A 57,671-nucleotide genomic window follows, 5' to 3' on the forward strand; every position below is an offset into this window, starting at 1 on the left:
TGGATTCGTATGTCTCCTAAAGGGCGTCATACAAAGTCTAAAGCGCGCATCAGTGCGTATGAATCTCTTGTATCTCACGAATCTGAAGCTCACAGTAAAGATTTAGAAATTTACATTCCACCGGGACCACGTCTTGGCAAGCAAGTGATTGAAATGAAAGACGTGACAAAGTCTCTCGGTGATAAATTGCTTGTTGAAGATATGAATTGCATTATCCCTGCGGGCGCAATTGTTGGTATTATCGGACCAAACGGTGCCGGTAAGTCTACGACATTCAAAATGCTTGTAGGTGATGAGCAGCCGGATTCCGGTGAAGTTGTTATTGGTGAAACTGTGCAGTTTGCGCATGTTGATCAGGGACGCGACACTCTTGAAGCGGGTAAAACTGTTTATGAAGTGATCTCTGGTGGCTATGAGACCGTTAAGCTCGGTACGCAGGATGTAAACGCTCGTGCGTATTGTTCCCGTTTCGGTATTACTGGTGCAGATCAGCAGAAACATGTTGATGTTCTTTCCGGTGGTGAGCGAAACCGCGTACACTTAGCGCAAATTCTTAAGTCAGGCGCTAACGTAATCCTGCTTGACGAACCTACGAACGACCTCGACGTAAACACTATGCGTGCTCTTGAAGAAGCTCTTGAGAACTTTGCAGGGTCTGTCCTTGTTATTTCTCACGATCGTTGGTTCCTCGACCGTATCGCAACCCACATCCTTGCTTTTGAGGGTGATTCTCAAGTTGTATTCTTTGATGGCAACTACACTGAATATGAAGCCGACCGTAAAAAACGTCTCGGTAAAGAAGCGGATCAACCACAGCGTATCAAATACCGTAAGCTTACTCGATAGTTCTTGCTCCTTAACAGTGGCGTTTGAAAAAACGTTCTTGTTAAAGCAACACTGTAGAGAATTGTAATAAAAAAAAGGCAGACTCAATTGAGTCTGCCTTTTTTTTATTGAACTTGAATGTATGAAGTGACCGAGCGCGCTTCAGGGATTCGCTTCGCGTGCTGGATAATTTTTTGTTTTTCTCTTGTAGAGCCAACAATGCCCGTCAGAACAATATTGCATTGTACAACATCGATAGAGATATTTGTTGACCAGACTTCTTTGTCACCAACGAGATTAGTTTTGAGCTTGGTGCTCATAGAAACGTTGTCAGTGGTTCCGCAGAAATCTTTTTTGTTTTTTAACAAGAGATACGGAATAACACTTCGTACACCTTTTACGTTGCGTGCTAAAGAAATGGCGATGCTCCGCTCTGTAAGTGAGTCTACTTCGCCTATGAGGTATACTTTTCCGTTATATGTCTTAACGGAGATGCCCATCGAGCTTACATGATCACTTTTTACAAGTTTATTTAGAACAGATGCTGAGATGACAGTGTCTGAATACTGTTCGCTAATGTTGCGTTCATCAACTGTGGCATTATATATGGCACAGCCGGATAGGGTGTAGCAAAGTGTAATAATTGCTGTAATACAGAATAGCTTCTTTAGCATGTGTGTCTCTCCTGATGCTATAGGGAATTAACGGAAGCTTTTTCTGGCTCGAGCAAGCCACGCAGTCAGACGTGGTTCAACGCCTTGCTCTCGCTGCTGGTAAAACCTGCGCCCTGCGAGATCATCTGGAAGGTATTGCTGGGGAACATAACCTTCCGGGTAGTTATGTGGATACAGGTAGCCTTTTCCGTATCCCCATTCCTTTTGAAGCTTGGTTGATGGATTTCGCAAATGTAAAGGGACAGGCTTTCGCCCATGAGTTTTTATTTCTTGTGCAGCTGCCAGATACGCTGCATAGGTTGAATTGCTCTTAGGAGCAAGTGCTAAGTAGGTTACAGTTTCGGCTAGAGGGATGAATCCTTCCGGCATTCCGACAAATTCAACAGCCTGCTGACATGATACAGCCAGCGGCAATGCATTCGGGTCTGCCAATCCTACATCCTCTGACGCGGAAAGAATCAGCCTGCGGCATACAAAGCGAGGGTCTTCTCCCCCCTCAAGTAAGCTGGCAAGGTAGTATAGTGCAGCATCAACATCACTGCCGCGAATTGATTTGATCATTGCAGATGCGAGTTCATAATGGCTGTCGCCATTTTTATCATGACGCGCGATCACGTCTGGCAATGCTGCTTTAAGTTTGTCGGGTTCGCGTGATTCCGGCGGAAGTTGGGCAATATATTCTACGAGGTTGAGCATGGAACGCGCATCACCATGGGCAATCCCTGCAACCATTTCATAGACACTTTCATCTAACTCAACACCGCACGCTTCGGCACCTTTTTGAGCGAGAGTTTGTAATGAAGTGTTTGGAAGAGGTTTGAGTTTTAGCGTGTGGAGTCTGGACAGAAGTTGTCTTGTAACACTGAAAGACGGGTTTTCAGTTGTGGTTGCAATCAGCGTTATTTCGCCTGACTCAAGAATAGGAAGAAAGAAGTCTTGTTGGGCCTTGGAGAAACGGTGTAGTTCGTCGAGCACAAGTACTTCTACGCCTTTCAACGATTTACGGAGTTGTGTAAGTCCAGCCTCAGGTGCGCTTACTCTAAGCCATTTCAAGCCGGTATGTTTTGCAAGCAATAAAGCCAGCGTTGATTTTCCGCATCCCGGAGGGCCAAACAAGAGCAAGCTTGGAAGACGGGTCGCTTTGGTCAGAGCTGTGATTCGAGCAGAAAGATGTTCCTGTCCTGAAAATTCTTCAAAAGAATTAGGGCGGATTTTGTCAGCAAGAGGCTGTTTTGCCTCCATAGACATTTCTGTACTAACGCTCAGCATTGTTAACTTCACCTTTCCACCATGCGAGGCCTAAGCAAAGCAGGGCGGCTGTTTCCCAACGTAAAATTCGTTTTCCTAAACTTACCGGTTTTGCACCATGTTCTTGAAAGTAGCTTGCTTCTGTATCAGAAAAGCCACCTTCAGGACCGATGATGAAAAGAGTTTTTCCTGAAAGATCAAGTTGTTCAGATGAGAGGATGTCTGATGGAGATTGTCCTTCCCATAGCATGAAGATATTATCGAATTCAGCTGCTTTTTCCATGACCCCCTTGGCGCCTTCAGGGATAGTTGCCAATTCAGGAATCCACGGGTTGTCACACTGTTTTGCGCCAGCCTGCATTTGTCCTTCCCAGCCTTCTTTCACTTCTGTTGGAACTTTTGACTGGGAACGGTCTGCTTGCCAGAACCAAAGTCCTGCTGCACCAAACTCAACGGCTTTTTCAAAAATCCAGCCTCTGCGAACAGATTTGCCCCAACCTATAGCGACATAGTATTCTGTTTCTGGCTTGGCATGTTGAAACGATTCGGTTTGCTCGAGAGTGACAGTGGATTTTGTTGTGTCGGTAATAAGGAACGTACCTTCACGACCTTGACCGTCAAGCATGCGAACCTTGTCGCCACTTTTCATTCGTAAAACTTTGATAGCGTGTTTTGCTTCTTGTCCATCAAGGACGCACTGTTCGTCCCATTTATCTGCTTCAAGAAAAAATGTTTTCATGAATTCTTATCTCATTGTTGTATGTAGCGCAAAAGGCAATAAAAAAAGGGAAGCCTAAGGGCTTCCCTTTCAATTTATTCGTTTGAATGCTTGTTAGTCAACAAGCTTCATGCGTGCTGTGCCATCTTTATAGAAAGGAAGCTCTGCTTTAGTTGCTTCGAGAGAGGTACGTGCACCTTTAACGAGGAACTTTTCGTTATCAGCCGCTTCAACAGTTACGTATGCAAGCGCAACAGAGTGTCCCACACTTGGGCAGTAGGAGCCACTTGTGACATGACCGACTTCTGTTCCGTCTTCAAGTGTTACAACGTCGTCATGGCGTGCAGATCGACGGCCAGGAATGGATAAAGGAATGAGAAGTTCGGTTCCTTCACGGTCTTTTCCTTTACCGATGTAGTCTGCCTCAGAACGAAGCATCCAACCCATACCGGCAGCAGCTGGGGAATGTTTAGTGTCAAGATCCTGTCCATAGAGTGGAAGGCCAACTTCAAGACGAAGAGTGTCTCGTGCGCCAAGACCTGCTGGTTCTACTTCTTCTTGAGCCATCAAAGCTTCCCAGAGGGGAAGTGCATTTTCTGAAGGAAGGTAGAATTCGTAGCCGAGTTCACCAGTGTAGCCAGTACGGCTGATAATTAATGGCTGACCGTTAAAGTCAACAGTACGGAAGTTGAAGTATTTAAGATCGCGTAAAGAGCTATCAAAGATTTTTTCAAGAACATCAAAAGATTTTGGTCCCTGAAGGTCAATTTTAGCTGTCTGGTTAGACATATCTTCAAGAGTCAGATGTTCAGGAAGGTTCTGTTTAATCCAGTTGAAATCACTTTCAATACATGCAGCGTTAACGACAAGCATGTATTCATCTTTTTCAAGGCAGTAAACGATAAGGTCGTCACGGATTCCGCCTTCATCATTTAAAAGAAAACCATAGCCGCATTTGCCCGGTGCAAGCTTTTCTAAATTGTGTGTAACGATTTTAGAAAGCGCTTCACAGGCACCTTCACCAACAAGACCGAATTCACCCATGTGGCAAATGTCATAAATAGATGCATTTTCACGGCAGTGAGTGTGTTCAGCAATAATGCCGGTGTACTGGATAGGCATTTCCCATCCCGCAAAAGGTGCCATTTTGGCACCAGCAGCTTTGTGCCAAGCAGTAAGCGGAGTTTGTAAAAGTTCAGACACAGCAGGTCCTCCCGATTCTGGTTAAAGTGTTGTTGTTTTGTGGTTATGTTTATTAAAGGTCAAAGCCTTCAATAGATTTGTTTCGAGATTTGCGGATTGCTTTGATATCGTCAAGCAAAGAGACTAATTTGCCGTATTCTTTTTTTATGCCAACCCCGTAATGAGAAAGATCATCGTCTCGCTTCATAATATATTTTCGGCATAAGTAACGGTCGTTTAATATAGTTTCAGTTATGCTGACCATAGATTCAACCAGCTCTTCGAAATATGTGGCAATATCGAAACGCAGTTCTTGAAGTATGCAGACCGCTTGTTGAAGCATTTCTGCATACGGGATTTTTTCTCCCTTAATCTTCCGTTTTTTTAATCGTTCAAGAACCATTACTTTTCGAGCTTGCTCGATATAGTTGTAGCGAAGTTGTACGTCTTTATATAAGGCCTTATAGCCATCAAAGACTTCTTCTTTTTCAGGATCATAAAGATACCCATCAAGAACTTTGACAACATTCGCATAAAATTCGTCTGAATAACTGATGATGCGTCGCTGATGTTTTGAAAGCCAAGAGTAGAGAAATTTCAGGCGCTTTTCTTCAGTGTCAGTGTTTTCTACAAGCTCAATTCGCTTGTATGTGATGTGTCCGACAAATTCCCCGCGGACGATATCGTTCAGTCGAAGAATCATGTTTGTAGTGTCTTTAATGATGTTGAGGTCATCAATAGACCGCCCAGTGATGGGGTGAATCACTTCCTGTTTGGCAACTGACAAAGCACGTTCCTGTCGAACGTTTTCAGGGTTGAATTTGTGCTGAGTATATGAAACGCGCAAAATAACAACATGTCGTTTTCTATCTACAAAAAAGCCACCTTCTTCAAGCCTTCGGATAACTTCAGACTGGTCTTCGTCTACTTGTACCAGCGCTATTTTTTCAACAGTAGGGTAGCGTTTCTTTTTGCTTGCAGAAGATATAGTTGTGATGACTCGGTCAGTCTGTCCTAAAACTCGAACCATGAATCTTTCGCCGGCCTTATGCAGACGACGGGAAAAAAGGGCACTTGAGGTTCTGCGTTCTGAACAGATTGTAAAGCCGTACAGCTCCATAAGGTAATGGTAAACAAACAGCCTGTTATGTTCATACTTTTTGTGGTTACCTACTTCGAATTTTTTAGCACGAAGACCAAAGCGTTTGATCTCTGGATCAAGATCTGAAGGGAAAGAGCCGTACACTCCGGCAAGGTGGAAAAAGCCGGACGAGTCCAAGGCCAGTACGTGTGCTCTGTCCATTTCAAGAATGTAGGGAAGAAGCTGCGGATAGTAGTCCAGAACCGACGTGTCGACTTTTCCGAATTCTTGTTTGAATTTTTCGTGCATTTTTCGAGGAATACGGTTTTGAATCGTTTCTATATTCTGCTCAATAGTGCAGTTTTCTAACGGGCAAGCATAGCCATCTGCCTTAAATGTGACATCCATTAATGAATGAAGGATATCAAATTGAAAAATTTCAGAGAAATATTGAAGTTCGCGCTCAAAAGCTACTAGGGAAAAGCCGGGTAAATCTTTGTATTCGAAAAAGTCGCTTTCGAATGACGGAAGAAGCTCGCCGCGTTCAACAAGCGGGTAGTCGTCATTTTCAAAGAAAGGACGCAGCAGACACTGCGTAATCTGGACAGCATCAAGAAAGTCTTTCAGCTCAGAAAGTGTTGTGATGCTGATAGGTTCGCTGAATGAAAAAGTGTCTTTCCATGGTAAGCCGCATTCGCGGAAGGCATTTTTCCAGTGTTTTGGCATTGGCAGTAGGGCTGGCTGTTGTTAAAGAAAGTAAAATATCTATTTGCGTAATAGTTCTATTTGCTTGCTAATCTTTGCATACTATTTTTTTTTCTAAAAAAACTCTAGCTTTTCATTGAAAAAAACCCGTACTCTCATTGCTTGGCGTCTTTGGAAAAAAATGATAATAAATTTCTAAGGCTTTATCTTTATCTAGAGCCAAAAGGGCTAGCCGTATAATGGTCGGCTGTCTTGTGTTCTATACGCAAAAAACGTTATAGAGTGTGCGCTGCAATTTCACATGTTGTGTCTGCACAGATCAAAATATTTTGACTGGGTTATGTCGGATGAATACAACCGCTTGTTATGAAAGAATTTTAGGCATTATTTGCAGTGTCTTTGATGCGTATTCTGCTGTGCTCATTATGCCGGATCGATCAGGTTCGCATTTTTCTGTTGCCAGCAGTTTTAGTCTCGGTGATATGGTTAACAAAGACGAAACTTTTTCTGCAGGTACAGGAAAAGGGCTTGTTGGGTGGATTATCAGTAATGAAGCGCCTATGCTCGTTAACGACTTTGATACCAGACAATACTACCTTGGCTACTACGCACAGAATGAAGAGACCAAGATAAAAGCTTTTATGGGGGTACCGTTAAAAAATGGTGCCGGAGTGTTGTGTTTAGACAGTAAACGGCAGTATTCCTTTTCAAGCAAAGATCAAAAGATACTTCAGCTATTTGCCGATCTTGTTTACGAGGTACACTCTCGTTCCTTTGTAGTTGAAGAACAAGTTAACTTATCACAGCAGTACCATTGCTTACAGGTAATCTACTCTTTGAGAAAACACCTGAAGAAATGGGACTCTTTTTTGTCCAAATTTTTAGTTTTACTTTCTGATACGTCACGTTTTGAATATTGCAGCCTTGCAACTCGGGATGAGGGCGGTCAAAACTACCATATTGAAGGTGAAAACTACCAACTGTTACAGGGTGAAATGGGTGAAATTCCCTACGGTAGCGGGTTGGTAGGCTGGGTGTTTAAAAATAGTACGCCGTTTTTTGTTGAAGGCGGTAAGGCTGCAAGCCAAACTTCTCCATTGTATGGGAAGAAAAAGGGTGTGCCTCAGTTTGTCAGTGTAATTTGTATTCCACTGGAGATTGGGGGTATGACTCGGGGTGTGTTAACTCTTGCTAGCGAGACTTCCAAGGTTATTCCGGAAGAGCTGAAGACTTTTTGTCAGATGGCTTCTGAACATCTCTCTTTATTTTTGGAGAATTTGTATTTGCGCAGCAAGCTGTACGAGGCGCATAGACAGGTTGATGACCTGCAGCGCGCGGCAGCTTACGAACATGAAAATGAAGAACTGTTTTCATTTTCAGCTAAGACCCAAGAGAGCGAATAAATGCTAGGAAAACTCTTGAGCATGTTCGGAAAAGATCTTGCTATGGATCTTGGAACTGCTAATACGCTTCTATATACCAAAAAAGACGGCATTGTACTTAATGAACCGTCTGTTGTTGCAATCGATGTAGAACGCAACAATGTGCTCGCAGTGGGGCGCGAAGCAAAGGAATTTCTTGGTCGTACACCTCAGCGTATCCGTGCGATTCGTCCTATGAAGGATGGGGTTATTGCGGATTTTGAGGTGACCAAGCAGATGATTTCGTACTTTATTAAAAAAGTGATTACCGGCTTTAGCCTTGTTAAACCAAATATTGTTATTTGTGTGCCGACAGGGATTACGCAAGTTGAAAAACGTGCTGTAATTGAATCTGCTCAACAGGCCGGTGCCCGTGATGTTAAGCTAGTAGAAGAACCAATGGCTGCGGCTATTGGTGCAGCACGCCCAATTCATCAGCCTGTAGGAACAATGGTTGTTGATATCGGTGGCGGTACTACAGAAGTCGCGATTATTTCTCTTTCAGCCATTGCATATGCGGAATCTGTGCGTGTGGCTGGAGATGCGTTAAATAACGCAGTGCAAAGATATTTTCAGGAAGAGTTTCAGCTTCTTGTTGGTGAAAACCAAGCTGAACGAGTAAAAATGACTATCGGCTCTGCTTTTCCTTTGCCGGAACCTCTGGTAATGACAGTTCCGGGTAAGGACATTGTTTCGGGTACTCCTACATCTGTTGAGGTAACAGATGAAGATATTCGAATTGCTTTGTCAGAGTCTGTAAAAGCAATTGTTTATGCTGTTCGTAAAGCTTTAGAAAAGACTCCGCCAGAGCTTGCAAGCGATATTGCCGAGCACGGTTTATTGCTGGCAGGAGGCGGTGCCTTGCTTAAGGGCCTTAATGAACTAATCATGCAGGAAACAGGGCTGCAGGTCATCATTGATGAAGACCCGTTGACCACTGTAGTTCGAGGGACTGGTAAGACTCTGGAAGATCGAACTAAGTTTTCAGATGTGTACATAAACTAACATTACTAAGGCGACCCCTGGGTCGCCTTTTTATCTTGGAAGATGAGATGGATTTACAAAAGTTATTACCGGAAGTTCGAACTGCTGTAATTGAATCCGGTGCGTTGATTCGTGAAGCGTGGGATAAGCCGCGCAAGGTGCGGTATAAAGGACGTATTGATCTTGTTACAGAAACTGATGTTACTGTCGAACAGGATGTAAAAGCACGTCTCTCAAAAATTTTGCCTGAGGCTAGTTTTCTCGCAGAAGAAAGCGCTGCTGAGGCTCCGCTAAATGATCTGACTTGGGTTATTGATCCAATTGACGGCACAACAAACTTTACTCATCAGGTGCCTTTTGTTTGCACATCTGTCGGGCTTTGGCACAAGGGCAGAGTTGTCCTTGGTGTAATCAATGCTCCTATAATGAATGAATGCTTTTATGCAGCATCAGGGGCAGGTGCATGGTGTAATGAAAAGCAGATTTTTGTTACTCGAAACAATAAGCTTGAGAATTCACTTGTTGCTACAGGTTTTCCTTATACCATTGCAGAAGATGCTGATGAAATTACAGACCGCTTACGTCGTGTCTTAAAGGCATCTCAAGGGGTACGCCGTTTAGGCGCGGCTGCTTTGGATCTTGCATATCTTGCAGCAGGCCGATTTGATGTTTTTTATGAGAAAGGTCTAAAGCCTTGGGATGTTGCTGCTGGATGGTTGCTTGTTAACGAAGCAGGCGGTTGGGTTACTGAGTACGATGCTGCAAGCGATTTCTCATTATATTCACCGAATATTTTGGCGAGTAACACGCTCTTGCATGCGGAAATGACGAAACTTATGTAAGCAGCAGGGCGTAACGGGCTAAGGAAAAATATTTTTTGCTTTAATTGCCCATACTAGTACAGGTGTCAGCATGTCTGGGAAGTGCTCGTAAAGTGCTTGCAGCTCTTCTGCGTCCACATACAATCCATCCTGTACTTCATCAGGATTCGGCTTAAGAGCCTTGGTTTCGATTGTGGCTGTGTAAATAGAGCACCACAGGGTTGCATCATCAATGTTGACCTGTTGTGATCTCTGGTAGTGGAGCGTGGTTGATGCAAGGTTTAATTCTTTTAGGAGAACCCGCTCTGCTGCAGCTTCCAATGCTTCATCTGCCCCGACGTGTGTCGCTGCAGAAATGTCCCACATACCTGGAGCCAGTATCTTATTGTCTGCACGTCGTTGCAGAAAAAATTTCCCTTGTTTATTATAGATAAGAACAAAAACCGACTTCATGGAAAGTCCTTGCTGGTGTGCCGTTGCTGACGGCATTACTAGGAGTGGTTTTCCATTGCTGTCAACGACTTCAATATGGCTTCCTCTGGAAGTTGCATTTGCTGCTGAGGTATCGGGATACGTAATGTCTGACATGTTTGCTAAAATAGGCCCGCTTGAGGCTGATGGGTATGTTTTTTTTCGATTAGAGAAGAAGGACAGCGCCGAAGTTGCAGCTCTTGAGAAAAAATGTTTTTCAACGCCCTGGACAGAAAAAGAGTTCAGTCTGTCGTTTGAGCAAAAGATTTTTGAAGTTTTCGGTTTAAAAAAAGATGGGGCACTTGTGGCGTATATTGCTATGTATCACACCCCAGATGAGTTGGAAATATTAAACATTGCTACGGACCCTAATTTCAGAAGAAATGGTGCAGGAAAACGGTTACTTGCTCTAATGCTTTGCATTGGGCAAAAATTAGGTATACAACAGGCATTTCTAGAAGTGCGCAGAACCAATATTCCTGCCATCAATCTTTATGAACAGATGTGCTTCTCTCAAATTGGGGTGCGAAAAAAATATTACAAAGACACCGGTGAAGACGCGTTAATTTATCAATGTAATTTAGCAGAATTTACTGAGTGTCCGTGTTAAGTAAGGAGTAATGACCCATGAAAAAGCTTATGGCTGCAAACTGGAAAATGTTTAAGACTGCTCAGGAAGCCAAAGATACCGCAGCTGGGCTTGTGGAGCTTGTAGGCGACCTTTCTGACGATAGAGAAGTCGTAGTATTCCCTCCATTCACTGCACTGCATGCAGCAGGTGAAGTTTTCTCAAAGTATGAAGGCTACTCTTATGGTGGACAGAATGTTTGTGCAGCACTGGAAGGTGCTTTTACCGGTGAAATTTCTCCGGTAATGCTTAAAGATGCCGGTTGTACATGGGTTCTTACCGGACACTCTGAGCGTCGTTCACTTTTTGGTGAAACAAGCGAGCAGGTTGGCGAAAAAACAACTTTTGCACTGAACAATGGCTTAAATGTTTGTTTGTGTATTGGTGAAACTCTTGAAGAACGTGAGGCTGGCAAGCTCGAAGCTGTAATTGCAGAACAGCTTGAAAAAGGTCTCGCTACAATTCCTGATGTTGATGCAGCACGTCTTGCTGTTGCATACGAACCAGTTTGGGCTATCGGTACTGGTAAAGTTGCTGGACCAGAAGAAATTGTAGAGGCACATGCAATTGTTCGTGCTAAACTTCTTGATATTTTGAAAGGAAAAGCCGATACTACCCGCGTTCTTTATGGCGGAAGTGTAAAGCCTGAAAATGCTACTCAGATCATTTCACTTGACAATGTTGATGGTGTCTTGGTAGGAGGCGCTTCCTTAAAGGCTGAAAGCTTCAGCAAAATTGTTACTGCTTAGCAACCGTTTCGGATTGATATAGCTCTTAGGAGGACGTTTCGTGGAAACCTTGATTCTGACCCTGCACGTTGTGGTCTGTCTTGCACTCATTTTGCTTGTTCTTTTACAGGCTGGTAAAGAGGGCATGGGTGTTATCTTTGGCGGCGGCAACCAGTCCGCTTTTGGCGGCGCTGGTGCAGGCGGTCTTCTTGTGAAAGTTACTGCAACCCTTGCAGCTATTTTCTTTATTACTTCTTTGAGCTACAACTACATTGCTAGCGATCGTACTTCTGATGAATCAACCATCATGAATATTCAGATCGAGCAGAAAGCTCAGCCTAGTCCTGACCAGACTAAAAAATAAGTCACTATACGCGTAGCGTATCCTCAGCAATGCTTGTCATTGCATTTAAGCCCAGGTGGTGGAATTGGTAGACACGCTATCTTGAGGGGGTAGTGGGCCACGCCCGTGGGAGTTCGAGTCTCCCCCTGGGCACCATGAAAAATTAAGGGATCACAGAAATATCTTCTGTGATCCCTTTTTTTGTTTTGGGCGTAAAAAAAAGCCCGCTTATGCGGGCTCTTAACTATTGTATTGCTATTCTTCGTTTCGTAAGTCAAAGACTCGCTTTGCTTTACCTTGAGAACGCTCAATGGAGCGAGGTTCAACAAGACGAACTTTTGTAGAGACACCAAGGAATTCTTTGATTGTTTTCTGTATGCGCATTTCAATTTTTTGAAGATTTTTGATGGCATCAGAGAACAAGTTTTCATCAATCTCAACTTGTACTTCAACTGTGTCGAGATTTCCTTCGCGTTTGACAATAATCTGGTAATGAGGTGATGCGCCTTCAGTTTCCAGAATGATAGATTCGATTTGAGATGGGAACACGTTTACACCACGGATAATGAGCATGTCGTCGCTACGTCCGGTAATGCGGTTCATGCGCACATGAGTTCTTCCACATTTGCATGGTGTGTAGTTTAAAGAGGTTATGTCACGTGTTCTGTAACGAATCAGTGGAATACCTTCTTTAGTAAGGGTTGTAATAACAAGCTCGCCTGTTTCACCTTCAGGAAGTTGTTCGCCTGTTACTGGATCGATAATTTCTGGAAGGAAGTGGTCTTCAAAGATGTGCATACCGTCTTTGGCGACAGCGCATTCTATTGATACGCCTGGTCCCATAATTTCAGACAGACCGTAAATATTAACAGCATCAATGCCCATTTTGTCCTGAAGATCGTTTCGCATTTCATCTGTCCACGGTTCAGCGCCGAAGATGCCGACACGTAATGGAAGGTCTCTCATGTCAACGCCTGCCTGTTGGGCGGCTTCGTGAAGAACAAGTCCATAGGAAGGTGTGCTACAGATTACTGTTGCTCCAAAGTCTTCCATGAGAGAAACTTGACGTTTTGTACCGCCTCCAGAAATAGGAATTACAGTTGCCCCGAGACGCTCTGCGCCATAGTGGACACCAAGACCGCCAGTAAAGAGGCCGTAGCCGTATGCATTATGAATAAAGTCACTACGGTTGGCTCCGGCAGCCATAAATGAGCGAGCCATAAGTTCAGCCCAGTTGTTTACATCACGCTGTGTGTATCCAACAACAGTGGCCTTACCTGTTGTACCGCTTGAAGCATGGAGGCGGACAATGTTTTCCTTTGGAACAGCAAAAAGTCCAAACGGGTAGTTGTCACGTAGATCCTGCTTTTCAGTAAACGGAAGTTTAGACAAGTCGCTGAGGCTTTTAATATCGGCAGGAGTAACTCCTGCCTTAATAAACTGTTCGCGATAGTGAGGAACATTGGCGTACACGCGTTCACAGAGGTTCTGTAAACGACGTAACTGAATTGCTTCTAACTCTTCGCGAGGCAGTGTTTCTTGCTCAACATTAAAAATCATACATGACTCCTGATACAATAAGAATAAAATAACTACACGTTTCAGGGGGGATGGAAAGAGGTCACAATCGACAAGTTTTCAGCCCTGAAAGTTCTTTGGACCAGCCAGTCTGCTGGCTATAGCTATGTGCAAACATAGGAAATGCACCATAAGCGGGAGGCGGGTCAAGTGTGTTTTTCAAAATTGTCATTTTTAATGCAAATTCTTGCCTTCTTGTTAATTGCTTATAGACCGTAAATAACGTAGGAAGGTGCAGGATTTTTAGACTGGTAAAGTCGGAGACATGTTTCTGCTGATCTTGCCGGAAGAGAATGTTCATTTTTTCGTGGTCACTGATACTGCGAAAGAATTAAATTATAAGCATTGCATCAGCTGTGCAGACTGCCTAAAGTTAGTCTGCAATCAGTCAACGCAGCCTTAACGAGTGGATGAAAAAATGATTGGAAAAATTGAAAAAAAATACAGCACTGTTTCTTCACAGGAAAAAGTAGCTAAAATTATTGAATGGCTTGAAGATAAAAAAGCTACAGACGTAGTTGTGCTTGATCTTGAAGGCGTTAACTCCTTTACTGACGCAGTAGTTATTGCAACTGCAAAATCTGTTCGTCAGGCTAAAGCATTAGCTGATGAAGTTTCTATGCGCGCAAAAGGTGAAAACTACGAGCACATGCGTGTAGAAGGTAAAGATAATGCTCAGTGGGTGTTGGTTGATTTGAACGACGTAGTTGTGAACATCTTCCTTGAAGATGTGCGTGAATCTTTCAACCTTGAAAGTCTCTGGGCTGACGCAAAAGTTCTGTACAAATCTGAAGCTGAATAGGAAATAGACATCATGACACCAACCCTTTTGCTGATTCTTGATGGCTGGGGCATTGCTCCTGCTAGTGATGGAAACGCAATATCTATTGCAGATACTCCTAATCTCGATCGTTTACTTGCTGACAACCCAATGTCTCGCCTTGCTTGCTCAGGGCGTGCTGTGGGGCTCCCTGAAGGTTTTATGGGGAACTCTGAAGTTGGACACATGAACATCGGTGCTGGGCGTGTTGTGTATCAAGATATGACCCTTATTGATGTCGCGTTGGAAGAAAACAAGTTTCAAAAGAATCTTGTTCTTAACAATGTGATGACATCTGCAAAGGCAAAAGGTGGAACTGTCCATTTGATGGGGCTGCTTTCCGACGGTGGTGTTCATAGCCATATCAGACATCTTTTTGCATTGCTCGAGCTTGCAAAAGAGCTTGATGTTGATGTGTGTGTTCATGTTTTCCTTGACGGACGTGATACCTCTCCGACAAGCGGACTTGATTTTGTTACACAGCTTCAAGATGCAATTAATAAAATCGGCGCAGGCAGGATTGCCTCTATCTCCGGTCGTTATTATGCGATGGATCGCGATAAGCGCTGGGATCGGAATCAGCTTGCCTGGGACTGTTTTGTTCATGCTAAGGGTAATGTTGCGTCAGATCCGCTTAAGGCCATTCAAGATTCCTACGATAACGGAATTACTGATGAGTTCTTTGTTCCTACAGTGATTGTTCCTGAAGGTGCTAAGCCGAAAGCTATGAAAGATGGTGATTCTGTCTTTATGTTTAACTTCAGAGCTGATCGTATGCGTCAGATTGCACAGGCGATGTGTACAGACAGTTTTGCTGAATTTAACCGTGGAGAATTTCCTAGGTTATCCGCTTTGGCTTCAATGACATGTTATGAAAAGTCTTTTGGCCTTCCAGTTGCGTTTGCAAAAGATGATTGTCCTGACCCTCTCGGCGAGGTTGTAGCAAAGCAGGGGGCTAATCAGTTGCGGATTGCAGAAACGGAAAAGTATGCTCATGTTACATATTTCTTTAACTGCGGACGTGAAGAGCCTTTTATCAATGAAGATAGAGAGCTTATTAGTTCCCCACGCGATGTAGCGACATATGATTTGAAACCGGAAATGAGTGTTGAAGAAGTTACTGAAAAGCTTATTGCTGCTATTGCTTCTAAAAAATATCAATTCATTGTTTGTAACTTTGCGAACCTTGATATGGTTGGACATACCGGTATTATTGAAGCAGCTGTAAAAGCATGTGAAACTGTTGATGCATGTGTGGGTAGAGTTTTAGATGCCGTACGTTCTGCAGGTGGTCGAGCTCTTGTCACTGCTGACCATGGCAATGCAGAAGAGCTCCGTAATGCTGATGGTAAGACGCACACCGCGCATACAACAAATCCTGTTCCGGTTGTACTGGTAGATGACACTTCTACCGTTACGCTTCGAGAAGAGGGAATTCTTGGTGATATCGCTCCGACAATCCTTGACCTTTGGAATGTTGAGCAGCCGGAAGCCATGAGTGGTAGCAGTCTTCTTGTTAAGGAGTAGGAATGAGTAACTCCAATAAGCCCATTTCTCCTGTTAAGCCTGTCGGGATGGAAGTTATCTTTTTTTACCCATGCCCTCATTGTGGCCGTAAGGTTCCAATAATTGGGGCAGTTCAGCCTTCCATGGAACGTTGTGATGCATGTCAGAACTTATTTCCGATTGTTCCGGTTGATAGGCGGACATTGCAGTATTTGAAAGTCTCGCTGGCAGACGGTGGGGCAGCTATCGATCCTGACTTTATGTAGTTATCTTGTATGAAACAAAAAACGGCACCTGAATTTTCAGGTGCCGTTTTTTTTGAGCTCATAGTTATTTTTGAGCGCTGTTGTATGCATCAGTAATTCTATCTTTGATGTATGCTCGCATCTCGGCGTCATCTTCATCAAGATTAAAGCAGCATGCGTCTTCACCCATCAAACCACCTGGAACCCAATCACCAAGCTCTTCAGCATCATTGATCATGTCCGCGTAGAAACAAACTGAAAGCCAGCGATCTGCTGGGTCGTCATCAACAACGTCAACAAGCACAAAAAGATCACGTTCAGTCTGCTTGTTGTGTTTAGCACGCAGAGAGAAGCTGACGCCCGGTCTACCTTTAAAAGAGAGAGACAACCCATCGAAAGACAGAAGCAGGTCTTTGTAGCTTTCGAAAGCGGCTTTGGTTTTAGCGTCAGATTCAGTCCAGTCTTCAAGAAGAGCATCCAGCTCTTCACGATGAGAATTATCGGTAAACATACATCTCTCCTGAATAGAGTGTCGTGAAATTAAATACTAAAGGCACTGAAATTTCTCATGAGAGAGAGCTGGTGTCAATACTGATCAAGTTTTCAACCTGATGGAAAATTATGTATCATGTACGCATCTTAGGTATAATCCGATAATGATAAAATGCACAATTTGGTTAAACAGTGTGGTGACTATAACAACTTTCTTATTATAGCCGGAAATATTGATATATGTTTAAAAACAGAAAGTTAATGCACGATTTTTCAAAAATGAGAAAAAAGAATGAACAATTCTGTAAGAAATATGTAGACATTTTTGTAATCTGAACGTACTTCGAACTTAACGAATGGGAAGTGAACGCCCGATGTAGTCTGCTTTTTTACAAATTTGAGAGTAAGCATCCCGACGATTGGGTTCATAATATCGTCTGCTGCTTCAAAGATCGTCAAATTGTACTGTTAAGACTGCTGAAAGGTGCATCACTGTTAGTGTCTAAATTAGTCGAGGTGTTGCTATGGATAATCGTGAACAGTGGGGATCCCGTGCGGGATTCATTCTGGCTGCTGTTGGCTCTGCTATTGGTTTGGGTAATATCTGGCGTTTTCCGTACATGGCGTACGAAAACGGTGGTGGTGCGTTCTTCATTCCTTATGTTTTCGCACTGTTGACCGCAGGTATTCCGTTTATGATCATGGAATTTGGTCTTGGTCATAAATATAAAGGTTCTGCTCCTAAAGTTCTTGCCGCTGTTAACGCTAAGTATGAATGGCTTGGCTGGGTACAAATTATGATCGCAGCCATTATTGCAGTATATTACGCTGCAGTTATTGGCTGGACAATTAACTACCTCGGTTTTGCGTTTGATGGCTCATGGGGTGCAGATACAAAAGGATTTTTCTTTGGTGAGTACCTTGGTCTTACTTCTTCACCAACTGAACTTGGTGGTATTCGTTGGCCGATCTTTGGTGCTTGCGCATTAACATGGGGTCTCACTTGGCTTGCATGTAACTCAGGTATCCGTGGTGGTATTGAGCGTGCTTGTAAGATCTTGATTCCACTCTTGTTTGCTTTGGTTCTCGTATTTATCGGTCGCGTTATTACATTACCAGGTGCAACTGTTGGTCTTGACTTCTTGTTCACTCCAGATTTCTCAAAACTTGCTGACTTTGGTGTTTGGGCTGCTGCGTACGGTCAGATTTTCTTCTCTCTGTCCATTGGCTTTGGCATCATGATCGCTTACTCAAGTTATCTTCCTAAGAACGCGGATATCTGTAACAACGCTGCAATGACTGTTTTTATTAACTGCGGTTTCTCCATGCTCGCTGGTATCATGATTTTCTCAGTGCTCGGCAGCATGGCGCATTCTACAGGACAGGCTGTTTCAGACGTTGCAGGTGCAGGTGTAGGACTTGCCTTTATTACTATCCCTGCTGCAATTAACACCATGCCGGCTCCGTTGTTCTTCGGTACTGTTTTCTTCCTGTGTCTTACAATGGCAGGTGTGAGTTCTCATATCTCAATTGTAGAGGCAGTTACATCAGCTCTTATTGATAAGCTTGGTGCATCCCGTCATAAAACAGTAACTTACATCTGTATTATCGGTTTTTCACTTACTGCGGTATTTACCACAGGAGCTGGTCTGCTGATTCTGGATATCGTTGACCACTTTATTAACAACATTTGTCTGTTGTTTGCAGCTCTCGTAGAAATCGTACTTATGAGCTGGTTTATTGGTCTCGATGGTGTTCGTGATGACGTTAATAAGAATTCTGACTTCTCTGTTGGTAAGCTCTGGGCGTTCAGTCTCCGCATTATTACAGTTCTTGTTCTTGGCTACTCTTTCCTTTCAAGCCTCTACAACAAAGTAACTGTTCCATACGGTGGCTACCCAATGACTGATCTTGTTATGTTTGGTTGGTCTATTTTACCACTGGCAATTCTGGTTGCTATATTCCTCCAGAAAAAACAGTCTCACAAACAGTTCAGACACTACTCTTAATAGAAATTTAAGGAGAAAATATAATGACTACTTCAGCAATTATCATGATGGCACTCGGGCTCGGCGTAACTTGGGGTGGAGCAGCTTGTTGCATCTCACTCGCTATCCGTAAACGCGAAATTTAGTATAGATAAAAGTAAAAGACGCTGCTCTTGCAGCGTCTTTTTTTTGTCCAAAAAAGACTGATAGCTGTTGCAAAAGCAAAATCGTTTTGAATAACAATCAAAAAAAAGCCTCGCATATGCGAGGCTTTTGTCATTGTTGCTATTACTACGATTCTTACTTGTTCATAGAAAGGAAGAATTCGTTGTTGCTTTTGGTCTTGCGCATCTTGTCGAGCAAGAAATCCATGCTGTCGATAGTAGACATAGGAGCAAGGATCTTACGAAGAATCCAGATTTTGTTAAGCATCTCTGTTCCAAGAAGTAGATCTTCTTTGCGTGTTCCGGTTCGGTTGATATCGATAGCAGGGAATACGCGTTTTTCAGCGAGATGACGATCGAGGTAGATATCGAGGTTACCGGTACCTTTAAACTCTTCGAAAATGACTTCATCCATTCGTGAGCCGGTATCGATGAGGGCAGTTGCGATAATCGTAAGGCTGCCACCTTCTTCGAGGTTACGTGCTGCACCAAAGAATCGTTTAGGACGCTGAAGAGCATTAGCATCAAGACCACCGGACAGAACGCGTCCGGAAGATGGGGTAACTGCGTTGTAAGCGCGTCCAAGACGTGTAATTGAGTCTAAGAGGATAACAACGTCTTTACCGCGCTCTACGAGGCGTTTTGCTTTTTCTTGAACCATCTCTGCAACCTGAACGTGGCGCTGAGGAGGTTCGTCGAATGTAGAGCTGATAACCTCGGCATTTTTAACGGTACGCTCCATATCTGTTACTTCTTCAGGGCGTTCATCAATGAGTAGGATGATTAGACAGACATCCGGATTGTTAGCATTGATTGAATTTGCAAGAGACTGAAGAAGAATAGTTTTACCAGTTCTTGGAGGAGCAACAATCAGACCACGCTGGCCACAGCCAATAGGTGCCATAAGGTCGATGACTCTGCCGGAAAGGTTTTCCTTTCCATTTTCCATTACAAGCTGGCGTTCTGGATAGATAGGAGTGAGGTTATCGAAGAGGACAAGATTGCGGGATTTTTCTGGTGGTTCAAAGCCGATTTCGTTGACTCTGAGGAGGGCAAAGTATCGTTCACCTTCTTTTGGTGGACGAATTTGACCTGAAACTACATCACCTTTTCGCAAACCAAAGCGTCTGATCTGGGATGGAGAGACATAGATGTCATCTGGTCCCGGCATATAGCTGTACATTGGTGAGCGGAGGAAGCCGAAACCATCAGGAAGGATTTCTAGAACACCTTCGCCAAAAATGGCTCCATTTTGCGCTGCACATTTTTGCAGTAAAGCAAAAATAAGTTCCTGCTTACGCATGTTGCTAGGGTTTTCAATCTCATACTCTTTTGCAAGTTCCATCAGCTCTGCAGCCGGCTTGCGTTTTAGTTCAGAGAGATTGAGACCCTCGCTAGGATCTGCATTTGGATCGGGGGTAAATTGAGGCGCTGGAGCTCTTCGTGTTTTTTCTCCACGAGGAGCAGCAGGTGTTCTGCGTTTACGAGCTGTAGAACGAGTTGTAGAGGTTCTACGAGGTCTTTCCTGCTTCGCTTCTTCGACGTCTTTTCTAGTTGCCATATAGACTCAAAGGAATGGTTTAATTTGAATAAGAAAATGTACGTATGTACATAGAGTAGCTATGGGACATAGCTGATGACATAGTTAGGGAAGTTTTGTGCGTCCCCCGATGGAAGGACAAAGACGTTGAGCAGTGTCAAAAAGGGGGGACAGAAGAAAACGTGTAATGTATATAGAAGAAAATAGCGTATCAGGAAAAAAATGACAAGAAAGTGTGACTATTTTTTTTCCTGTGCAGCAATTACATCTGCAAACATTTCTTCAATTTGTTCTTGAATAGCTTCTTGAGTGCTATCAGTTGCGTGGGCAATTTCAAGAGTAATGAGACCCATTGCCTGCTCTAACAGACGACGTTCACCAAAAGAAAGTTCTTTATCTTTTCCAATAAGAAGGAGCTCTTTTAAGACGTATGCAACATCTTCAAGGGCACCACTTTTTAATTTATCAGAATATTCACGGTAACGACGGTTCCAGTTTTGGCCTGTGTAGCCTGTAAAGCCGGAACGATCATCAAGAGATGTGAGAAGTTCAAGACCTTCTTCTTTTGTGCACAACGGACGCAATACATTACTTGCGGTTGTAACAGGAACCATAAGGGTCACATTGTTGCTCAGTATCCGGATGAAGTAGAATTCAGCCTCGGTACCGCCAACAGTCTGAGTCTCGATTCTTTCTACTTTGCCTACACCCTGAGCTGGGTATACTACTAATTGATCCTGAGCGAACACAGCGAGTCTCCTTGCAATATCTGCGTTACATCGTGAAACGCGAACCACACTCTAACGCAAAGCGCTCTAAGAGTCTATGGTTATCTAATCGAAGAATTAGGGAAGCTTAAAGGCGTTAGTTGTCTTAACTGCTTCGTCAAAACCTGATGAAACAAACGCTTCAATTCCTTTTCGGGCACCTTCAAGAACCATTTCGACATCTACGGCTTCAGCCTTTGTGAAACGGTTAAGAACGTAGTTTGATACGGAACCATGTTCCGGTTTGCCTATACCTAAACGCATGCGATTAAAATTACGGCTGCCAAGGTGCTGTTCAATGGAGCGTAGACCATTATGTCCAGCATGGCCGCCACCAATTTTAAATTTCATTCGTCCAAGAGGCAAATCTAATTCGTCATGCAGCACTAAAACCTGTTCAGGTTCAATATCAAAATATTTGCACGCATGACCAACAGCTTCACCCGAAAGGTTCATATAGGTCATTGGCTTAATGAGAAGCCAAAAGTCGCGGGATGTCCCTATGTTGCATTTCCATGCATCATATTTTTTCTTTCCGATGGAAAGAGTGGAGCAGGCATCTGGTGAAAAGCGCTGTGCATCTTCCAACAGGTGATCCACAACCATAAAGCCCAGATTATGCCGAGTATTATCGTACTCTTTCCCCGGGTTCCCCAATCCGACGATTACTCCGGAAATATTCATAGCTGTCCTATTAAGTGAATCCGATAAAAAGGAAATGGCCTCACACCGAAGCATGAGGCCAACGAGTTCACTAAGAATTCGCTTAATCTTCAGCAGCTTCTGCTTTTGCAGAACCACGACCTGGTACTACTGCGAGTACTTTAAAGTCGTCGTCGTAGTAAGCAGTAACGTTTGCTGGAAGCTCAAGTTCGCTAACTTTTACAAAGGTGTGAACGTCAAATTCAGTAACGTCAACAACTACTTCGTTAGGAATATCAGCTGGTTTAGCAGAAACGGTGATTACCTGACGGTATTCTTCAAGACGACCGCCGAGTTTTACACCTTTAGATTCGCCGGTAACGCGAACAGGGATTTTGATGCGGATTTCTTTTTCTGCATCAATACCGTAAAAATCTACATGCTGGAGACGGTTTTTGAACGGGTGACGCTCAAGTTTCCAGATGAGACAATCTTTAACTTCGCCGTCGATATCGAGAGCGATCACGTTGGTAAGGCCAGCTTTTTCGTAAAGTTTTACGAGTGGCATTTCGTCCATCTGTACAGGGATGTTTTCGCCTGTAGTGCTGTAGAAGATGCCAGGAACTTTACCAGCTACACGAAGCTGACGGTTAGCGCCTTTACCAAGACCTTCACGCTTAGAAACGGAAAAAGTGATTTTTTCAGACATTAAATGACTCCTTTAAGGTTCCACCACGAGGTTTTTCACTCGCTGCAGACGCGAACTCTATACAAAGAGAACGCTAACGGAGGATTCCGTGTGGATATTATGGATTGCTTTAGCAAGAAGGCCTGCAATAGAGAGTACTTCAAGCTTTTCGCAATGGTTGAGTTTGTCGCCGAGTTCAATAGTATCGGTAACAAAAACTTTTGTGAAAGCTGAGTTACAAAGACGTTCAATGGCAGGGCCGGAAAGAACCGGGTGAGTAGTACAAGCCATAACTTCTTTGGCACCGTTGTTCATAAGAACGTCAGCAGCTGCACACATGGTGCCTGCTGTATCGATCATATCGTCGACAACGATGGCGATTTTATCTTTTACATCACCGATAACGTGCATTGCCTGAGCCTGGTTTGGCTTATCACGACGTTTATCGATGATTGCGAGGCCGGCGTTAAGTCGCTTTGCATAAGCACGAGCACGTTCAACACCACCAGCGTCAGGAGAAACCAATACGATTTCACCTTTTTCGCTCTGGATGCCACGGAGACGATCAAGCATAACAGGAGCAGCGTAGAGGTTGTCTACTGGAGCATCAAAGAAGCCCTGAATCTGCCCTGCGTGGAGATCTACAGTTACAAGACGGTCCATGCCTGCAGTAGTCAGGAAGTCCGCAACAACTTTTGCACTGATAGGAGCACGAGGAGCAACCTTACGGTCCTGACGTGCATAGCCGTAGTAAGGAACAACTGCAGTCACGCGGCCAACACTAGCACGCTTGAGGGCGTCGAGCATAAGGCAAAGCTGCATGAGATTATCGTTAACAGGAGCAGAAGTAGAGAGAACAACAAATACGTCGTCGCCTCGTACGTTTGCACCGATCTCGATGCGGCATTCGCCATCGCTGAAAGTTTCACAAAGAGTTGGTGTAAGCTCGCAGCCTAAGTGACTACAGATAGCTTCAGCCAACGCAGGATTGGAAGAGCCGGTGAGGATTTTTAGATCGCCGTTCATGGTACCATACTGGGGTTATAGTTAGTTATCTGTAAAATGGCTGGGACGGCAGGACTCGAACCCGCGGATGTCGGGACCAAAACCCGATGCCTTACCAACTTGGCTACGTCCCAGTATTTTTACAGATGGTGGAGATATGTGGCAACGCCTTCAGCCTCTAAGGCGGTTGCAGCACGAGCAGCCTGTTCCATCTCTCGATACAAAGCAAAGATACTTGAACCGCTTCCACTCATGACAGCACCTTCAGCGCCGAATTCCATGAGTTTGTCTTTGTACGCCCGCAGCTTCGGAAAGGCCGAGTATACCACCACTTCAAAACTATTAAAGAGCCACAAGGCACGAGAGGAGTGCTTTCTATCTTTTGATGGGGTAGTTGTCAAGATTTCTTTCTTATTATTGCTACCGTTTCTTTGCAGCATTGCGTTATCCCACGCCGCAAATGCCCACGGAGTAGAAATACTGATGTCAGGGCAAATAAGAACAAGCGAATACCCTGCAAGCGATACATCAGACGGGGTTAAAATTTCTCCGATGCCAGTTGCGTGGGCTGGAGTGTTATTTAAGAAAAAAGGTACATCTGCGCCAATGGATGCAGCTAACGTATTGAGATCTTCAGGAGAGAGTGCGCTGGTTGGGCAGTATTTATTAAGATAGTTTAAAATAACTGCGGCATCAGAACTTCCGCCTCCAAGACCGGCACCGTTCGGAATACCTTTTTCAACGATAATATCGAGGTCAGGAAACCAGCCTGTGACTTCACCGAATTTTATCCAGCTTTTATGAATAATGTTTTTTTCTTGGGGGATGGAGAGAGCGGGACAGTCAATTGTCAGGCCGTTTCCTGTGTGAGCTCTAGTTATTGTAATAATGTCGAACGGTTTTGAAAGTGGAAAGAAGAGGGTATCAAGTTCATGATACCCATTTTCTTTAACACCAGTAATTTCAAGGTGCAGATTGATTTTGCACCCAGCGCGAAGCGTTATGGATTCTGGCTGCATACGGATGACTGCTAGGCTTTAATTGTTTCAACTGTGAGGTTTTCGTTTGTGAATACACAGATTTCAGAGGCAATTGCCATGGCGTTGCGGCAAATGTTTTCAGCATCTAATTCGGTATGGCGCTGGAGGCCGCGGGCAGCAGAAAGAGCGTAAGCGCCGCCGCTACCGATTGCTGCTATATTGTCGTCCGGTTCAATAACATCGCCATTACCGCTGATAATAAATACATATTTGGCATCCGCTACAATCAACATTGCTTCAAGTTTGCGAAGGTATTTATCAGAACGCCAGTCTTTCGCCATTTCAACAGAAGCGCGTAGCAGGTTGCCGCCGAATTCTTCAAGTTTTGCTTCACAGCGTTCAAATAAGGTAAAAGCATCTGCGGTTGCACCAGCAAAGCCGGCAATAACTTTTTCACGATAAATACGGCGTACTTTACGTGCTTGATGTTTCATAACAATAGACTGTCCCAATGTGACCTGACCGTCGCCAGCCATTGCAACACCGTTTTCATCTTTTACTGCAAGAATAGTTGTTCCACGAAGTTCCATAACTAATCCTTATTTATGCTTATCGAATACGAATCGAGATTATTCAGAGAATAGGATGAGCTGTCTTGTTGAAAGACAGTAAAATTACTTCCAGTATTCAGCGCGTTCGTCACGTTCTTTTTTTATGAGTTCAAGCGCGGTTGTTTGTTTTTGATCATTAGCAAGTGCTTGGGCTTTTTTGATATGATATGCTGTTTTTTTAGCATCGTTTCGGTATAGCGCACTGTATGCAAGATGCAAGTGCCCATTGAATTGATCGCCACTTTGACCAAGCATTTTGCCATAGAAAAAATGAACTTCTGAATCTTCAGGAAGTTTTTTCAAAATTTTTTGATAGTACGTAGCCGCAGAAGTTGTGTCACCTTTGTCATTCAGCAGTCGTGCATAGTAGAAAAGGGTCATTAAATCGTCTGGATTGCGAACAGCGGCTTTTTGGAGCAGAAAAATGGCTTTGTTTGTGTCGCCTTTAGTGTAATGAAATTTACCTGCTTCCCTGAGAATTAAGTAATCTTTCGGTGCGGCCTTAAGAGCGCGATCAAAATATCCAGCTGCATCATTTATTTTGTTAATTCGTGCTGAGGCAATGCCCAATCCCATGAGAACCATTGGTGTTTGCTCTTGTTTAGCAAAATAAGAAAGTGCGATGGTTGGGTCAGTGAATTGTGAACGGACAAGAGCCTGTACTCGTTTGAAACGAACATCATTTTCTGGGCGTTCTTGTAGCTCTTTAGGCAATGATGCGACACGGTCAGCAAGGTAGTCCTGTCTTTCTTCTACTGCGGGGTGAGTAGAGAGATAGCTTGGCATATTAGAACCAGATTCCCACTTGCGGCGACGGATTTTCTCAAAGCTGTTAGCTAATCCTTTAGGATTATATCCGGCTTCAGTAAGATAGATAAGTCCCATGTGGTCAGCTTCACGTTCATCTTCTCTACTATAATTCAAAAGAGCTGCTTGTCCGGCAGCCATTGAGCCAGTCATAAGCCCACTGGCAACATCGGAACCATTGCCAGTTGTGGCACCGAGGACAGCTCCAGCGAGCATGCCAACGAGACTCATAATTTGAACTTTTTGTGATTTTTCAATGCGACGGGCAATGTGACGTTGCGTAATGTGTGCAAGTTCGTGAGCGAGCACGCCAGCAAGCTCAGATTCATGTTCCATTTCCAACAACATAGCAGTGTGTACGAATACATAACCACCAGGTACCGCAAATGCATTTAGCGTGTCGTTAACAATTACATTAACTTCAAAAGGAAATGGTTGTGGTGGAATATGTTCTTGAAGGCGGTCAAGAACGCCTGAGACAAAGGAGACAATCTCAGGATCTTCGATAATGGGCATTCTGGATTTTACAAGAATGCTGAATTTTTTTCCGAGTTCAAGTTCATCTTTCACACCAAACTTTCCGAACGTGTCAAGAATATTGGACTTCGCAAGATTAGTCGGTGGTAGTAAGACTATAAGCACTGCAACAAGAGCGCACAAAAAGCTCTTCCAAAAAGGAGGTCGTATGATTGTGTGATAATGCTGCAGTGCTTTTTTCATAGTTAGATTACATCCCATACTGGGCCAGCAGGTGTATCACGTACATCTACGCCTAGTTCGGTAAGTTTTTCACGGATTGTATCAGCGGCTTCGAAGTCTTTGTTTTTACGGGCTTCAAGACGCTGGACCATGAGGTCTTCAATAGCCTCAATGGAAATGTTTTTACGAACAGCACGTTTAATTTTGAGTTCCTGAAGGAAACCTTCAGCATTAAGGCCGAAGAGACCGAGGATGGAACTCCATTTTGTAAAGTCTGCAATAAAGCGTTCAAAGAGAATTTTGCCGCCCTCAGACTTACGCATGCTCTTATCTTCAATAATACGATTCATTAAGCGAACAATAGAGAAGATATGTCCTGTTGCACCGGCTGTGTTCATGTCGTCAGCCATTGCAGAATCAAAAGCTGCACTCTGTTCGTCGTATTCGTTAACAACGTCCTCAGGAAGTGCGGCTTTGCTCCACTTAGACTTGGTAAGTTCGTTTGAAACAGCAAGTTTGGTTTCGTAGATTCGCTTAATGCTCTTTTCAGCTTCGTCCATAGCGATAAAGCTAAAGTCGATAGGGCTGCGGTAGTGTTTTGTCAGCAAGAAGAAACGAAGCACTTCTGGAAGGTATGATTCCAGAATATCGCGAATGGTTTTGAAGTTACCAAGTGATTTTGACATCTTCTCAGAGTCAATTTGAACGAAGCCATTGTGAACCCAGAAGCGAGCCATGTCCTGACCTGTAGAGGCTTCACTTTGTGCAATCTCATTTTCATGGTGCGGGAAGATGAGATCCAGTCCACCACCGTGAATATCGAGAGGCAATGGCATATGGCGATGGCTCATAGCAGAACATTCAATATGCCAACCTGGACGACCTGCTCCCCAAGGGCTTTCCCAAGACGGTTCACCAGGTTTTGCACCTTTCCAAAGGGCAAAATCGAGTGGGTCTTCTTTTTCATCACCCGGAGCGATACGGGCACCGGAACGCATGTCGTCAACGTCTCGACCTGAAAGCTTGCCATAATCTTCAAATTCACGAACGCGGAAGTATACGTCGCCGGATTTTGTAGAGTATGCTTTACCTTTTTCAATAAGGTCTTCACACATTGCGATCATGTCGTCGATGTGTTCTGTACATTTGGGTTCAATATCTGCACGCAGAACATTAAGTAAATCCATATCTTCATAGAATGTCTGGATGTACTTTTCAGCGATTTCTTTGCTGCTCAAGCCTTCTTCGTTAGCACGTTTGATGATTTTGTCATCAACGTCGGTGAAGTTTCGTGCAAACAAAACGTCAAGGCCAGTGCTACGAAGGTAACGGACGAGAACATCAAAAACCACGGCAGATCGAGCGTGACCAATGTGGCAAAGGTCGTATGCGGTAATACCACAAACGTACATATTAACTTTGCCTTCAGTAAGAGGAGTGAATGTCTCTTTTTTGTGTGTCAGAGTATTGTAGAGCTGCATGGTCGTAAAATTCCTTCTACGCTTTGTCGAACTGGTCAATACGGCGCTGATGACGGCCGCCTTCAAATTCGGTTTCGAGGAAAAGTTCAGCAAGATTTACTGCAACGCCCGGGCCAGTAACACGTTCGCCAAGACAAAGAACGTTAGCATTGTTGTGCTGACGCGTAAGGCGGGCATGGAATTCGTTTGTTGCAAGTGCTGCACGAATTCCCGGTACGCGGTTGGCAGCCATAGACATACCAATACCGGTGCCGCAAACAAGAATACCAAGCGCGTTTTCTTCCAGAACCTTTGCACACACTTTTTCTGCGTACATTGGGTAGTCTGTGCTTTCAGTGGAGTAACACCCTAAGTCTTCTACATCGTATCCTTTTTTAATAAGGTCTTCTACGATAACAGTCTTAAGAGCAAAGCCACCATGATCCGCGCCGATAAATACTTTTTTAGACATTGATTACCTCTATGTTACTAGCGATCTTTTCGCCGAGTTATGCTTTGTGCTTATGCGCCTCTTTAAGACGCGTGATTTCTTCTTTTAAAAAGCTGATCTGCTTAGCTGCACTGGTCATCTCAAAAGACGGTACGGCAGGTTTCTCTTCATTTTCATCAAGGTGATAGGAAGTCACCTTGCCGAGTGCTGCATACTCTTGCTCTAAACGCTTTTCAAGCTGCTTTATCTCAAAAGAGTGAAGAATGTCAGAAAACATGCGTGTTATGTTTTGTTTCCATACGGAAATTCCAAAGCAGAGGTTTTCTAAGACAGATTTTTCTTTTTCAGGTGCGGAAGAGTCAGACATGGTTTCCTCGTGTGGTTTGCAATGCTTTTTACCATGTAATGGCTGATGTCTCTATAATTTGATGAAACTTGCAGCATCAACATTCAATAAAATTATCCCAATGGGGTTGGCATTGGTTTCATAGGTTCGAGTTTTGTGTCAGGAGGCAGTTTAAGCTCAAGTGCCTCTGGCTCAAAAGGACTAAGCGGAATGTCACGCTTTTTTATTAAAAAAAGCGCACTGCGCTCGGTTCCGGCGAGTACCCTTATTTTGCTGGGAAGACTATTATCATATTTCTCAAAGGAAATAGACATGGATTTGTCTTTTTGCTCCCATGCAATAGGAAGTCCTTGTTTATTTAAGACTAAAATACCGTCCGTCAACTTTTGCAGACTGTTTTTGTCCATACTTTTGTTTGAAAATGTATACGCAATATTAGCATTACCTTCAACGTAGGCAGTTTCGTAGGTTTCAGGAAATAATTCAGAATAGTCACCGCGTAATAGTGCGATGATATCTTGAACAGAGACTGGAACAGGTAAACCTAGACGAACAAGTAGTTCATCACCGGAGTCAGAATAGACTGCGCGTTTGTTGTCCGGTTCATAAATTACGGATCGGGTGTTGCTAATACGTAAACTTGCTACAACGGAGCCAAAAGGGCCGAGGATGTCAATTCGTACTGGATTAGTCCCGTTTCCCCATATTTTTAATGAGGCCCTGTTGCTGTTGTCGGGGGTTTTAAATCGGAAAGATGAGTTGATGGTAAATGGTGAAGATTTTTTTATCTTACGGCTGTTAGCCAAGTATTTTGCCCAAACTTGTTCAGCTTCTGTCTGCGGTGCCTGTTGGTCTATACGAATTTGCGGTGCATGTTGTGCGCAAGCATTTAGAAAGAAAACAGTTATAACTACAGAAACGAGACGAAGCAGATTTTTCATTTATAAATCCTTAAGCTTTTGCTTGATGCGCGCTGGATTGCTATGCCCGTTCAGGGCACGCTGGTAACCCTTTCGAGCTTCCGTTTTATTACCTCTTTGTTTGGCAATGTCGGCGTAATGTTCCCAAATTGTTGGGTCATTAGTTCCCAGAGTTACGGCTTGGGTGATATATGTCCATGCGTTTTTGTAGTCTTGGCGTAAATAATAAACCCACGCTAACGAATCAAGGATATAAGGTTGGCCCGGAGCAAGAGTTGCTGCTGTTTTTACTAAAACTAAAGCTCTATCAAGGTCTTGTCCCATTTCTGCAAGAGTGTATCCGACAAAATTAAGTGCCTTGAAGTATTCCGGATCGTTGCTGATAATTTCTTCCATAATTTCAAGCGCCTGTTTTTGGTCACCTATTGAGTGGAAGATGGATCCTTTAGTAAACATAAGCTCTTGATCTTTAGGCCATACTTTGAGTGCAGAATTGATAGTTTTCAAAGCGTCTTGTGGGCGCTTGGCAGCCATGAGCAATTCAGTTTCTAATTCAAGGATGAAGCGGCTTCTCGGGTCACGTTCTCTGGCAGCTTGAACAAGATTGATAGCCTCACTGGTTTTGCCAAGTTCATACATAAGACGACTGCGAAACTCTAAGCTTTTTGTCCAAGTGGGGTTGTCTTGAGGGATGTTGTTGAGCAGGGCAAGAGCTTTGTTTAAATCTTTCTCGTATTCAAAAGCAATGAGTGCAAGGTGGAAAAATACCTCGACAGGTTTTTTGGCCTCAGCAAAAGGTTCAAGCATGTTTTTTGCTTCTTTGTAGAAGCCTTCACTGATAAAAATAGTCGCAGCTTCAAGAGTAAATTCATCTGAAGCAGGACCAATTTCGACCAATTCAAGTGCCTTGGCAGGGTGATTGAGTTTAAGATTTAAGTTGATAAGTCGTAGCCAGCTGATTTCATTTGAAGTATCAGCAGTGATAAGTTGTTCGTAGGCTTGCTCTGCCAGAACGTAATCCTGTTTAAGTTCGTATAGTCTTGCTAAGTCAGACCATGCTTCAAGCATGCTGCTGTTAGCTTCGGTTGCAGCAATAAGCTCTTTTTCGGCATCGTCATATTTTTTTAGCTGAGTGAGAGCCTTAGCAAGGTAAAGGCGTGTAATAGGAGAGCGTGCGTGTTCTGGACTTTCACGGAAAGCATCGACTGCTTCAGGGAATTTCCCGCTGTCAAAATATAGTAGTCCTATTGCACGGTATGCATCGTCCGACTGAGGGTGTGTTTCAAGATAGTCTTTAACAACGCTAACGGCGTCTTCTAACTTGCTTTCTAATCTATAGGATTCAGCCTTAAGGAGCACAAGCTGGAAGTTGTCGGGAAATGCTTTTGTTCCTTGAGCTGCAACTTTTCTACCGGTTTTGGTCTTATTGTTTCGAAGATAAAAGTTGGTCGCTTCTATGTAAATTGCAGGAGGCGGCGACAGAGTGAGAAGTTTAGACAGTGCTTCGTCAGCACTTGAATAATTGTTATTTCTCGTTGCTTCTTCAAAGAGCAAATAGTGGTAAGTTGTTGCAGCTTCTGTGTTGAGGACGTCTGAAGGTGCTGTTTGTGGTTCAGGCATGGTTGAAGCACATCCGGAGACGAGCAAAAGCGCGCAGCAGGATATGATAACAGAACGAAAGCGTTTGTTATTTGTACGCATAGTAAGAGTCCATATTAGGGATAGAAGTTTGGGGTGGTTGGAAGACCCCTAGCGCTGAATCCAATCTTTAGAAAAGTCTTTAATTTCTTTAAATAAGTGGTCTCGAATTTTTTGAAGCAGTCGAGCTTCAATTTGTCTGACCCTTTCACGAGTAATATCAAACTGCTCACCGATTTCCCTCAAAGTGACAGGGTCATCAGATAAAAGTCTCTTATGTAGAATCTCAAGCTCTTTTTCGTTAAACGTATGCTCGATTTCATTAATCTTTTGGGTGAGCATTTCTGCCATCTGATGGTCAGAAAGAACATCTTCAATGCCGGGGCCTAGGGCTGGCAAAAAGTCCATTCTGGTTGCACCACCAGCATCATCCCCAACAGGAATGTTGAGTGACATGTCAGACGCATCTAATCGTTGCTCCATTTCAACAACTTGCTCTTCAGAAACATTAAGTTTTTTTGAAAGGGTAGCGGCGTCAGGGTCAAAGCCTTGAGAGATAAGGCGTTGACGTTCTTTGTTGAGGTTATAGAAAAGCTTTCGTTGCGCTTGTGTGGTACCAACTTTTACAAGCCTCCAGTTATCCATGATGAACTTGAGGATATATGCTTTAATCCAGAACGATGCGTAGTAGGAAAACTTGATGCCTTTGTCAGGATCAAATTTGTTTACAGCACGCATAAGTCCGACGTTACCCTCTTGGATAAGGTCAAGAACGTTTTGCATCCAGCGGCGTTGAAAATCCATTGCAATTTTAACAACAAGACGAAGATGAGATGATACGAGACGAAAAGCAGCATCTGAGTCGTTACTTTCTTGTACCCGTTTGGCAAGTTCAAATTCTTCATCCGGCTTGAGCATGGGGAATTTACTGATTTCCCGTAAGTACATACTGAGGGAGTCGGTAGAGCGGGCGCGGGCAGGAGAGCTTTTGTCAACGAATACCGGAAGAGTATCAGGCGTTTCGTTTTCGTCTTCATCAGTAATATCGATAACAGGATCAATATCTAAGTTTTCCTCTTCGTCAGAATCTTCAATATCAAGAAGTTCAACTTCAGTAGCATTGGTCTCTTCTAGGGAATTCTTAGTGATAGTTTTAGATTTGGTCATAATCCTGTTTTTGTATAATACCTTTATAGCTTGGCATAAATTCCACTATGGCAGCAGTCTCTATGTCTGGTTAACCGTGTGAATACGTGCTATTTACCAATACCAAACTATATAGTTTTTGTTTGTTCTTTTCAATGTTTTTCAGTAGACCATTACTTTCTTCAATTGATGATCTAACGCCTGCGTGGCGTGTTTATACCTTTTGGTTATGTTAGGAGTTGTTTGTGGCTGATTTTCGTAATGCCCTGTCTTCAGGTGAGTTCATATTTTTCGATGGTGCAATGGGAACAATGCTGCAAGCACGCGGGCTGACTGCCGGTGTGAGTCCGGAAGTCTGGTGTATGTCTAATCCTGATGTGCTTCAGGGAGTACACTGTGATTATGCCCGTGCCGGTGCTACTGTTCTTACCACCAACACTTTCGGGGGCACATCCTTTAAGTTGCCTGAAGGCATGGATGTTGTTGGCTTCAACCGTGAAATGGCTGCTGCCGCTAAGCGTGCTGCTGTTGAATCCGGAAGAAGTGTTTATGTTGCGGGTAGTGTGGGGCCAACCGGACATTTCTTGCGCCCGTTGGGTGACGTTGAATTTTCTGAGCTTGTTGATGCATACAAAGAGCAGATTAAAGGTCTAGTAGAGGGCGGGATTGATCTGGTTATTTGTGAAACGCATTTTGACGTAGCTGAACTGCGTGCTGCTGTTGTTGCAGTGCGTGAAGTTTGTGATTTACCGGTCGGCGCGTCCATGACGTTTGAAAACGGTATGTCATTAACGGGTTCATCTCCAGAAGTTTTTGTTGAAACAATGCTTAATATGGGCGTTGACTTCGTTGCTACAAACTGTAGTGCAGGGCCAGAACAGATGGTTTCAGTTGTGCAGGAAATGCTCGAATATTCAACAGTTCCTGTCTTGGTAATGCCTAACGCAGGATTGCCTGAGCTGGATGAAGACGGCAACACAGTTTTCCGTCTGGATCCTCAGTCTTTTGCAACGCAAACGCGAGTTTTTGCTGAAATGGGAGCACGGTGTCTTGGTGGGTGCTGCGGAACTTCTCCTGAACATATCGCGGAGTTAGTTGCTGCGGTTGATGAGTTGGAAGCAAAACCTATTTTGCGAGAAAAAGATTGTCTTTGTCTTACTTCTCGCTCGCAAGCTGTTCGTTTTGGTAAAGAGTATCCATCCCGTATTATCGGTGAGCGTATCAACCCGACTGGCAAAAAACAGCTTATTGCAGAACTTCAAAATGGCCAGCTGACATCAGCATTGCTTTTTGCGCAGGAACAGCTTGATTGCGGTTCACCTGTGTTAGATGTGAATGTCGGCGCACCAATGGTTGATGAAACAGTGATTCTTCCAGAATTGTTGGGAAAACTTGTTTCTCAATTCCCTGTGCCTCTTTCAATTGACTCTTCCAATATGGATGCAGTGGAAGCAGCGCTTAAAGTTTATCCAGCGTCTGCTCTTGTGAACTCCATTAGTGGGGAAGAAGGGCGATTGGATAGATTGGGGCCGCTTTGTAAAAAATACGGAGCACCATTTATCATGCTTCCGTTGACAGGAAGTAAGCTTCCAGTCAGCGCGAAAGATCGCATTGCAATCATTGATGATATGCTGAAGAAAGTGGATGCGCTTGGTATTCCACGTCGTTTGATTATCGTTGATGTACTTGCTTTAGCAGTATCATCAAAACCTGAAGCTGCTCTCGCTTGCCTTGATGTTGTTGAGTACTGCACGCAGCTTGGACTTCCTACTACCATCGGGTTGTCAAATATTTCATTTGGGCTGCCAGCTCGTCCGTTACTTAACGGTACCTTCCTTGCCATGGCGGTTGCTAAGGGGCTGAGTTCTTGTATTGCTCATCCGGGTAATCCCCAGATTTGTGAAACTCTTGCTGCTGCAGAAGTACTTCTTGGGCGTGATGAAAATGCTGCTCGCTTTATTGCCGGATTTACTGACTGGAAAGCTGGTTCCGGCACTGTTGTTGCTGGTGGTTCAGTTTCCAGCAGCGCAGCGACAACTGTTTTTGAAGCAGTCGTGAAGGGTGATAAAGATGCTGTCATCGGGTTGATCAAAGCTGAATTAGAGAAAGAGGTTGAGCCGTTTGAAGTTGTAAACGGCATGCTCATCCCCGCAATCACAGAAGTTGGTGTGAAGTATGAGCGTAAAGAGTACTTCCTTCCTCAGTTATTGCGTTCAGCAGAGACAATGCAGCATGGTTTTTCATTATTACGTCCGTTGCTTGAAGAGGATGCAGCAGCTGTAGTTCGTCCTAAAGTAATAATGGCAACTGTTGAAGGCGATATTCATGATATTGGAAAAAATATCGTGTGCTTAATGCTCGGAAACCATGGTTTTGATGTTATTGACCTTGGTAAAGATGTAAAAGCTGAAACTATTGTTGATGCAGCATCTGAGCATGGTGCTAAAATTATTGGTCTTTCTGCTTTGATGACAACGACAATGGTGCGTATGGAAGATACAGTTGCATTATTAAAAGAGCGTGGCATGGAAGATGTTAAGGTGATGGTGGGTGGTGCTGTTGTTACTGCCGCTTTTGCTGAGACAATTGGTGCACATGGTTACTCTGAAGATGCTGTTTCTGCTGTACGTGTTGCCCAATCATTTTTAGAGGAGAAATAGTCAGCATGAAATCTATTAAATCCGTAATTCGAATAGCATTATTTTGCTTAATGGTTTTCGCTGTTTCAGGAGTTCAACCTGTTGCTGCTGAGCCACTTGAAAAAGTTGATACACAAAAAGTTATTAAACTGATTAATAGTGGTAAGGGGAAGATTACAGTTGTGAACTTTTGGGCATCATGGTGTCCCCCATGCCGTGAAGAAATGCCGGATTTAAAAAATACACGTGCTGCTTTTTCCGATGATGAATTATTGTTGGTAGGCATTTCAGTGGATGAAAACGCCTCTTTGGCAGAGAAAGCTGTAGAAGAGTTTGGATTAAATTATCCGGTTTTTCTCGCTGAACCTGATGTTTACGAAGCTTTTGGTATCCAGTCTATTCCACGGTTACTTGTATACGATACCAATAGTAAGCTTATCATAGACCACGTTGGTCCTGTGACCTTCGAGGATTTGAAGAAGCTTATTGAAGAAGTTTTAAAGGAAAAATAGAAATAATGTCTGAACCGTTTATTCGCAAAGCACAGATGCGGGATGTGAAAGTAATTCATAATCTGCTTATGACGTGCTCTACTCAAGGTCTCCTTCTTCCACGTTCTTTGACACAGTTATACAATTGCTTGCGAGAATTTAACGTTCTGGATCCCGGTGACGGGGGAGAGATCATAGGTTGCTGTGCTCTTTCTATTGTATGGGAAGGGTTAGCGGAAATTCGTTCTTTAGCCGTTGATGAAAGGGCTCGCTTAGGTGGGTACGGTCGAAAACTTGTTGAAGAATGTATTGAGGAATCTCGCACATTAGGTATTTACAAAATCTTCACTCTCACATATCAAGATGCCTTTTTTCAGAAGCAAGGCTTCGTAGAAGTGTCGAAGGAAGTGCTGCCTCAAAAGATTTGGGCAGACTGTGTTAATTGTCCAAAATTCCCAGAGTGTGACGAAATCGCCATGCTCTTAGAGATACAACCAGATGATTCTGGAGAGAGTTAATGGAAATCAAGGAACTTACAGTAGTTTATAGCGAAGAACAGATTCAGGAACGTGTTAAAGAGCTTGCTGCGCAGATTAACAAAGATTTTGAAGGCAAAGATCTTGTCGTTGTTTGTGTGCTTAAAGGTGCTTTCATGTTTTTCTCTGATTTATTAAAGCATCTGACCGTTAAACCCGAAATAGATTTTGTGCGCTGTGCAAGCTACGGTAACAGCACTAGCAGCTCTAAAACAGTTTCTTTCACTAAAGATCTTGAGATTTCCATTAAAGGAAAACATGTTCTCATCGTGGAAGACATTGTTGACACTGGTCATACCATCTCCTTCCTCATGTCTCAGCTTAAAGCACGTGGTGCAGAGTCTCTTAAACTCGCTTCTGTTGTTGAAAAAGTTGAGCGTCGCGAAATTGACGTGGTTGTTGATTACCCTGGTTTTACTCTGGAAAAAGGGTTTATTGTCGGGTATGGAATGGACTACGCTGAAAAATATCGTGAGTTGGGAGCTATTTACGAAGCAACTGTAATCGAATAACGGTTTTTGAAAACGTAATTGGGAAGCGTTATGCACATTACCTGTCCAAATTGTTCTACAAAGTTTAGTCTTCCAGATGAAATGTTCAAAGATGGAGCTCAAGCCCGTTGCACTGTATGTGACGAGGTATTTCCTCTTATTCAACCTCAAGAGCACAACGTAGAAGTAGAACCTCAAGAAGAAATAGCCTTTTCTGACTTGCAAGAGCAGGAAGAGACCGTTGCTCCTGAAGGCAATGTTGATGCTCTGATTGGTGATGAAGGGACATTTGGGCTTGGCGAACCGAAGAAAGCAAAGAAAAAGTCTGGTAAAGGATGTCTTATCTTTTTTATCATTCTTCTTTTGCTGGGTGGTGCCTGTGCGGGAGCGTGGCTTTTAGCTCCGGATCTTATCAGGCAGTTTATGCCGATGGATAAAAACTTGCAGAGTGTTTCTGCAACAGCAGCAAATGACGTTTCTCGAATTTCGCTTAAAAACATTAGCCAGTATTACATTACTAATGAGAAAATCGGCCAGATTTTTGTTATCGAAGGTGATGCTGAGAACCGCTTTGGGGTACCTAAAGAGTTAATTAAGGTTGAAGCAACATTGTATGATGCCAATAATGTGGCAATTGCCAGCCAGCAGCAGTTGGGTGGCTCTGGAGTTTCTCTTTTCCAGCTTCAAGTTTTAGCTAAAGAAGAGCTCGCTGACGCATTGAACAATAAGGTTGAAATTTTAACAAACAACACGAACGTGATGCCGACAAAATCTGTTCACTTTATGGTTGTCTTTTATGATCCTCCAAAAGGTGTTGCTGAGTTTGGTGTTAAGGTTGTTGAAGCTAAAAATCCTCCAGTTCAGTAGTTTACAGTGAAAACTCGCGAAATATATATTTGTTCCTCCTGCGGCGCGTCTTCTGCGCAGTGGCGTGGGCAATGTCCGAAATGTAAGGAGTGGAATACACTTGAGGCTCGCACTGTTTCTAAAGAGCAGGCCAAAAGGCGTGGTTCCACTCCTTTAGTCTCTTCTGGTTCTGAAATTATTCCTCTGAAGGATGTGAAAGAAGAAAATCACACTCCGTTCGGAACCGGAATGAGAGAATTAGATAGAATTTTAGGCTCAGGGCTTGTGCCTGGAGCTGCTTTGCTCATCGGCGGTGAACCGGGAATAGGCAAATCAACTTTGTTGTTGCAAGTTGCCGGCGGTGTAGCTGAGGCAGGCAAACAGGTTTTGTATGTTTCCGGTGAGGAGTCTCTTGGACAGCTTCGTTCCAGAGCGTCACGTCTAGGAGCTTTAGACGAAAATTTAATCGCAATTTCGACTTCCAAGCTTGATGATGTGTTGCCAGTATTAGAGTCTTCAAATCCTCCTGATTTGTTGATCGTGGACTCTGTCCAGACTGTTTCTTCTATCCGCGTAGAGGGACTTCCGGGAAGCGTGACGCAGGTTCGTGCTGTCTCAATTGAGTTAATCGAAACATGCAAACGTGTCGGGACATCTCTTTTACTTGTCGGTCATGTAACAAAAGATGGACAGCTTGCTGGTCCTAAACTGCTTGAACACATGGTTGATACGGTTATCTCTATTGAAGGTGATCGCCGGCAAATGTACCGTATGATGAGGGTTATCAAAAACCGTTTTGGTCCCAATCAGGAACTGATTGTTTTTGAAATGGTACAGGACGGCATGCAGATCGTTGATGACCCTTCGACATATTTCTTAGGTGCTCGTGATCCTCAGCTGTCAGGAACAGCTGTTGTTATGGCTGTTGATGGACAACGTCCGTTTGCTGTAGAAGTTCAGGCGTTGGTGAGCCGTAGTTATCTTTCTATTCCACGTCGTACTGGACTTGGTTTTGATGTTAACAGGTTACATTTGTTGTTAGCTGTTTTGGAAAAGCGTCTGCGTTTAAATTTTGCTGAAGTCGATATTTATGCAAAAGTCGGTGGCGGAATGAAGCTGCAAGATCCGGGGATGGATCTTGCCTTGATTGCTGCTGTTCTTTCATCCTTTTATGATCTTCCTCTTCCTCCAAAATCTGTTCTTTGGGGAGAGGTGGACTTGAATGGGCAAGTACGGCCAGTTGCTTCGCATGATATTAGATATCGTCAGGCTACGCGCCTTGGATATCGTCCTGTGTTATGTCCGGAAACGGAACCGGAAACAGGGCTACGAACAATAGTTCAGTTACAGGAAGCTCTTTTTAGTAAGAACGGGTAATAGTACTATTGCATTCTGAATGCGTTGAAGGGTAGCAATGCACCAAAACCTCTTATTGAGTTTTGGTGTTTTTTTTGCCGTTTTTTTCATGATTTCTCATAGGTGTTCTTTGTAAAAGGGTGTATTTTTATCCCTCTGTAAATAAAGGCAAAATGTAATGTTAGATGACATGTATACACAACGTGACGGTGTCGAGCGTCATGAAAATCATACAGCTATGACTTCTTCTCTAGTGCAAGTCGGAGCTGGTGATGATTTATGCGTAGTCTTTTATGTACGCCTGACGTTGCAGTCTGATCTGGCAACAGAAACTCCTGCTTCCTTTTTTGCTGCACACAAAGAAGAAGGCTCTATTTTTTATCTTCCAGAGTTAACAGCGTTGCCTGCTTTGGATGAATATACTGTTGGTAGTCGTTATCTACAATATCATATTTTATTGATGAAACCGCAGGAACAAGGACAAGCAATCGTTTGTCCGAAGTTTGATGCGTTAGGTACCTCTGAATCTGTTCAACTTGGTGTTACTACAGAGTTTCATACTAAAAGTGTAACTGGGGTTTTTTCTCAGTATTTTTTGTCATCTGCTGGACGTGGACATGCTGATCTTTCAGAGGTTGCATCAGAATTGTCTGATGTTTTGCAGCCTGTATTGTTACCTGAATTTGAAAAAGAGACCTCTGTGGACGGTGGTTCAGAAGGTTACTCCTCTGAGTTTGCCTATCCTAATGATGTAACTAATAAATATAATGACGATGTTCCCGTTTCTTTTTTTGATGAAACTGCCAATGAAAGCAGGGATGAGACTTCCCTTACCACAACAGCAAAAGAATTTTTTGAGGACATTGAGGCCGTCGAAGGTAAGGGCAATGCCATAAGTGCAGAAAGCGAGTCAGAAGTTATTGCTGACACTTCTGTAGAGGAAGCTATAACCTCTTCATGCTCTGCATTACCTGATATAGAATTAATTAAAAGTGCATGCAGTACAAACCAGTTTGCTTTAAGGGCAGGGATTCCAACTTTACAGCGTAGTAAAGAACATGAGGCTAAACTTAACCGTTTAATATCCCGTGTAAGTGAATTGTCAGGGATTCAGTCACGATTATATGATCATGCGTTGAATCATGAAGATGATTTGTTGCGGAGTATTGCAGACGAAGTCGATCGTCTTTATTGCGTGTTAAAGGACTCAGCACTTGAATTGCGCATGGTTTCTTTGGAACCTTTATTGTTGGCAATGAAAGAATGGCTGGAAGAAGCAGCGGGTGAAGTCGGCCGGTCAGTTCAGTTTTCTTTAGAAGGGACAGACGTTCAAGTCGACGCAGTTGTTGCCGAAAGAATGATTGAGGCTTTAACAGCATATCTGTCTATAGTCCTTTCAACTTGTTTTGAATATAGCCATTCTATAGCAATATCCTTATCGGTTGAGTACTCTGGAACTGACGTTTTATTACTTCTGATTCATCCTGAAGCAAAAAACGAAAAAGATAATGTGATTTCTACTGCGCCAGCACTTGTGAAACTTCAGTCAGAATTTTTTGATATGCATGGAGCTATGTCAGTTGAGACAAGTGAAAGCAAAGAGAAGTTGATACGAATTAGTTTCCCAGTAACACAGGCAATGGTTGAAGGCTTGTTGGTTCAATGTGGAGATGAGGAATATCTGGTTCCGATAAATCAGGTCTCAGAATGTATTGAATGTAGCACTAAAATGGGCGTTGAAGCTAAAGAGAACAAGGTCATCATTGGTGGTGAAGCAATTCCGTATGTTCGCTTGCGAGAATACGTTGGACTGGAGGGGCAAGGTGGCCATGAGCAATGTGTGGTTATTCAGTCTTTATCTGGTACGTTTGGGTTGATTGTTGATGGTATTGCCGGTGATATGCAAGCAGCTGTAAAAACAGTAGGGCTTCTTTATCAACATATCGAAATGATTTCGGGAGTTTCTATTAAGCCCAACGGAGCTCCTTGTTTGGTTTTGAACTTGCAGCATCTACAAACTGTTGCGGATTGTTTGATAATTAAGTAAAAGTGTAAATATTGAGTAGGCAACCAAACATGATGTAAGTTGTTTGTTCATACTAAATAAAAATGAAAACAAGCAGTAATCTGCTTGTTTTTTATATGTCGAGTCTTTTATTTGGCGGATAGAGTCTTGTGTAGTCCTTTTTGTTCATCTTGTAGTACAATGGGACAGTGACTTTTCCGCGGTTGGTTTGGTAAGATTTTATTGGGTGTAATTCCTAATAAGGATGGACAGTGTGTATACTGTAGTGTACAAGGCCTCCACAGTTTGAGAGAAGAAATTCTTTTAAAGCACACTTATAAATAATTTATAATAAAAATAACTATTAAGAAGGGCGTAATATGACTACTCCAGATGGTGCAATTTTACAGCGTGATAAAGAAACCTATGCTATTGTTCCTCGTACTCCGGCTGGTATGTTGACTCCAGATGTTCTCGAAACTATCGCGTACGTCTGTCGTAAGTATGAAGTACCTATTATTAAAATTACTTCTGGTCAGCGTATGGCCCTTGTAGGAATGAAAAAGGAGCAGGTTGAACCTATCTGGGAAGAGCTCAAGTGGAAAGTTGGCCGTGCGACAGAGCTTTGTGTTCACTACGTTCAGGCGTGTCCAGGTACTGCAGTCTGTAAGCTCGGCGTACAGGATTCTCTCGGCTTTGGTCTTGAAATTGAAGAATCTATGTACGGCAAGCCATTCCCTGCTAAAGTTAAGTTTGGTATTTCCGGTTGCCCAATGTGCTGTGGCGAAAGCCGTGTTCGTGACATCGGTCTCGTAGGAACCAAAAAAGGTTGGGAAGTAATTGTAGGCGGTAACTCCGGCCCTCGTCCTCGTATTGGTGATACTCTTGCTAAGGATTTAACCCAGGACGAAGCACAGGCTCTTATTGAGAAGTTCCTTGATTACTACCGTGAAAACTCAGGAAAACGTGTGCGTATTTCTAAGTTCGTAGAAAAGGAAGGAATTGAGGCAATTAAAGAAGCTATTATGTAGTTTCAATTGTTAATAAAAAAAAGCTCAAAGATATGCATTTCTTGCAGGTCTTTGAGCTTTTTTTTTATACTTATTTTGCTGAGGATACGACTGTTACATCTTCCTGTAGTATGAGCGCCTCAGCGGCGAATTGTTCTAATTTTGGAATAAAGTTTTGAATGTTCTCTTTTGTGTCGATTATTTGTATAAGAAGGGGGAGGTCTTCAGAGATACGTAATATACCCATAGAGTGTATCTTTTTGTCTCTACCGTAACTGTAGAGTCCTCTAAAAACTGAGACACCTGCCAAATCGGCATTTTTTGCTTGTTCCATGATGACCTCGTAGAGGCTTTGTCCTGCAAACTGATCTTTTTCACTAATGTAGATACTTAATCTTTGTACGGTGCCTTGTAAGTGATGCATTCTTTTCTCCTATAGCATTCTACCTAATGAGAGTCCGAGCTTTAGTAGGATAATTCCGGTAATTATTTGACCGACCACATTTAAAAGAAAGTATGGCCATTGTGTAGAGTCTAAAAGGGCTGCAGATTCAAAAATGAATGTGGAAAACGTAGTAAAAGCTCCCATAAAACCGGTGAGGATGATTGCTCTAAAGTCCGGTGACAGCGAAAGTCTGTCTTGTGCGTATGCCCATATTAGACCGAACAAGAAGCAGCCGATAACGTTGACAAGGTATGTGCCAATAGGAAAGCTAATGTTTATTGCCCGCTGAAAAACTCCTGAGAGTAGGTAGCGGCTTAAACTGCCGAATCCTCCAGCACAAAACAAAAGAATAATCTTAGTCATGCTGTGTCCTTGGTTATAGTAATAAAAAATTTTTGGAAGTTATTTTATGGCGTTCGAAATAGAATTAAAATTTGTACATGTCGACCTTTCTGTGGTGCGCGAGAAACTATCAGCACTCGGTGGTTTGTGTAAAGGCAGACATCTGGAGCGTAATGTTGTTTTTGATTCTCCACAGCGTGAAATGAAAGAAGAAGGTAAGTTGCTGCGTCTACGTACCAAGCAATGGAAAGACTCTCATGAGACTGTTCTTACATTGAAACTTCCTCCAAAAGGTGACATTCCAGAAGACGTCAAAATATACGATGAACGGGAAACATTAGTCGAGAGCTTTGACGGAACCTATGCTATTCTGGAAGGACTGGGATATGACGGTGCGTTCCGTTATGATAAAATGCGTGAAGAGTGGATGCTCGATAATGTTGTTATTTGCCTTGATGAACTGTCTTTTGACACTGTTATTGAGTTGGAAGGCGAGCGCGATGATATTTTATCGCTGGCAGAAAAATTAGTTTTGCCCAAAGAAAGTGCATCAACAGCAACATATCATGAGCTTCATAAGGCTTATCGGGAAAGGCTTGGGCTTGCGCCGCAGGACAGTTTTTATTTTTCAGAAGAAGAGTGTCAGAGTTTGCTGAAAACACTATAAAAAGTATGTAGAGGACTTTTTTTCCTCTTCTACTGGTTGTAATTCCCGTATCTGGCATTAACAATACTATATGCAATGGATTCATTATGGCTGAACATCATAGACCGGATTTTGATTCTGACATTCTACTAGAAGAAGACTTGAAGGAGCCTCGAAAATTTCGAGTGCTCATGCACAATGATGACTATACCACAATGGATTTCGTCATTTTGATTCTTGTTGAGGTGTTTAGAAAAACAACCCAACAAGCCACACAGATTATGCTGAGTATCCATGAGAAAGGCGCTGGAGAGTGTGGTATTTACACCGCAGAAGTTGCAGAAACGAAGATTGCAATTGTACGCGCTCGTGCCAAGGAAGCTGGCTATCCTCTAAAATGCACAATGGAAGAGGTGTAATATGCTGAGTATGCATTTAGAACAGGCAATCGCTAATGCGGTTCATGAAGTTCAGGAACGCAATCATGAGTTTTTAACCCTGGAACATCTTCTTTATGGGATAGCACAGGAAGATCAGGGATATTTTATTCTTGAACAGGCCGGCGCTGATGTGCCGTCGCTGTTAAACCGTGTTGAAGTCTTTTTTTCATCTCACCTAGAGCCGTTGCCTGAAGATGTTCCGACTGAAATTATCCGTACGATCAGTGTGCAGCGGGTGTTACAGCGTGCTGCAATGCAGATGCAAGCTTCAGGTCGTGAAGTTGTTGAGATAGGTGATGTTCTTGCGGCTATTTTTGAAGAAGAAGATTCTTATGCTCTTTACTTCTTGCGTCATATGGAGGTTACCCGTCTAGACATTCTGGAAGTTGTTTCTCATGAAATGGACGGAAGCGAATGGGCAATGATGGGCGAAGAAGGCAGCAATGAATCCCGCACAGATTCTCTGACTGAATTTTGTGTTGATTTGACAGAAAAGGCTAAGCAGGGAGAGATTGATCCGTTAATCGGCAGGAAAGCTGAATTGGAACGTACTATCCAAGTATTAGCTCGTCGTCGGAAAAATAACCCGTTATTTGTTGGGGAGCCCGGAGTGGGTAAAACAGCATTAGCAGAAGGGCTTGCTGTTCGTATTATCGACGGCAATGTTCCGGAAAGCTTCTATGACGCACAGATCTATGCTCTTGATATGGGTTCACTGCTGGCGGGGACAAAGTATCGCGGTGACTTTGAATCACGTTTGAAAGGCGTTATTCAGGATCTTAAAAAGATTGAAGGTGCAATCCTTTTCATTGATGAAATCCATACGATAGTTGGTGCCGGTGCAACGACCGGTGGCTCTATGGATGCGTCAAATATTTTAAAACCGGTTCTAGCAAGTGGTGGTATTAAATGCATAGGTTCAACAACCTATGAAGAATACAAAAACCATTTCGAGAAAGATCGAGCTCTTTCCAGACGTTTCCAAAAAATTGATGTTCCAGAGCCGACCACTGATGAGTGTATGGCTATTTTAAAAGGTTTGAAACCTTATTATGAAGAACATCACGGTGTTCGATACAGTCAGCCTGCAATTAAAGCTGCTGTGGAACTTTCTGCCCGCTATATTACGGAGCGCTTTTTACCTGATAAAGCTATTGATGTAATTGATGAGGCAGGTGCTGCGTATCGATTGCATGGAACACATAGAAAGAGCAACACTATTACTGCGAACGATATTGAGCGTGTTGTTGCTAAAATTGCTCGCATACCGGAACAGCGTGTCTCTACCGGTGATAGGCAGAAGTTGTCTGGTCTTGTTGATGACTTGAAGGCTCAAGTTTACGGACAGGATAAAGCTGTTGAGATCGTCGGTAAGGCAATTTTACGTAGCCGTGCCGGATTAGGTCGTGATGACCGTCCGACGGGTTCTTTCTTGTTTTATGGACCGACTGGTGTTGGTAAAACAGAATTGGCTCGTCAGCTTTCAGAACAGTTAGGGGTTCAATTTTTACGATACGATATGAGTGAATACATGGAGAAACATGCTGTATCCCGCCTTATCGGAGCGCCTCCGGGATACGTTGGATTTGATCAGGGTGGTCAATTGACGGATGCGGTGCGCAAGCATCCTCATGCCGTTGTTTTACTCGATGAAATTGAAAAAGCGCACCCTGACATCTTCAATATCTTATTGCAGGTAATGGATTATGCAACGCTAACGGATAATTCCGGCAGAAAAGCTGATTTCCGTAACATTATTCTGATCATGACATCGAATGCCGGTGCCCGTGAAATGGCAGCTAAGTCTATTGGATTTGGCGCTCAAGCTGAGGTTGATGTTGCTCAGCGTGGATTAAAAGCTGTCGAACGTACCTTCAGTCCTGAGTTTAGAAACAGACTTGATGCAATGGTTCCGTTCCATGGTTTAGGAGAACCTATCATGGAACGCATTGTAGATAAGTTTGTGACTGAACTTGAAGAGATGCTGAAGTCAAAACGTGTGCAGATAGAATTAACTGATGCTGCACGTAAGCGTCTGGCTGTTAAAGGATATGATAATGCTTTTGGTGCTCGTCCAATGCGTCGTGTCATCAGAACAGGTCTTGAGGATGCGATTGCACATGAGGTTCTGTTCGGTGATCTTCAGAAAGGCGGCATTGCAACCGTTGATGTGAAGGATGTAAAAGCACCGCAAAATGCTGATGACTTAGGCTTGAGTATGACATTCTTGCCATTGAGTTCTAAAAAGAAAAAAGCAGAGTAGATTCATCAACAGTGCTGCTGTTTGCTCAACCGTAGACAGTAGCGCTGTTTTTTATCTACCGACCAACGTAAGGCATTTTTTATAAAAGTAGCTATGACGGTATATTTACTTTCAGACGATGATGTAGCCTTTCCGGATCCAGCGTTAGCGGATCGTGAGGGACTACTTGCTGTCGGCGGCGATTTGCGTGTTGAGCGCCTTGTTAATGGTTATGCAAACGGAATTTTCCCGTGGTACGATGATGATTCGCCGATTTTATGGTGGTCTCCTGATCCTCGTTTTGTTTTATTTCCTCAAGACTTACATATTCCAAGAAGTCTGCGCAGAGTGATTAACTCTCAAAAATTTACTGTAAAAGTTGATACAGCTTTTGAAGAGGTTATTCGTAATTGCGCCAGTTCTCAACGACCAGACGAAGATGGTACGTGGATAGTAGAGGATATGGTCAAAGCGTATTGTGATCTTAACGAGGCTGGTCTGGCGCATTCAATAGAAACATGGCGCGGGGATGTGTTAGTCGGCGGTCTTTATGGTGTTTCATTAGGTAAAGTCTTTTACGGCGAGTCAATGTTCTTTAAGGAGTCAGATGCTTCTAAGGTTGCTTTGGTTTGGCTTGCTCGGTTATTGGTTGCGGCGGGCTTTGAGATGATTGACTGTCAGCAGGTAACAGACAACTTAGAGCGTTTTGGAGCTGTCGCGATCTCAAGAGATGACTTTTTAACACGCCTGCATACAGCGCTTGACGCGCCTACTATTCAGGGGCAATGGACTTTTCCCGAAGATTTTTTCCCATTATGATACAAAATCCCTGCTCAATTGAGCAGGGATTTTTATTAGTAGCATCTGTTGTTTTAAATAATATTCGGCTCATGCTGGTCAAGGTCGTAAAAGCCTCTAAATGCAAAAGGGAGCGGGTAGTCTGTTACTTTGTCGAACCTGATAAACCCCATGCTTTTGCCCTCTGGGATCGTTGCTAATGGCATCGTACCTTGAGGAACCGGAAAAGTCAGAGGCATAACTTGTAGTTCCCCAAGGCGTGAATGGTATCGCTTCTCAAGGTAAGCTACAATCGCATCTGTTTCATCTTGAGTGAAACTTTCCAGAATCATCTGTTTAGTATCATCCAAACTTCCAGTTAGATGGGGTTCCAGCTTATATTTTTCGCAGTCAGTATCAATACACATGAGCACGTTGGGGTCTTGCAGTTCGTCTTCAGGGATGTCAGAACGAAAGAGGTGTACCTGTACGTTTTTTCGGCCTTTGAAGCTGCGTATGGTTACGGAGATGGTATATATTCTGTCTGTAGGCTCGGTACCAAGGGCGGGTGCAAATTTTTTCTGCATAGATTCCCTCCACGGAAAGTAAAATTCTCTATAGTTATTAATGGTATGTGATTGTAGTGTTTGCTGCAACAGGGTGATTTATTTTTTTAGTAAGACGTTTTACCTAGTGTTACAGATAGAACTGTTTAAGAATATGTTAACGTTTCAATGCGTTATACTTTGAAATTAATGAGGACGTAATGCAGGATACGCTGTTTAAATTAGAAACATCATTCACTCCGCAAGGAGATCAGCCCCAGGCTATTGAAGAATTGACGACCAACCTCGAGCAAGGGGTACAAGATCAAATTCTGCTTGGTGTTACAGGTTCGGGTAAAACTTTTTCTGTAGCTCAAACTATAGCTCGCGCTCAGCGTCCAGCCTTGATACTGGCGCCAAACAAAACTCTGGCAGCCCAGTTGTATAATGAGTTTAAAGAACTTTTTCCCCATAACGCGGTGGAATATTTTGTTAGCTATTACGACTATTACCAGCCTGAAGCGTATGTTCCTTCCTCAGATACATACATAGAAAAAGACTCTTCTATCAACGACAATATTGACAAGCTGCGTCATGCCGCAACACACGCATTGTTAACTCGTCGGGATGTAATCATTATTGCTTCAGTATCGTGTATTTATGGCCTTGGTTCTCCAGAGTACTATGCCAAATTAGTGATCCCTGTTGAAGTAGGGCAAGCCATATCTATGGATGATATAATAACCCGTCTTGTTGAGGTTCAGTACGAGCGGAATGACTATGATTTTCACCGTGGAACATTTCGAGTTCGCGGAGATGTATTAGAGGTTATTCCTGCTTATCATCATGAAAAAGCGTTACGTATTGAATTTTTTGGTGATGATATAGATGCGATGCACGAGATTGATCCGATTACAGGTAATATTATTGGCAGCGTTGGTAAGACCGTAATCTATCCTGCAAGTCACTATGTTTCAGATAAAGACAACCTGAAGCGAGCTGTTTCTGATATCCGTGATGAGTTGCAAGTACGTCTTGCTGAATACAATGCGGGGAATAAGCTTGTTGAAGCACAGCGGTTAGAACAGCGGACAATGCTTGATCTCGAAATGATTGAGGAGATGGGCTACTGTACAGGCATTGAAAACTACTCCCGTCATTTGGATTGCCGTAAAGAGGGTGATCCTCCTGCTTGTTTGCTTGACTATTTCCCCAAAGACTTTCTTTTGTTCATAGATGAAAGCCACATTACTGTGTCTCAAGTTGGCGCTATGTACAAAGGTGACCGCTCTCGTAAGAGTACTCTGGTGGACTTTGGTTTTCGTCTTCCTTCCGCATTGGATAACCGCCCTCTTGAGTTTAATGAATTCCTAGAGCGTATAGGGCAGACTGTGTATGTTTCTGCTACGCCCGGTAAGTGGGAGTTGGAACGTACTCAAGGGCTTGTCGTCGAGCAGATTATTCGCCCAACGGGTTTGGTTGACCCTGAACTTGAAGTTCGACCTACAAAAGGCCAGATGGATGATTTGCTTGGGGAGTGTAAGCAGCGCATAGAGCGTAATGAGCGAGTACTTATAACAACTCTTACAAAGCGTATGGCTGAAGACCTTACTGAGTACTTTAAAAATATGGGTGTGAGTACAAAGTATCTACACTCAGATATCGATGCTCTTGAGCGTATGGCCATTATTCAGGCATTACGTAGAAAGGAATGTGACGTTCTTGTAGGTATTAACTTGTTGCGAGAAGGGCTTGATATTCCGGAAGTTTCTTTGGTAGCAATATTAGATGCAGATAAAGAAGGTTTTTTGCGTTCTGTAGGTTCGTTGATTCAGACGTTTGGTCGTGCAGCTCGAAATGTCAGTGGTAAAGTAATTATGTATGCTGATACCATTACAAAGAGTATGAAGGCTGCCATGGGAGAAACTGAACGAAGACGAGAGAAGCAGATTGCATTTAATGAAGAACATGGAATTGTTCCGCAGACAATTGTTAAGCGTATAGAAACACCTTTCGATACTATTTCTACAACTGCTCAAGATACAGAAAAAGGCAAGAAAGGTAAGAAGGGGCTTGGTATAGCGCCTGAGATTGAAAATGATCCTAAAAAGCTTGCGAAAATGATTTCTAAACTTGAACGTGAAATGCGTGAAGCTGCTAAAGAACTTGAGTTTGAAAAAGCAGCTGAGCTGCGCGATCAAATTCATATTCTTAGGGAACGTCTGCTCGAAACCGGTTAATCTGAGGAACCGCATGAAGTTACTTTCTAGGTCTTTTCTTGTTCGACTTGTTCGCCTGCGAAACCAGCTTGGAGTCTTTTGGCCGTTAATGGTCAGTCAGGTTTCCATTTTAGGCGTAGTTGCTCTTGCTGTGTATGGGTACATGGAGCTGGAAGGCTGGTCCATGTCTGATGCTATCTATATGGTTGTTATTACTCTTTCGACCGTAGGCTTTGGTGAAGTTCAGCCGTTATCAACAGAGGGACGTATCTTAACGTCTTTCTTGATCTTAGCCGGGGTTGGTAACTTTGCATTTATTCTGGGTGCCTTTTCTCAATTATTGGTTGAAGGAAAGTTTTTTCACATTATAGGGAGCCGCAGGGTGCTTAAGACAATTGGTAAATTAAAAAATCACTGTGTTGTATGCGGGTATGGTCGCATTGGTTCTGTTGTCGTGAAAGAAATTGTTGCGGAAGGGCAAGATGTTGTTGTTATCGAGAATGACCCGGAGGCAATAGCCCTTATTCAAGAAGAGGGGATATTGTATATAGAAGGGGATGCGACATCTGATGATGTACTTCTTCAGGCGGGGACAGCAAATGCCAAGAGCCTTATCACTGCTCTTTCTGAAGATGCTGCAAATGTTTATGTAGTTCTGAGTGCACGTGAAATGAATGCAGACCTTCATATTGTAGCAAGGGCAAGTTCGCACCAGCGCGTGAGTAAGTTAAAGCAGGCGGGAGCAGACTCTGTTATTTTACCAAACCACATTGGCGGGCTGCGATTAGCACAATCTGTATTGCGCCCTACAGTTACCAGCTTTATGGAGTTGGCTAATAGACGCAGCACGATGGATATTCAGATGGAAGAACTTACCATCCATGAAGGTTCATCACTTGTAGGGAAAGATTTAATTGAATCCGGTCTCCGTCCTAAATTTAACCTCATTGTTATTGCGATCAAAAAAGATGGGGAAGATATGATATTTAATCCGGATGGCAGGACGGTGCTGGAAGCTGGAAACACAATTGTTGCTGTAGGTGCTCAAGAAAAGCTCGAAGAATTTGCGCGACTTTTATAACATCTTTATATGTAAGAGTATTTATTTAGAATATGCTATTTTTTGCCTCTGTTTATATATATAAACAGAGGTGGCTGCCTTTTTGTTAACATATTGTTATTTATGGAGGCATGCTTCTCTGTACGTTAGAGATATTTAAGAGTGTGGAATAGTGTGGTATATGACCATATTCCACACTTTTTTTATAGATTCAGTAATGGTTGCTGAAAGACAATGCACTGGACAAGAGGGGGTAAGGAAAGTATCCAGCGTGTCTAAAATGTATTAGCGTATAAGCGATCAGTGCCGACTAGGCATGTAGAGTACGTAAGGGGCTAATGCCATATTATTTTGCTAACAAGTTGTAAGCTTGCTTACACAGATCACATAAGGTGTCGCATGTCTGATTCTACCACGCTGTCTTTTGATGAAGCTCAAGAAAGGGTTCTCCAACTTCGAAGTGAACTCGAGCATCATAGTTATCTGTACTATGTTCAGGATGCTCCTGAGATTACTGACGCTGAATATGATGTATTGTTTCGAGAATTAAAAGGGTTGGAAGAGTCATATCCGGACCTTGTTACAGCTGATTCTCCGACGATGAAGGTTGGCGGTGAGGTTCTGCCCAGTTTGAAATCGCAGGATCATCGTCTGCGAATGTTCAGTCTTGATAATGCATTTAATGGAGAAGACTTTTTAGCTTTTGTTGAACGCATTAAGCGTCAACAGGCAGATGCTGAATTAGAATTTTGGGTTGATCCTAAGATGGATGGTCTCGCTATGGAGATCATTTACGAAAATGGTTCTTTTTCAACTGCACTAACCCGTGGGGATGGCACAACCGGTGAGGTTGTGACACATACTGTTCGTACCATCAAAAATGTACCACTTCGATTGCGCGGCAACCGTGTTCCAACCCGCTTAGAGGTTCGAGGTGAGGTTGTTATCAGGCGCGATGCGTTTGTAAAGCTGAATGAGTCGCAGCGTAAGTACGGAAAGAAGGTTTTTGCTAACCCTCGTAACGCTGCGGCGGGATCTGTGCGTCAGTTGGATTCATCTGTTGCGGCTGCTCGTCCGCTTATGTTCTTAGCGTATGGCATCGGGGTCGTCGAATGGGAAGGTGAGGAACAGGCGTGGAGTACACAGGAAGAAGTCATTAATGGTTTATCTGACCTTGGTTTTACTGTTCCTCCTGATGCTCAATTGTGTGGTAGCCCGGATGAAGTGAATGCGCTTTTTGAACAGCTCGGTGAAAAGCGAGATTCCTTACCGTTTGAAATAGACGGGATGGTAGCAAAACTTAATAATTTAGAGTTGCAAAATGCTCTGGGCTTTACAGCAAGGTTCCCGCGATGGGCGATTGCATTTAAATTTCAAGCACAACAGGCCGTTACGAAATTGGAAGAAATAGCTATTCAGGTAGGGAGAACAGGTGTTCTTACTCCGGTAGCTATTTTAGAACCTGTAGAGGTCGGTGGTGTTATTGTTTCTCGAGCAACTCTCCATAATGAAGATGAGATTCAAGCCAAAGGGCTTATGGAAGGGGATACTGTAATCGTTCAACGTGCTGGCGATGTAATCCCTGAAGTAGTTCGTGCTCTGGTTGAAAAGCGTGATGGCTCAGAAAGAGAATTTGTGTTTCCGAAAGAATGCCCAGTTTGTCATTCAGAAGCTGTGCGCGAAGAAGGTGAGGCTGCTTGGCGTTGTATTAATGTCACATGTCCAGCTGTGGTAAAGCGTTCCATTGTGCATTTTGTATCAAAAGCAGGTCTTGATATACAGGGCGTGGGAAAAAGCTGGGTAGAAAAGTTAGTCGACAAAGGGCTAGTAAAAGACCCAGTTGATCTGTTTGAAGTTAAACGGCTTGACCTTATGCAATTTGAAGGAATGGGCCCTGTTTCTGCACAAAAATTCGTAACAGCACTTGCCGAGGTTAAAAAGTCTGCTTTGCTATCTCGTTTTATTTGTGCGCTTGGAATTCGTCATGTAGGAGAACAGACAGGAAAAGTTCTTGCAAAGACGTATAAAGATCTTGATGCATTAGCTTTGGCAAACGTGACAGAACTACAGGAACTTCCTGATGTAGGCGCTGAAATTGCTGAATCAATTGTTGATTTCTTTGACAATGAAGCGAATAAGGCAATGCTTGATCGATTTAAATCCATCGGGCTTGATCCAAAGCAGGAAGAAACTGCTGCAATAGATACTGAGCACCCTTTAGCTGGTAAAACAGTCGTTTTTACAGGTTCAATGACAACCAAACGATCTGAAGCAAAGAATATGGCTGAAAGTGTGGGTGCAAAAGTTGTCGGAAGTGTTTCGAAGAAACTGGATTTTCTGGTTGCGGGTGAAAAAGCAGGAAGTAAGCTTGCTAAGGCAGAGCAACTCAGGATAACAATTTTGTCGGAAGGTGAGTTCTTATCACTATATAAGGGTGAGTCTTCAACGCAGACTATGGACTCAGAGGTTGTGGCGGCAGCTGAAGAGACTCCTTCCAGTATCAAAGAGAAATCTGAGGATTCTGATAATGCTGTAGCCTTAGAAGAAAAGAGTGATGTTGCGGCGGAAGCTGACGAACATTTTTCTGAAGTGGTTACAGAGAAAGAGAATGCAAAGAGATTTGATACAGGTGGTAAGGAGGAAGGGAAAAAGAAAAAACTATCAGCAGATGCATCAAACGGACAATACAGTCTGTTCTAGTGTCTGCTGAGGGACTTCTGCATTCAATATATTTTGAATGAATGGGACTATTGTCTTAAAGAAGAATAACCGTCGTACATTCGGAGGAATGACATGAGTGTATCTATAGTTGTAATGGGTGCTAATGGTCGTATGGGTGCAACAATTGCGCGTATGGCGCAAGAGAGCGATAAGTACGAGCTTGCTGCCGTTGTAGAACGTAAGGGACACGAGGGACGACTTGATTATTGGGGCTGTGAAGTTTCAAATGATCTTGATGAGGTGCTTGGAAAGGTTGGTGATGCTGTCGTTATTGATTTCACCATACCGGCTGCCAGTCTTGAAAATGCAAAGATTGCAGCAAAGCACAATACTCCGATTGTAATGGGAACTACTGGTTTTACGAACGAAGAGCGTGCTCAGCTTGAAGGATTGGCTAAAACATCTCCTATGTTTTGGGCTCCGAACACAAGCGTAGGCGTGTATGCTCTTACTCAAATTTTGCCTGAATTGATCAAGATTCTTGGAGAAGATTACGACCTCGAGATGGTTGAACTTCACCATAACAAAAAGAAAGACTCTCCAAGCGGTACAGCAATGCGTCTTGCTGAGTGCCTTGCAGAAGCTAAAAAGTGGGATCTTGATAAGGTCGCTAATTATCACCGTGAAGGAATGATTGGCGAGCGTCCTAAAGAAGAGATAGGTATTCAGACTATTCGCGGCGGTGACGTTGTGGGAGTTCATACAGTGTATGCAATGGGACCGGGAGAACGCATCGAAGTTACTCATCATGCACACTCTCGAGAAACCTTTGCGGCTGGTGCTCTTCGTGCAGCATTGTGGCTGGCGGGACGTGAGGCAGGAAAACTTTATTCTATGTCGGATATTATCTAATGAAAGTAGCGCTTCTTCAGCTGAACCCTGTTGTGGGTGATGTTTCTGGCAATATATCTAGAATTGCCGAAGCAGTAAAAAAAGCTGCGAAAGATGGAGCACAGTTTTGTGTGACTCCCGAATTGTCTGTGTGTGGATATCCTCCACGTGATTTATTATTGCGTCAGGATTTTATTGATGGGTGTCAGGATTCTCTTAACACTCTTGCGGTGGAGTTGAAGGATATGCCTCCAACGTTGGTCGGTGTACCTATTCATAACCCTGATAGTGTCGGTAAGCCTGTTTTTAACGCGGCAGCACTGATTGCTGACGGGAAGTATTCTATTGTTGCCCATAAAACTCTTCTTCCAACATACGATGTTTTTGATGAAAACAGATATTTTGAACAAGGAAAACTGCGTGGGCTGGTGACCGTAAATGGTCTGAAGGTCGGCATTACTATTTGTGAAGATATTTGGAACGATAAATCGTACTGGAAGAACCGCAGACAGTATACGCAAGACCCTCTTGGTGCTCTTGTTGAAGAAGGCGCAGAAATGATAATTAACCTTTCTGCTTCTCCATTCACATTAGGAAAACAGTTTGTTCGTGAACAGATGTTATCATCAATGGTTCAGCATTATGAACTTCCTTTTGTGTACGTTAACCAGGTTGGCGGCAATGATGACCTTATTTTTGCAGGAAAAAGTCTTGCCTATGCAGCAGATGGAACGCTTGTAGGAAAAGGTAAATCTTTTGAAGAAGATATAGTTGTTGTTGATCTGGAAACAAAGTCCGGTCGTGTGGAATTGGAAAATGCCAGCGACGAAGCACAGGCATGGCATGCTTTAGTTCTTGGGACTAGAGACTATGTGCGTAAGTGTGGTTTTAAAAAGGTTGTACTGGGACTTTCCGGTGGAGTAGACTCTGCTTTAACTGCGGCAGTTGCGGCGGAAGCTCTCGGTGCAGAAAATGTCATCGGCGTGCTTATGCCGTCTCCGTATTCAAGTCAGGGAAGTATCGATGACTCTTTGGATCTAGCCAACCGGTTAGGCATTCAGACTGAAACCATTGAAATTGAACCAATGCTTAAAGCGTTTCTTGGTTCTCTTACCCCTGTTTTTGATGGTGCAGATACTGATGTGACCGAAGAGAACCTTCAAGCTCGCATTCGTGGCAACCTGCTTATGGCTATATCTAATAAATTTGGTGCGTTGTTGTTAACAACTGGTAATAAATCAGAATTAGCAGTTGGTTACTGCACCATCTATGGAGATATGGCTGGAGGGCTTGCTGTTATTGCTGATGTTCCAAAGACGCTTGTTTGGAAAGTTTGTCGGTGGGCAAATGAGAACTGCGGGAATAAAATTCCTGTAGAGATTATTGAAAAAGCACCGTCAGCTGAGCTTCGTCCTGATCAGAAAGATTCAGATTCTCTTCCTGAATATGAAGAGCTTGATACTATTCTCCGTAAGTACATTGACGAGCGCTTAAGCAAAGAAGCTATCATTTCTCAAGGGCATGCGCGTGAAGATGTTGAGCGTGTTGTGTGGCTTGTTAAAATTTCTGAGTTTAAACGCAGACAGGCTGCTCCGGGGCTACGTATTACAGACAGAGCTTTCGGAACAGGCTGGAGAATGCCAGTTGCCAGCAGGGTGAATTTACCGCAATAATTGATTGAAACAGTAAAAAGCGTGGGCCAAACGGCTCACGCTTTTTATTTTTATCAGACTGATTCGATACGTACGCGCTGGCTGTAGTATGCAGCATTATCACCGACGTCCGTTATATGCTCTTCAATTATTGCATTAGGGCTTCGGTTATACATCATCCACCCGCCACGTCGGATAATAACTGCTTCTGGATGTACCGTAGAGTCAGCACACGCTTGTATTGGCAGTTTACCTATTGGAGATACGAGAAGCGCAGAGCTTTCAGGTTCGATACCGTTTTGTTCCAGTGTAGTAGGGTGGAGGTAAGCTTTTAGTTGTTCCTGCTGTTGTTCTTCCGGAATTTGTGAATGCTCATAATCCTTATTAATTAATGAGAGCAGCGTTAATGGGAAGCTGGCATCGCGCTGTGGTTCTGGATGAAGATAAGGTTCAGGCAATTGGTATTTACCATCAGGATGACCAAATATGAAATCACTGAAAGCGATTTGCTTACGATCTGTCGGTAGAAATCCCTTTTTTCTGATCATCTCTAAGGGCTTTTCTGTCAGATTCGTTATGGCCGGTGTATTCAGTGCCTGTTGTAAAATCGCATTGCGGTCAGGAAATGGTATATTCAAGCGTTCAGCAAGCTCACGAATTATGTCGTAGTCAGCTTTTGCTTCCCCTGTAGGCTCTACGACCTTTGCGCTGTGTTGAATGTAATTGTGGAAGTATGACCCTAAGATATCTTCCTTTTCATAGATAAGTGCGCAAGGAAGAATAATGTCAGCCCGTTTGGCGGTATCGTTCATAAAAGCATCTACAACCACAACCATATCAATAGAGGTAAAAGCTTCTGCCATTTTCACAGCATTGGGTGTTTGGTTGATTGCATTTGTACCATCACACCATAAGAACTCAATATCTCCGGCTTTCAAAATTTCATCAGCAAGTTTGGGAAGTAGCAGTTTGCGAGGAGGAGTTTCTCTAGAACGCCATGTTGAATTAAAGTTTCTACCTGTGCTGAATCCTGCGTAACTACCGGCTCCTTTTTTACCTACGTTTCCAGAGAGCATGGATAACGCGTTTATGAATCGTACATTCTCTCCTCCAAAAACATAGCGTTGGAGTCCCCATCCAATAATAGTTGATACAGCTTGGCTTTCGTCGCTGTAGACGGAGAAAAGCAGTTCAAACTCTTTTAGAGAAACACCACATAGTTTCAGAAGCTCATTACACTTAAGCGTATTGAGATAGCTCAGAAATGGTGTGCTGTTTGAAATGTGACGCGTTATGGCATCAGAAAATCCCGTTTCTGAGAGGCGGGCGAGAACTGCAGCAGCAAGAAAACGGTCTGTTCCCGGGCGCAGTTGAATGTGCTTGTCACTGAGGTGGATGCGCTGTCCTTCTTCTGGAGAAGCAGGTGAGATACTGATTATTTTGCATCCTGCTGCGCGTGCTTCATTGAAAAGCTTGGCTGTGTGGACAGAAGAACGAAATACATCTCGCCCCCAGTTAACAATGTAGTCAGCATTAAGGAGTTCAGCGGGGTCGTTTTGGTCTAATTCTCCAAAATCAAGAATACTTGCTTCAATGATAGCATTGTCGCAGAGCGCCCCACGTGTGGCAGATGCACCAAGTTTTCCGAAAAGGTAGCGGCTTGTATCAGCAATGACTCCTCGAAAGCCGTACCCTCTGATATGGAGCATGCGTTCGGGAGTATTTTGTAGCGATGAAATTTTATTGGCGATCGCATCTAAGGCTTTTTCCCACGAAACAGGGGTAAAGTTATCCCCTTTACGCATTAGGGGTGTTGTTATGCGTTTTGGGTCAGCAATACGGGTTAGAGCATGTTTTGCTTTTTTACAGGTGAATCCTTGAGTAATGGGGTGCTCGGGATTGCCTTTGATGGACAGTGAACCATCATCATGAACTGAGACAATTGTTGAACAACAGTCAGGACAGTCCAACGTGCATGCTGAAATGTGTTTCACGTTTTTTCTCCTAAAACGGCATTAGCATTGATACTTGAGTTACCCTTCAGCGTGTTCGCTG

General features: G+C 43.4%; 55 protein-coding genes and 2 tRNA genes. 30 read left to right on the forward strand and 27 right to left on the reverse strand.

Annotated features, from left to right (window positions below; genetic code table 11):
• Positions 1-846: ATP-binding cassette domain-containing protein (locus QZY95_RS09840; protein WP_290922912.1), on the forward strand; the 846-nt coding region annotated here is incomplete at its 5' end.
• A 104-nt stretch (positions 847-950) separates the two neighbouring features.
• Here the strand turns inward: QZY95_RS09840 and QZY95_RS09845 are convergent.
• The 5 genes from QZY95_RS09845 to QZY95_RS09865 form a co-directional block, all read right to left on the reverse strand.
• On the reverse strand, positions 951-1,499 hold the full coding sequence (locus tag QZY95_RS09845) for a BON domain-containing protein (protein WP_290922915.1): 549 nt from the start codon (positions 1,497-1,499) through the stop codon (positions 951-953).
• A 27-nt stretch (positions 1,500-1,526) separates the two neighbouring features.
• Positions 1,527-2,741 (reverse strand): replication-associated recombination protein A, encoded by a 1,215-nt coding sequence (locus tag QZY95_RS09850; RefSeq protein ID WP_290923198.1) that lies wholly within the window; start codon positions 2,739-2,741, stop codon positions 1,527-1,529.
• A gap of 13 nt (positions 2,742-2,754) precedes the next feature.
• Positions 2,755-3,486, reverse strand: a complete 732-nt coding sequence (locus tag QZY95_RS09855) for a 16S rRNA (uracil(1498)-N(3))-methyltransferase (RefSeq protein WP_290922918.1) — start codon at positions 3,484-3,486, stop codon at positions 2,755-2,757.
• 93 nt (positions 3,487-3,579) lie between these two features.
• Positions 3,580-4,668, reverse strand: coding sequence for a glycine cleavage system aminomethyltransferase GcvT (gcvT, locus tag QZY95_RS09860; RefSeq protein ID WP_290922920.1), 1,089 nt, complete (start codon positions 4,666-4,668; stop codon positions 3,580-3,582).
• A 52-nt stretch (positions 4,669-4,720) separates the two neighbouring features.
• Positions 4,721-6,454 (reverse strand): hypothetical protein, encoded by a 1,734-nt coding sequence (locus QZY95_RS09865; RefSeq protein WP_290922923.1) that lies wholly within the window; start codon positions 6,452-6,454, stop codon positions 4,721-4,723.
• A 326-nt stretch (positions 6,455-6,780) separates the two neighbouring features.
• Here QZY95_RS09865 and QZY95_RS09870 point away from each other — a divergent pair, with 326 nt between their 5' ends.
• Genes QZY95_RS09870 through QZY95_RS09880 form a run of 3 tightly spaced genes read left to right on the forward strand, consistent with a single transcriptional unit; the run spans position 6,781 to position 9,680 of the window.
• Positions 6,781-7,836: a GAF domain-containing protein gene (locus QZY95_RS09870; RefSeq protein ID WP_290922926.1), complete on the forward strand. Its 1,056-nt coding sequence runs from the start codon at positions 6,781-6,783 to the stop codon at positions 7,834-7,836.
• Complete coding sequence (locus QZY95_RS09875; protein ID WP_290922928.1) at positions 7,837-8,859, forward strand: rod shape-determining protein; 1,023 nt, start codon at positions 7,837-7,839, stop codon at positions 8,857-8,859.
• Positions 8,860-8,906: 47 nt separating this feature from the next.
• Entirely contained in the window at positions 8,907-9,680 is a 774-nt protein-coding gene (locus QZY95_RS09880; protein WP_290922930.1) for an inositol monophosphatase family protein, read from the forward strand.
• Positions 9,681-9,698: 18 nt separating this feature from the next.
• Here QZY95_RS09880 and QZY95_RS09885 read toward each other — a convergent pair whose 3' ends face one another.
• Complete coding sequence (locus tag QZY95_RS09885; protein WP_290922932.1) at positions 9,699-10,247, reverse strand: NUDIX domain-containing protein; 549 nt, start codon at positions 10,245-10,247, stop codon at positions 9,699-9,701.
• Here QZY95_RS09885 and rimI point away from each other — a divergent pair.
• The 4 genes from rimI to QZY95_RS09905 all read left to right on the forward strand — a co-directional run bounded on the left by rimI (position 10,237) and on the right by QZY95_RS09905 (position 11,985).
• A complete protein-coding gene (rimI, locus tag QZY95_RS09890) occupies positions 10,237-10,740 on the forward strand; it encodes a ribosomal protein S18-alanine N-acetyltransferase (RefSeq protein ID WP_290922934.1) in 504 nt (167 codons plus the stop codon). The genes QZY95_RS09885 and rimI overlap by 11 nt on opposite strands.
• Before the next feature lie 17 nt (positions 10,741-10,757).
• Positions 10,758-11,507 carry a triose-phosphate isomerase gene (tpiA, locus tag QZY95_RS09895; protein WP_290922936.1) on the forward strand — a complete coding sequence of 250 codons (750 nt, stop codon included), beginning with the start codon at positions 10,758-10,760 and terminating at the stop codon, positions 11,505-11,507.
• 40 nt (positions 11,508-11,547) lie between these two features.
• Positions 11,548-11,850 (forward strand): preprotein translocase subunit SecG, encoded by a 303-nt coding sequence (gene secG / locus QZY95_RS09900; protein WP_290922938.1) that lies wholly within the window; start codon positions 11,548-11,550, stop codon positions 11,848-11,850.
• A gap of 49 nt (positions 11,851-11,899) precedes the next feature.
• A tRNA-Leu gene (locus QZY95_RS09905) sits at positions 11,900-11,985 on the forward strand.
• Between the two features lie 99 nt (positions 11,986-12,084).
• On the opposite strand, the gene QZY95_RS09910 is transcribed toward QZY95_RS09905, so the two are convergent.
• Positions 12,085-13,389, reverse strand: a complete 1,305-nt coding sequence (locus QZY95_RS09910; RefSeq protein ID WP_290922940.1) for a phenylacetate--CoA ligase — start codon at positions 13,387-13,389, stop codon at positions 12,085-12,087.
• A 436-nt stretch (positions 13,390-13,825) separates the two neighbouring features.
• On the opposite strand from QZY95_RS09910, the gene rsfS reads away from it, so the two are divergent.
• From rsfS to QZY95_RS09925, 3 genes are read left to right on the forward strand one after another with little or no spacing between them, the layout of a single operon-like run.
• Complete coding sequence (gene rsfS / locus QZY95_RS09915) at positions 13,826-14,209, forward strand: ribosome silencing factor (protein WP_290922942.1); 384 nt, start codon at positions 13,826-13,828, stop codon at positions 14,207-14,209.
• A gap of 12 nt (positions 14,210-14,221) precedes the next feature.
• Positions 14,222-15,754 carry a 2,3-bisphosphoglycerate-independent phosphoglycerate mutase gene (gpmI, locus tag QZY95_RS09920; RefSeq protein WP_290922943.1) on the forward strand — a complete coding sequence of 511 codons (1,533 nt, stop codon included), beginning with the start codon at positions 14,222-14,224 and terminating at the stop codon, positions 15,752-15,754.
• 2 nt (positions 15,755-15,756) lie between these two features.
• Positions 15,757-15,999, forward strand: coding sequence for a hypothetical protein (locus QZY95_RS09925; RefSeq protein ID WP_290922945.1), 243 nt, complete (start codon positions 15,757-15,759; stop codon positions 15,997-15,999).
• 64 nt (positions 16,000-16,063) lie between these two features.
• On the opposite strand, the gene QZY95_RS09930 is transcribed toward QZY95_RS09925, so the two are convergent.
• Positions 16,064-16,489: a hypothetical protein gene (locus QZY95_RS09930; protein WP_290922947.1), complete on the reverse strand. Its 426-nt coding sequence runs from the start codon at positions 16,487-16,489 to the stop codon at positions 16,064-16,066.
• Positions 16,490-16,994: 505 nt separating this feature from the next.
• On the opposite strand from QZY95_RS09930, the gene QZY95_RS09935 reads away from it, so the two are divergent.
• Positions 16,995-18,479: a sodium-dependent transporter gene (locus QZY95_RS09935; protein WP_290922949.1), complete on the forward strand. Its 1,485-nt coding sequence runs from the start codon at positions 16,995-16,997 to the stop codon at positions 18,477-18,479.
• A gap of 23 nt (positions 18,480-18,502) precedes the next feature.
• Complete coding sequence (locus QZY95_RS09940) at positions 18,503-18,604, forward strand: MetS family NSS transporter small subunit (RefSeq protein ID WP_290922950.1); 102 nt, start codon at positions 18,503-18,505, stop codon at positions 18,602-18,604.
• Positions 18,605-18,758: 154 nt separating this feature from the next.
• Here QZY95_RS09940 and rho read toward each other — a convergent pair whose 3' ends face one another.
• The 15 genes from rho to QZY95_RS10015 form a co-directional block, all read right to left on the reverse strand.
• Entirely contained in the window at positions 18,759-20,183 is a 1,425-nt protein-coding gene (rho, locus tag QZY95_RS09945) for a transcription termination factor Rho (protein ID WP_290922952.1), read from the reverse strand.
• A 218-nt stretch (positions 20,184-20,401) separates the two neighbouring features.
• The gene (locus QZY95_RS09950) at positions 20,402-20,911 is read right to left on the reverse strand and encodes a CarD family transcriptional regulator (protein WP_290922954.1); all 510 of its coding nucleotides are present in this window, start codon (positions 20,909-20,911) and stop codon (positions 20,402-20,404) included.
• Positions 20,912-21,007: 96 nt separating this feature from the next.
• A complete protein-coding gene (gene pth, locus QZY95_RS09955) occupies positions 21,008-21,613 on the reverse strand; it encodes an aminoacyl-tRNA hydrolase (protein WP_290922956.1) in 606 nt (201 codons plus the stop codon).
• A gap of 82 nt (positions 21,614-21,695) precedes the next feature.
• Entirely contained in the window at positions 21,696-22,280 is a 585-nt protein-coding gene (locus tag QZY95_RS09960) for a 50S ribosomal protein L25 (protein ID WP_290922958.1), read from the reverse strand.
• Between the two features lie 57 nt (positions 22,281-22,337).
• Positions 22,338-23,285 (reverse strand): ribose-phosphate pyrophosphokinase, encoded by a 948-nt coding sequence (locus tag QZY95_RS09965; protein WP_290922960.1) that lies wholly within the window; start codon positions 23,283-23,285, stop codon positions 22,338-22,340.
• Positions 23,286-23,322: 37 nt separating this feature from the next.
• A tRNA-Gln gene (locus tag QZY95_RS09970) sits at positions 23,323-23,398 on the reverse strand.
• Positions 23,399-23,404: 6 nt separating this feature from the next.
• Entirely contained in the window at positions 23,405-24,283 is an 879-nt protein-coding gene (ispE, locus tag QZY95_RS09975) for a 4-(cytidine 5'-diphospho)-2-C-methyl-D-erythritol kinase (RefSeq protein WP_290922962.1), read from the reverse strand.
• An 11-nt stretch (positions 24,284-24,294) separates the two neighbouring features.
• The gene (gene hslV, locus QZY95_RS09980; protein ID WP_290922964.1) at positions 24,295-24,834 is read right to left on the reverse strand and encodes an ATP-dependent protease subunit HslV; all 540 of its coding nucleotides are present in this window, start codon (positions 24,832-24,834) and stop codon (positions 24,295-24,297) included.
• An 84-nt stretch (positions 24,835-24,918) separates the two neighbouring features.
• Complete coding sequence (locus tag QZY95_RS09985; protein ID WP_290922966.1) at positions 24,919-26,382, reverse strand: M48 family metallopeptidase; 1,464 nt, start codon at positions 26,380-26,382, stop codon at positions 24,919-24,921.
• 2 nt (positions 26,383-26,384) lie between these two features.
• Positions 26,385-27,842: a cysteine--tRNA ligase gene (gene cysS, locus QZY95_RS09990; RefSeq protein ID WP_290922967.1), complete on the reverse strand. Its 1,458-nt coding sequence runs from the start codon at positions 27,840-27,842 to the stop codon at positions 26,385-26,387.
• 16 nt (positions 27,843-27,858) lie between these two features.
• A complete protein-coding gene (gene rpiB, locus QZY95_RS09995) occupies positions 27,859-28,293 on the reverse strand; it encodes a ribose 5-phosphate isomerase B (RefSeq protein ID WP_290922969.1) in 435 nt (144 codons plus the stop codon).
• 37 nt (positions 28,294-28,330) lie between these two features.
• On the reverse strand, positions 28,331-28,639 hold the full coding sequence (locus tag QZY95_RS10000; protein ID WP_290922971.1) for a hypothetical protein: 309 nt from the start codon (positions 28,637-28,639) through the stop codon (positions 28,331-28,333).
• 92 nt (positions 28,640-28,731) lie between these two features.
• Complete coding sequence (locus QZY95_RS10005) at positions 28,732-29,559, reverse strand: hypothetical protein (protein WP_290922974.1); 828 nt, start codon at positions 29,557-29,559, stop codon at positions 28,732-28,734.
• Positions 29,560-31,239: a tetratricopeptide repeat protein gene (locus tag QZY95_RS10010; RefSeq protein WP_290922976.1), complete on the reverse strand. Its 1,680-nt coding sequence runs from the start codon at positions 31,237-31,239 to the stop codon at positions 29,560-29,562.
• A 48-nt stretch (positions 31,240-31,287) separates the two neighbouring features.
• Complete coding sequence (locus QZY95_RS10015; RefSeq protein WP_290922978.1) at positions 31,288-32,343, reverse strand: RNA polymerase factor sigma-32; 1,056 nt, start codon at positions 32,341-32,343, stop codon at positions 31,288-31,290.
• Between the two features lie 224 nt (positions 32,344-32,567).
• Here QZY95_RS10015 and QZY95_RS10020 point away from each other — a divergent pair, with 224 nt between their 5' ends.
• From QZY95_RS10020 to QZY95_RS10055, 8 genes are all read left to right on the forward strand, one after another.
• Positions 32,568-34,982 carry a homocysteine S-methyltransferase family protein gene (locus tag QZY95_RS10020; protein WP_290922980.1) on the forward strand — a complete coding sequence of 805 codons (2,415 nt, stop codon included), beginning with the start codon at positions 32,568-32,570 and terminating at the stop codon, positions 34,980-34,982.
• A 5-nt stretch (positions 34,983-34,987) separates the two neighbouring features.
• Positions 34,988-35,473 carry a TlpA disulfide reductase family protein gene (locus tag QZY95_RS10025; RefSeq protein ID WP_290922982.1) on the forward strand — a complete coding sequence of 162 codons (486 nt, stop codon included), beginning with the start codon at positions 34,988-34,990 and terminating at the stop codon, positions 35,471-35,473.
• 5 nt (positions 35,474-35,478) lie between these two features.
• Positions 35,479-35,970, forward strand: coding sequence for an N-acetyltransferase (locus QZY95_RS10030; RefSeq protein WP_290922983.1), 492 nt, complete (start codon positions 35,479-35,481; stop codon positions 35,968-35,970).
• Positions 35,970-36,500 carry a hypoxanthine phosphoribosyltransferase gene (hpt, locus tag QZY95_RS10035; RefSeq protein WP_290922985.1) on the forward strand — a complete coding sequence of 177 codons (531 nt, stop codon included), beginning with the start codon at positions 35,970-35,972 and terminating at the stop codon, positions 36,498-36,500. Before QZY95_RS10030 ends, hpt begins: the two co-directional genes overlap by 1 nt.
• 30 nt (positions 36,501-36,530) lie before the next feature.
• Positions 36,531-37,346 (forward strand): DUF3426 domain-containing protein, encoded by an 816-nt coding sequence (locus QZY95_RS10040; protein ID WP_290922987.1) that lies wholly within the window; start codon positions 36,531-36,533, stop codon positions 37,344-37,346.
• Positions 37,347-37,352: 6 nt separating this feature from the next.
• Positions 37,353-38,702 (forward strand): DNA repair protein RadA, encoded by a 1,350-nt coding sequence (radA, locus tag QZY95_RS10045; RefSeq protein ID WP_290922989.1) that lies wholly within the window; start codon positions 37,353-37,355, stop codon positions 38,700-38,702.
• A gap of 157 nt (positions 38,703-38,859) precedes the next feature.
• Positions 38,860-40,728, forward strand: coding sequence for a chemotaxis protein CheW (locus QZY95_RS10050; protein WP_290922991.1), 1,869 nt, complete (start codon positions 38,860-38,862; stop codon positions 40,726-40,728).
• A 338-nt stretch (positions 40,729-41,066) separates the two neighbouring features.
• Positions 41,067-41,717, forward strand: coding sequence for an NAD(P)/FAD-dependent oxidoreductase (locus tag QZY95_RS10055; RefSeq protein WP_290922993.1), 651 nt, complete (start codon positions 41,067-41,069; stop codon positions 41,715-41,717).
• A 70-nt stretch (positions 41,718-41,787) separates the two neighbouring features.
• Here QZY95_RS10055 and QZY95_RS10060 read toward each other — a convergent pair whose 3' ends face one another.
• Both QZY95_RS10060 and crcB read right to left on the reverse strand, forming a co-directional pair.
• Positions 41,788-42,120 carry a DUF190 domain-containing protein gene (locus QZY95_RS10060; protein ID WP_290922995.1) on the reverse strand — a complete coding sequence of 111 codons (333 nt, stop codon included), beginning with the start codon at positions 42,118-42,120 and terminating at the stop codon, positions 41,788-41,790.
• 9 nt (positions 42,121-42,129) lie between these two features.
• Positions 42,130-42,504 (reverse strand): fluoride efflux transporter CrcB, encoded by a 375-nt coding sequence (gene crcB / locus QZY95_RS10065; protein ID WP_290922997.1) that lies wholly within the window; start codon positions 42,502-42,504, stop codon positions 42,130-42,132.
• Between the two features lie 46 nt (positions 42,505-42,550).
• Between crcB and QZY95_RS10070 the strand changes: the two genes are divergently transcribed.
• From QZY95_RS10070 to aat, 4 genes are all read left to right on the forward strand, one after another.
• Positions 42,551-43,150, forward strand: coding sequence for a class IV adenylate cyclase (locus QZY95_RS10070; protein ID WP_290922999.1), 600 nt, complete (start codon positions 42,551-42,553; stop codon positions 43,148-43,150).
• 86 nt (positions 43,151-43,236) lie between these two features.
• On the forward strand, positions 43,237-43,548 hold the full coding sequence (locus QZY95_RS10075) for an ATP-dependent Clp protease adaptor ClpS (RefSeq protein ID WP_290923001.1): 312 nt from the start codon (positions 43,237-43,239) through the stop codon (positions 43,546-43,548).
• A 1-nt stretch (position 43,549) separates the two neighbouring features.
• Positions 43,550-45,832 (forward strand): ATP-dependent Clp protease ATP-binding subunit ClpA, encoded by a 2,283-nt coding sequence (clpA, locus tag QZY95_RS10080; RefSeq protein WP_290923003.1) that lies wholly within the window; start codon positions 43,550-43,552, stop codon positions 45,830-45,832.
• Positions 45,833-45,925: 93 nt separating this feature from the next.
• Positions 45,926-46,630, forward strand: coding sequence for a leucyl/phenylalanyl-tRNA--protein transferase (gene aat / locus QZY95_RS10085; protein ID WP_290923005.1), 705 nt, complete (start codon positions 45,926-45,928; stop codon positions 46,628-46,630).
• 53 nt (positions 46,631-46,683) lie between these two features.
• On the opposite strand, the gene QZY95_RS10090 is transcribed toward aat, so the two are convergent.
• Positions 46,684-47,175 (reverse strand): hypothetical protein, encoded by a 492-nt coding sequence (locus QZY95_RS10090; RefSeq protein ID WP_290923007.1) that lies wholly within the window; start codon positions 47,173-47,175, stop codon positions 46,684-46,686.
• 179 nt (positions 47,176-47,354) lie between these two features.
• Between QZY95_RS10090 and uvrB the strand changes: the two genes are divergently transcribed.
• From uvrB to QZY95_RS10115, 5 genes are all read left to right on the forward strand, one after another.
• Positions 47,355-49,373: an excinuclease ABC subunit UvrB gene (uvrB, locus tag QZY95_RS10095; RefSeq protein ID WP_290923009.1), complete on the forward strand. Its 2,019-nt coding sequence runs from the start codon at positions 47,355-47,357 to the stop codon at positions 49,371-49,373.
• 13 nt (positions 49,374-49,386) lie between these two features.
• Positions 49,387-50,433: a potassium channel protein gene (locus QZY95_RS10100; RefSeq protein WP_290923011.1), complete on the forward strand. Its 1,047-nt coding sequence runs from the start codon at positions 49,387-49,389 to the stop codon at positions 50,431-50,433.
• Between the two features lie 378 nt (positions 50,434-50,811).
• Positions 50,812-53,112, forward strand: coding sequence for an NAD-dependent DNA ligase LigA (gene ligA / locus QZY95_RS10105; protein WP_290923013.1), 2,301 nt, complete (start codon positions 50,812-50,814; stop codon positions 53,110-53,112).
• 93 nt (positions 53,113-53,205) lie between these two features.
• Positions 53,206-53,985 (forward strand): 4-hydroxy-tetrahydrodipicolinate reductase, encoded by a 780-nt coding sequence (gene dapB, locus QZY95_RS10110; RefSeq protein ID WP_290923015.1) that lies wholly within the window; start codon positions 53,206-53,208, stop codon positions 53,983-53,985.
• Positions 53,985-55,637, forward strand: coding sequence for an NAD+ synthase (locus tag QZY95_RS10115; RefSeq protein ID WP_290923017.1), 1,653 nt, complete (start codon positions 53,985-53,987; stop codon positions 55,635-55,637). The genes dapB and QZY95_RS10115 overlap by 1 nt, the downstream gene beginning before the upstream one ends.
• A 53-nt stretch (positions 55,638-55,690) precedes the next feature.
• On the opposite strand, the gene QZY95_RS10120 is transcribed toward QZY95_RS10115, so the two are convergent.
• Positions 55,691-57,610, reverse strand: a complete 1,920-nt coding sequence (locus tag QZY95_RS10120; protein ID WP_290923019.1) for a molybdopterin-dependent oxidoreductase — start codon at positions 57,608-57,610, stop codon at positions 55,691-55,693.
• Positions 57,611-57,671: the final 61 nt, after the last annotated feature.

The sequence above is a fragment of the Halodesulfovibrio sp. genome (assembly GCF_015482765.1).
Classification (GTDB): Bacteria; Desulfobacterota; Desulfovibrionia; order Desulfovibrionales; family Desulfovibrionaceae; genus Halodesulfovibrio.

What these genes read in the sequence shown, in the direction of transcription:
- QZY95_RS09845 (WP_290922915.1), bottom strand. Translation starts at nt 1,499, where the DNA reads ATGCTAAAGAAGCTATTCTGTATTACAGCAATTATTACACTTTGCTAC.
- QZY95_RS09850 (WP_290923198.1), bottom strand. Translation starts at nt 2,741, where the DNA reads ATGGAGGCAAAACAGCCTCTTGCTGACAAAATCCGCCCTAATTCTTTT.
- QZY95_RS09855 (WP_290922918.1), bottom strand. Translation starts at nt 3,486, where the DNA reads ATGAAAACATTTTTTCTTGAAGCAGATAAATGGGACGAACAGTGCGTC.
- QZY95_RS09865 (WP_290922923.1), bottom strand. Translation starts at nt 6,454, where the DNA reads ATGCCAAAACACTGGAAAAATGCCTTCCGCGAATGCGGCTTACCATGG.
- QZY95_RS09870 (WP_290922926.1), top strand. Translation starts at nt 6,781, where the DNA reads ATGAATACAACCGCTTGTTATGAAAGAATTTTAGGCATTATTTGCAGT.
- QZY95_RS09875 (WP_290922928.1), top strand. Translation starts at nt 7,837, where the DNA reads ATGCTAGGAAAACTCTTGAGCATGTTCGGAAAAGATCTTGCTATGGAT.
- QZY95_RS09880 (WP_290922930.1), top strand. Translation starts at nt 8,907, where the DNA reads ATGGATTTACAAAAGTTATTACCGGAAGTTCGAACTGCTGTAATTGAA.
- rimI (WP_290922934.1), top strand. Translation starts at nt 10,237, where the DNA reads ATGTCTGACATGTTTGCTAAAATAGGCCCGCTTGAGGCTGATGGGTAT.
- QZY95_RS09885 (WP_290922932.1), bottom strand. Translation starts at nt 10,247, where the DNA reads ATGTCAGACATTACGTATCCCGATACCTCAGCAGCAAATGCAACTTCC.
- tpiA (WP_290922936.1), top strand. Translation starts at nt 10,758, where the DNA reads ATGAAAAAGCTTATGGCTGCAAACTGGAAAATGTTTAAGACTGCTCAG.
- QZY95_RS09910 (WP_290922940.1), bottom strand. Translation starts at nt 13,389, where the DNA reads ATGATTTTTAATGTTGAGCAAGAAACACTGCCTCGCGAAGAGTTAGAA.
- rsfS (WP_290922942.1), top strand. Translation starts at nt 13,826, where the DNA reads ATGATTGGAAAAATTGAAAAAAAATACAGCACTGTTTCTTCACAGGAA.
- gpmI (WP_290922943.1), top strand. Translation starts at nt 14,222, where the DNA reads ATGACACCAACCCTTTTGCTGATTCTTGATGGCTGGGGCATTGCTCCT.
- QZY95_RS09925 (WP_290922945.1), top strand. Translation starts at nt 15,757, where the DNA reads ATGAGTAACTCCAATAAGCCCATTTCTCCTGTTAAGCCTGTCGGGATG.
- QZY95_RS09930 (WP_290922947.1), bottom strand. Translation starts at nt 16,489, where the DNA reads ATGTTTACCGATAATTCTCATCGTGAAGAGCTGGATGCTCTTCTTGAA.
- QZY95_RS09935 (WP_290922949.1), top strand. Translation starts at nt 16,995, where the DNA reads ATGGATAATCGTGAACAGTGGGGATCCCGTGCGGGATTCATTCTGGCT.
- QZY95_RS09940 (WP_290922950.1), top strand. Translation starts at nt 18,503, where the DNA reads ATGACTACTTCAGCAATTATCATGATGGCACTCGGGCTCGGCGTAACT.
- rho (WP_290922952.1), bottom strand. Translation starts at nt 20,183, where the DNA reads ATGGCAACTAGAAAAGACGTCGAAGAAGCGAAGCAGGAAAGACCTCGT.
- pth (WP_290922956.1), bottom strand. Translation starts at nt 21,613, where the DNA reads ATGAATATTTCCGGAGTAATCGTCGGATTGGGGAACCCGGGGAAAGAG.
- QZY95_RS09960 (WP_290922958.1), bottom strand. Translation starts at nt 22,280, where the DNA reads ATGTCTGAAAAAATCACTTTTTCCGTTTCTAAGCGTGAAGGTCTTGGT.
- QZY95_RS09965 (WP_290922960.1), bottom strand. Translation starts at nt 23,285, where the DNA reads ATGAACGGCGATCTAAAAATCCTCACCGGCTCTTCCAATCCTGCGTTG.
- ispE (WP_290922962.1), bottom strand. Translation starts at nt 24,283, where the DNA reads ATGCAGCCAGAATCCATAACGCTTCGCGCTGGGTGCAAAATCAATCTG.
- hslV (WP_290922964.1), bottom strand. Translation starts at nt 24,834, where the DNA reads ATGGAACTTCGTGGAACAACTATTCTTGCAGTAAAAGATGAAAACGGT.
- QZY95_RS09985 (WP_290922966.1), bottom strand. Translation starts at nt 26,382, where the DNA reads ATGAAAAAAGCACTGCAGCATTATCACACAATCATACGACCTCCTTTT.
- cysS (WP_290922967.1), bottom strand. Translation starts at nt 27,842, where the DNA reads ATGCAGCTCTACAATACTCTGACACACAAAAAAGAGACATTCACTCCT.
- rpiB (WP_290922969.1), bottom strand. Translation starts at nt 28,293, where the DNA reads ATGTCTAAAAAAGTATTTATCGGCGCGGATCATGGTGGCTTTGCTCTT.
- QZY95_RS10000 (WP_290922971.1), bottom strand. Translation starts at nt 28,639, where the DNA reads ATGTCTGACTCTTCCGCACCTGAAAAAGAAAAATCTGTCTTAGAAAAC.
- QZY95_RS10005 (WP_290922974.1), bottom strand. Translation starts at nt 29,559, where the DNA reads ATGAAAAATCTGCTTCGTCTCGTTTCTGTAGTTATAACTGTTTTCTTT.
- QZY95_RS10010 (WP_290922976.1), bottom strand. Translation starts at nt 31,239, where the DNA reads ATGCGTACAAATAACAAACGCTTTCGTTCTGTTATCATATCCTGCTGC.
- QZY95_RS10015 (WP_290922978.1), bottom strand. Translation starts at nt 32,343, where the DNA reads ATGACCAAATCTAAAACTATCACTAAGAATTCCCTAGAAGAGACCAAT.
- QZY95_RS10025 (WP_290922982.1), top strand. Translation starts at nt 34,988, where the DNA reads ATGAAATCTATTAAATCCGTAATTCGAATAGCATTATTTTGCTTAATG.
- QZY95_RS10030 (WP_290922983.1), top strand. Translation starts at nt 35,479, where the DNA reads ATGTCTGAACCGTTTATTCGCAAAGCACAGATGCGGGATGTGAAAGTA.
- hpt (WP_290922985.1), top strand. Translation starts at nt 35,970, where the DNA reads ATGGAAATCAAGGAACTTACAGTAGTTTATAGCGAAGAACAGATTCAG.
- QZY95_RS10040 (WP_290922987.1), top strand. Translation starts at nt 36,531, where the DNA reads ATGCACATTACCTGTCCAAATTGTTCTACAAAGTTTAGTCTTCCAGAT.
- QZY95_RS10050 (WP_290922991.1), top strand. Translation starts at nt 38,860, where the DNA reads ATGTTAGATGACATGTATACACAACGTGACGGTGTCGAGCGTCATGAA.
- QZY95_RS10055 (WP_290922993.1), top strand. Translation starts at nt 41,067, where the DNA reads ATGACTACTCCAGATGGTGCAATTTTACAGCGTGATAAAGAAACCTAT.
- QZY95_RS10060 (WP_290922995.1), bottom strand. Translation starts at nt 42,120, where the DNA reads ATGCATCACTTACAAGGCACCGTACAAAGATTAAGTATCTACATTAGT.
- crcB (WP_290922997.1), bottom strand. Translation starts at nt 42,504, where the DNA reads ATGACTAAGATTATTCTTTTGTTTTGTGCTGGAGGATTCGGCAGTTTA.
- QZY95_RS10070 (WP_290922999.1), top strand. Translation starts at nt 42,551, where the DNA reads ATGGCGTTCGAAATAGAATTAAAATTTGTACATGTCGACCTTTCTGTG.
- QZY95_RS10075 (WP_290923001.1), top strand. Translation starts at nt 43,237, where the DNA reads ATGGCTGAACATCATAGACCGGATTTTGATTCTGACATTCTACTAGAA.
- clpA (WP_290923003.1), top strand. Translation starts at nt 43,550, where the DNA reads ATGCTGAGTATGCATTTAGAACAGGCAATCGCTAATGCGGTTCATGAA.
- aat (WP_290923005.1), top strand. Translation starts at nt 45,926, where the DNA reads ATGACGGTATATTTACTTTCAGACGATGATGTAGCCTTTCCGGATCCA.
- QZY95_RS10090 (WP_290923007.1), bottom strand. Translation starts at nt 47,175, where the DNA reads ATGCAGAAAAAATTTGCACCCGCCCTTGGTACCGAGCCTACAGACAGA.
- uvrB (WP_290923009.1), top strand. Translation starts at nt 47,355, where the DNA reads ATGCAGGATACGCTGTTTAAATTAGAAACATCATTCACTCCGCAAGGA.
- QZY95_RS10100 (WP_290923011.1), top strand. Translation starts at nt 49,387, where the DNA reads ATGAAGTTACTTTCTAGGTCTTTTCTTGTTCGACTTGTTCGCCTGCGA.
- ligA (WP_290923013.1), top strand. Translation starts at nt 50,812, where the DNA reads ATGTCTGATTCTACCACGCTGTCTTTTGATGAAGCTCAAGAAAGGGTT.
- dapB (WP_290923015.1), top strand. Translation starts at nt 53,206, where the DNA reads ATGAGTGTATCTATAGTTGTAATGGGTGCTAATGGTCGTATGGGTGCA.
- QZY95_RS10115 (WP_290923017.1), top strand. Translation starts at nt 53,985, where the DNA reads ATGAAAGTAGCGCTTCTTCAGCTGAACCCTGTTGTGGGTGATGTTTCT.